Below are 55659 nucleotides of genomic sequence, written 5' to 3'. Positions count from 1 at the left end.
GCGTCACCCTGACCCCTTCGCTGGAACTGGCCCTCGCGGCCGGCAAGAAGCTTCGCATCGCCATCGTCGCGGGCGAAGCCTCGGGCGACCTGCTGGCCTCCGGCCTGGTGCGCGAACTGCGGCTGCGCTTCCCCACGGCCGAATTCGCGGGCGTCGGCGGCGAACACCTGCGCGCGGCCGGCCTGGACACCTGGCACGACTGCTCCGAGCTGGCGGTGATGGGCCTGGCCGAAGTGCTGCGGCACCTGCCCCGCCTGCTGCGCCTGCGCCGGGCCCTGCACCAGCGCCTGCTGCAGTGGCGGCCGGACGTGTTCATCGGCGTGGACGCGCCCGACTTCAACCTCGGCCTCGAGCGACGGCTCAAGCAGGCCGGCATCCGCACCGTGCATTACGTCAGCCCGTCGGTGTGGGCCTGGCGCGAAGGCCGCGCGGCGAAGATCGGCCGCAGCGCCGACCGCGTGCTCTGCCTGTTCCCGATGGAGCCACCGATCTACGAACGCCACGGCGTGGACGCACGCTTCGTCGGCCACCCGCTGGCCGACGCCTTCCCGCTCGAGCCCGACCGCGGCGCCGCACGCGGGCGCCTGGGCCTGCCGGGCGAGGCGCCGGTGCTGGCCCTGCTGCCCGGCAGCCGGCTGGGTGAGATCGACCGCCTGTTCCCCGAATTCATCGAGGCCGCGCGCCGGGTCACCGTGCAGGTGCCGGGCCTGGTCGTGGTGGTGCCGGCCGCGAACCCGGCGTGCCGCGCCGCCATCGAGAACGGCCTGCTGGCGCGGCCGCTGGCCAACGTCATGGTCACCGACGGCAAGGCGCACGACGCCATGGTCGCCTCCGACGTGGTGCTGCTGGCGTCCGGCACCGCCGCGCTGGAAGGCTTGCTGGCCAAGCGCCCGATGGTCGTGGGCTACCGCATCTCCGCGCTCACCTACCGCATCGTGATGCTGCTGGGCATGATGCGCGTGAACCGCTACAGCCTGCCCAACGTGCTGGCCAACGAACCGATCGTGCCGGAGCTGATGCAGCAGGACTGCACGCCCGAGAACCTGGCCGAAGCGGTGATGCACTGGTTCCGCAGCCCCGATGCCCGCACAGCGCTGCTGCCGCGCTACCAGCACATCCACCTGAAGCTGCGCCGCGACGCCTCGTCCGCGGCGGCCGACGCCGTGGCCGAACTGCTGGCCTCGCCGTGAGCGCAGCGCGCGTCGCCGGCGTCGACGAAGCCGGCCGCGGCCCGCTGGCGGGGCCCGTCGCGGTCGCCGCCGTCATCCTCGATCCCTCGCGCCCGATCGCGGGCCTCGGCGATTCGAAGGCGCTGAGTGAAACGCGGCGCGAAGCGCTGGCGCCGCTGATCCGCGAACGCGCGCTGGCCTGGCACCTCGAGCTGGTGCCGATCGAAGAGATCGACCGCCTCAACATCCTGCACGCCACGATGGCCGGCATGGCGCGCGCCGTGCGCGCGCTGTCGCCCGCCGCCACGCTCGCGCTGGTGGACGGCAACCGCCTTCCGCCCGGCCTGCCCTGCCCTGCGCAGGCGCTGGTGAAGGGCGATGCGCGCGAACCGGCGATCATGGCGGCCTCCATCCTGGCCAAGGTCGCACGCGACCAGCTGATGCGCGAACTCGAATCCCTGCATCCCGGCTACGGCTTCGCGCTGCACAAGGGCTACCCCACGCCCGAGCACCTCGACGCGCTGCGCCGGCTGGGCCCGTGCCCGCAGCATCGGCGAAGTTTCGCGCCGGTGCGCGCCTGCCTCGCAAGCTCGCTGCCGGGCATTTGACAGCCGCCCCGGGCAGGCGTAGACCAAGCGATGCATCCCGCCGGATGCGGCTGCCCGCGGCACCCGCCGACCAGCCACGCGCAGCGCCTACCACCGGCCGGCAGCGAGGCCTGCCATGCGCCACGACGCCCCCCTCCCCGCGACACCCGCCCTGCCGCTGCACGCCGCGCGTGCAGGATTGATGGGCGATCCCCGCGACGCCCCGGTCACGCTCGACCCCCAGGCCGTCGCCGACTTCAATGCCCTGCTGCACGAACTGCATCCGGACGCCCCGCACGTCGAGGCCGCCGCCATCGCCAGCGTCGCGCGCTGGCTGGTGGCGCTGCCGCCGGCGCAATCCGAGGCGCTGCTGCAGGCGCGCCTGGGCCGGCTGCAGGAACTGCGCGACCTCGCCGTCGATCCCGACTGGGGGCTCGAGCCGGCGCTGGCGCGGCGGATCTACCGCCTGCTCGACTACGTCTCGCAGCCGCGCGACCTGATCCCCGACGACCTGCCGCGCGTGGGCCGGCTCGACGACGCGCTGCTGGTCGAGCTGGCGTGGCCGATGGTGGCCGAGGAGCTCGAGGACTTCCGCGACTTCTGCCGGTTCCGCGACGAGTCCGGCGCGCATTTCGGCGGCCACCCGGGCCGCGACGACTGGCTGGCCGCGCGGATGGAGGAAGGCGCGCTGTGGGAGCAACTGCACCGCGTGCGCAGCCAGCACTACGTCGAGTTCGGCCCCAGCACCGGCGGCCTGCGCGTGGTGTAAGGCAGCGGCGCATCGCATCGCGTCGCGCGAAGCTGTCGCGACGCTGAATTAGCCCGGACGTCACGCTGACTTCAGGGCGTCGTGGCGCGCGCTGCAACGGTCCATGCTGGCCGCGCATCCCAGAGGATGTGCGCCTGCCCCGGAATGGTTCCGGTGGCCCGCGGCCAGACCGGGAAACCACCATGAACGCCCGCCACGACCCCGCCCCGCTCGACCTGCCGCTGCCGCCGGAATCGCGTGATTCGCGCCGCCGCCAGGTCGGGAAGATCGAACTGTGCGATGCCGCCGTCCAGCAGTTCAACCAGCTGCTCGCCCAGATCGCACCCAACGCCCCGCGCGTCAGCGCCGACCAGCTGGTCACGCTGGCGCGCTGGCTGCAGGACCAGCCGCGCGAGCATGCCATCGCGATCCTGTCCGAGCGCCTGGCGCGCGCCGAGCACCTGCGCCGCATGCTCAACGACAGCGACTGGGACGTGTGCGTGGACACCCGGGAACGCGCGCGCATGTTGATCAGCTACCTGCAGCAGGTGGACGACCTGATCCCCGACACCCAGCCGCTGCTCGGCCAGCTCGACGATGCGCTGCTGGTGGAGCTGGCCTGGCCGGCGTTCGCCGACGAAACGACCGACTACGGCGACTTCTGCCGCTTCCGCGCCGACGAGCGCCCGCGCGGCACCCCGCTTGAACGCCGACTGGCCTGGGAAACCGCCTGTCTGGCCGAGGTCGCGCTGCTCCAGCAGCGGCGCCAGGTCCGCGCCCGCCACTACATCGGCGGCGAGCCGCTGCAGCCGCTGTTCCGCGTCGGCTGAACCGCCGCGCGGCGGGTTTCACGGGGCGGGCGGCAGGGCCTGGCAACAGGGACTGTCAAGCCTTGTCCGCCCCCACCCTCGGGGTAAACTGCCGGTCGGCCATCGGTCCCCGGCATGACGCCAAGCTTCGTCCACCTGCACCTGCACAGCGAGTATTCGCTCACCGACTCGACCATCCGCATCCCGGAGCTGGTCGGGCGCTGCGCGGCGCTGGGCATGCCCGCGGTGGCGGTCACCGACACCAGCAACCTGTTCGCGCTGGTGAAGTTCTACAAGGCCGCCGAGCCCGCCGGCCTCAAGCCGGTGGCGGGCGCCGACCTCTGGCTCGCCGGCGACGGCGGCCCGCCCTCGCGGCTGACCCTGCTGTGCCAGGACCGCAGCGGCTACCTGGCGCTGTCGCGGCTGATCAGCCGCGCCTTCCTCGAAGGCCACGCCGGCGATTACGTGGCGATCGAACCCGACTGGCTGTACCGCGACTGCGCCGGCCTGGTGGCCATCGCCGGGCGCGAAAGCCTGCTCGGCCAGCTGCTGGCCGCGGGCCGCGAGGAACAGGCCGGGCGCCTGCTGGGTGAATGGCGCGCCGCTTTCCCCGATCGCCTGTACCTGGAACTCACTCGCACCGGGCGCGACGGCGAGGAGACCTTCAACGCCGCGGCGGTGGCGCTGGCCGGCCACCACGACCTGCCGCTGCTAGCCAGCAACGACGTGCGCTTCCTGTCGCCCGACGACTTCGACGCGCACGAGGCGCGCGTGTGCATCGCCACCGGCCGCGTGCTCGACGATCCCAAGCGGCCGCGCGACTACAGCCGCGAGCAGTACCTGAAGTCGCCGGAGGAAATGGCCGAGCTGTTCGCCGACCTGCCCGAGGCGCTGGAAAACACGGTCGAGCTGGCCAAGCGCTGCAACCTCGAGCTGAGCCTGGGCAAGTACTACCTGCCCGATTTCCCGGTGCCCGAGGGCCACACGCTCGACAGCTGGATCCGCGAGGAGTCGCACCGCGGCCTCGACGGCCGGCTGGCAAAATTCGAAGTCGCGCCGGGCCACGACGCCGCCGGCTACCGCGCGCGCCTGGACACCGAGCTCGACGTCATCTGCAAGATGGGCTTCCCGGGCTACTTCCTGATCGTCGCGGACTTCATCAACTGGTCCAAGCGCAACGACATCCCGGTCGGCCCGGGCCGCGGCTCGGGCGCCGGCTCGCTGGTAGCGTGGGCGCTGGGCATCACCGACCTCGACCCGATCCGCTACGACCTGCTGTTCGAGCGCTTCCTGAACCCGGAACGCGTGTCGATGCCCGACTTCGACATCGACTTCTGCATGGACCGGCGCGACGAGGTGATCGACTACGTCGGCCACAAGTACGGCCGCGACAAGGTCAGCCAGATCATCACCTACGGCACGATGGCGGCGAAGGCGGCGATCCGCGACTGCGGGCGCGTGCTGGGCTATCCGTACGGCTTCGTGGATTCGGTGGCCAAGCTCATCCCGCTCACGCTGGGCGTCACGCTCGACGACGCGCTGGGCCTGAGCGAGGCCGCTAAGAAGAACGCCGACCTCGCCTCCTCCGAGCTGATCCAGCGCTACCGCGACGAGGACGACGTGCGCGACCTGGTGGACCTGGCGCGCAGCCTGGAAGACCTCACCCGCAACGCCGGCAAGCACGCCGGCGGCGTGGTGATCGCGCCGACGCCGCTGACCGACTTCAGCCCGCTGTTCGCCGAACACGTGGCCAAGGGCGAGACCGCCAAGTCGGTGGTCACGCAGTTCGACAAGGACGACGTCGAAGCCGTGGGCCTGGTGAAGTTCGACTTCCTGGGCTTGCGCACGCTCACCATCATCGACTGGGCGGTGAAGGCCATCAACGTCCGGCGCAAGCGCGCCGACGTGCCCCCGCTCGATATCCTGTCGCTGCCGCTCGACGACCCGCAGACCTACGCGCTGCTGTCCAAGGGCCTGACCACCGCGGTGTTCCAGTTCGAATCGCGCGGCATGAAGGAGTACATCAAGAAGCTCCAGCCGGCGCACTTCGAGGACCTGATCGCGCTGGCCGCGCTGTACCGACCCGGTCCGCTGGGCGCGGGCATGGTGGACGACTTCATCGACCGCCGGCACGGCCGCGCCGACGTCAGCTATCCGCATCCGCTGCTCGAGGCCATCCTCAAGCCCACCTACGGCGTGATCGTCTACCAGGAACAGGTGATGCAGATCGCCCAGGTCCTGGCCGGCTACTCGCTCGGCGGCGCCGACCTGCTGCGCCGCGCGATGGGCAAGAAGAAGCCCGAGGAGATGGCCAAGGAGCGCGTCAAGTTCGAGGCCGGCGCCGAGGCGCAGGGCATCGCCGCCAGCGTCGCCAGCCCGATCTTCGACCTGATGGAGAAGTTCGCGGACTACGGCTTCAACAAGTCGCACTCCGCCGCGTACGCGCTGGTGGCCTACCAGACCGCGTGGCTGAAGGCGCACCACCCGGCCGAATTCATGGCCGCGACGATGTCCTCCGACATGGACAACACCGACAAGGTGGTGACCTTCCTGGAGGAATCGCGCGAGATCGGGCTGTCGGTGCTGGCGCCCGACGTCAACGAATCCGACTACATGTTCGTCGCGCTGGACCCGAAGACCGTGCGCTACGGCCTTGGCGCGGTGAAGGGCGTCGGCCGCGGCGCCTGCGAATCCATCGTCGAGGCGCGCCAGTCCGGCGGGCCGTTCCGCGACCTGCTCGATTTCCTGAGGCGGGTGGATTCGTCCAAGCTCAACCGGCGCGTGCTCGAGGCGCTGGTGAACGCCGGCGCGCTGGATGCACTCGGCGCCAACCGCGCCTCGCTGATGCTGCAGCTGCCCGAGGTGATCAAGGCCACCGAACAGCTGGCGCGCGAACGCGCCGCCGGCCAGGTGTCGCTGTTCGGCGGCGGCGGCGCGGAACCCGGGATCCACCTCGACCTGCCCGAGGTGCCCGACTGGCCGCTGGAAACCAAGCTGCTGGGCGAGCGCGAGACGCTGGGCCACTACCTCAGCGGGCATCCGCTCGACCCCTGGCGCGGCGAACTGCAGTCGCTGGTGGGCGTCACCCTGGCCGACCTCGATTCGCTCTGGAGCGCGAAGAAGGACCGCCGCGGCGAAGCGGCCGTGGTGCTGGCCGGCATCGTGACGGCGACGCGCCGGCGCGGCGACACCATGGGTTTCGCGCGCATCGAGGACGGCCGCGGCCAGCTCGAGGTCGCCTTCTTCCGCGAGGCCTTCGCGGAATGCGCGCACCTGCTCTCGCGCGACCGCATCCTGCTGGTCGAGGGCAACCTGGCCGAGGACCAGTTCAGCGGCGGCTTCGTGCTGCGCGCGCGCCAGTGCTGGGACTTCCGCGCGCTGTGCGCCCAGCACGCGCGCCGGCTGGCGCTCACCGTCGACCTGCGCGCGCAGGGCACCTGGGACCGCCTGCAGCAGGTGCTGGCGGGCTTCCGGCCCGGCGCCACGCCGCTGCGCCTGGACATGCTCACGCCCGCGAGGGCCCGGGGCTCGATCGACGTCAACGGCAGCGAGGGCGTCCGCACCGAGCCCGAGCTGATCAGCCAGCTGCGCGCCCTGCCCGGCGTCAGCCAGGTCACCCTCCACCTCCACCGCCCCTGGCAACAGGGCGGCTGACCGCCTCCCGCCGGCGGGCCGGGGGCGATAGAATCGCCGCCCTAGACCCTTTGCTCTAGACTGCCCGGCCCAAGCTGGGGCGTCTGAACCGAGACACCGCATGAATCCGAACTTCCTCGATTTCGAACAGCCCATCGCCGAACTGGACGCCAAGATCCAGGAGCTGCGCAAGGCCAGCACCGGCCCCGCGGTCAACATCGAAACCGAGGTCAAGGGCCTGGAGGACAAGCTGCGCGCGCGCACCGCCGAGATCTTCAAGGCGCTCACGCCCTGGCAGATCTCGCAGCTGGCGCGGCACCCGCAGCGGCCGTACACCAACGACTACATCGGCCTGATGTTCGAGGAATTCCACGAGCTGGCCGGTGACCGCGCGTTCGCGGACGACGCCGCCATCGTCGGCGGCCTGGCCCGCATGGACGGCCGCGCCGTGATGGTGATCGGCCAGCAGAAGGGCCGCGACACCAAGGCCAAGATCAAGCGCAACTTCGGCATGCCGCGGCCCGAGGGCTACCGCAAGGCGCTGCGCCTGATGAAGATGGCCGAGCGCTTCCAGCTGCCGCTGCTCACCTTCATCGACACCCCGGGCGCCTACCCCGGCGTCGGCGCCGAGGAGCGCGGCCAGTCCGAGGCCATCGCCCGCAACCTGCTGGAAATGGCCGAGCTGAAGATCCCCGTCATCTGCACCGTGATCGGCGAAGGCGGCTCCGGCGGCGCGCTGGCGATCGGCGTCGGCGACCGCACGCTGATGCTCGAATACAGCACCTACTCGGTGATCTCGCCGGAAGGCTGCGCCTCGATCCTCTGGAAGTCCGCCGACAAGGCCCGCGACGCGGCCGAGGCCCTGGGCCTGACCGCCAAGCGCCTGTTCGAGCACGGGCTGGTCGACAAGATCGTGCCTGAGCCGCTGGGCGGCGCCCACCGCGATCCCGCCGCGATGGCGGCCACGCTCAAGCAGCTGATCCAGTCCGAGCTGGCGGTGCTGGACCGCGTCGAGATCCCTCAGCTTCTCGAGAACCGCTACCAGCGCCTGCGCAGCTACGGCGCCTACGAGGCCGCCTGACCGCGCCGCGGCAGCCGGGCCGGGCGGAACGTCGCATGCCCCTGGATTCGCCGCCTCCGTGCCCCGGTTGCCCCGTCCGCGTCGCCTTCAGCGGCGGCCTGGATTCGACCGTTCTGCTGCACTGGCTGGCGGCCAGCCCGGCGGTGCGCGCCAGCGGGCTGCGGGCGATGCATGTGGACCACGGCCTGCAGCCCGGTTCCGCCGCCTGGGCGGCCCGCTGCGCCGAGACCTGCGCCCGGCTGGGCATCGACTTCGAATCGCGCCGCGTGGCCGTGCGCGACGCCGGCGACGGCCTGGAGGCGGCCGCGCGCGCGGCGCGCCATGACGCCCTCGCGGACGGCCTGGTGCCCGGCGAGCGGGTCGCCCTCGCCCACCACCGCGACGACCAGGCCGAGACCATCCTGCTGCGCCTGCTGCGCGGCAGCGGCGACGGCCTGGCGGCGATGCGGCCGCTGCGCCGCTTCGGCGCCGGCTGGCTCTGGCGGCCGCTGCTGGACCAGCCGCGCGAGGCGCTGGCCCGCTACGCGCGCGACCATGGCCTGGACTGGATCGAAGACCCCAGCAACGCGACCGACCACGCCGACCGCAACTTCCTGCGCCGCCAGGTGATGCCGCGGCTCACCGGTCGCTGGCCGGGCGCCGCGGCGGGGCTGGCGCGCAGTGCGTCCCTGCTCGCGGGCCAGGCCGACCTGCTCGCGGGTGAAGACGCGCGCCGGCTGGCCCGGGTGCAGGGCGTGGATCCGGCCACCCTGTCGGTTCCCGCGCTGGAGGCACTGGCGCCGGACTGGCGCGACCGCGTGCTGCGCCGCTGGGTGCGCGAGCTCGACCTGCCGCCGCTGCCGCCCGCCGGCCTGCGCGCGATCGCCGATGAAGTGCTGCCGGCACAGGAAGACGGCGAGCCGGCGTTCGCCTGGTCCGGCGCGGCGGTGCGGCGCTGGCGGGACCTGCTGTACGCGGGCCCAGCCTTGCCGCCGCTGCCCGAAGACTTCTCGAAGCCCTGGGATGGCCGCTCGCCGCTGGTCCTGCCCACCGGCGACGTGCTGTCGCTCTCGCCCGCGGCTGCCTTCGACGCGCCGCTGCGCGTGCATGCGCGCCAGGGTGGCGAACGCCTGGTGCTGCCGGGCCGTGCGCATTCCAGCGAACTCAAGCACGTGCTGCAGGAGCTCGGCCTGCCGCCCTGGCTGCGTGCGCGGCTGCCGCTGCTGTCGGGCCCCGGCGGCGAGCTGCTGGCCGCCGGCGACGTCGCCATCGCGGCGCCGCTGCACGACTGGCTGGCCGCCCGCGGCGCCTGCCTGCGCCTGCGGTCGCCGGCACCGCCGCGGCAACGTTGACCACCCGCTGCCTCGCCCCGCAAACTCCGCGCATGGCCGCCAAGACCCCCGCATCGCCGCCGTCCCCCGTCGCCCAGTTCGAGACCTCGCTCGACGAGCTCGAGCAGCTGGTGCAGAAGATGGAGAAGGGCGACCTCTCGCTCGATGATTCCCTCGCGGCGTACGAGCGCGGCGTCGGCCTTTATCGCCAGTGCCAGGGCGCGCTGGAGCAGGCCGAACTGCGCGTGCGCCTGCTCAGCGACCCGGCCGATCCCGACAGCGGCCAGCCGTTCCAGCCCGATGCCGTTTGATCCGGCCGCGGCGCGCTGGCTGCAGCGCGTCGAAGCCCGCCTCGAAAGCGCATTGCCCCCGGCCAACGATTCGCCGGAACGCCTGCACGCGGCCATGCGCCACGCGGTGCTGGGCGGCGGCAAGCGCCTGCGCCCGATGCTGGTCTACGCCGCCGGCGCCGCCACCGGCGCCGATGAATCCCTGTGCGATGCGCCGGCCGCCGCGGTCGAACTGGTGCACGCCTACTCGCTGGTGCACGACGACCTGCCGGCGATGGACGACGACGCGCTGCGCCGCGGCCGGCCTACCGTGCACGTCGCCTTCGACGAAGCCACCGCCATCCTCGCCGGCGACGCGCTGCAGGCGCTGGCCTTCGAAGTCCTGGCCGACGCGCCGGCGGACGCCGCGCTGCGCGTCGCCTGGCTGCAGTCGCTGGCGCGCGCCGCCGGTGCCCCGGGCATGTGCGGCGGGCAGGCGCTCGACATCGACGCCACCGGCCGGCAACTGCAGGTGGTGCAACTCGAGCGGCTGCACGCGCTCAAGACCGGCGCGCTGATCCGCGCCGCGGTGCGCATGGGCGGGCTGGCGGGCGGCGCCGATGCCGGCAAGCTGGCGCGGCTGGACGACTACGCGAGCGCGCTCGGCCTCGCCTTCCAGATCCGCGATGACATCCTCGACGTCGAAGGCGACAGCGCCCAGCTCGGCAAGACCGCGGGCAAGGACCAGGCTCAGGAAAAATCCACCTACCCGGCCCTGCTGGGCATGGCCCGCTCGAAGGCGCTGCTGGCGGAGCTGGCGGAAAAAACAAAAGCGGCCCTCGGGCCGCTTGGCGACGAGGCCGGCGCACTGCGCCGGCTCGCCGAATTCGCGGTCGCGCGGGCCAGCTGACCCGCGCGACCCGCGGGGCTCAGCTGACCAGGCGGATGGCGACCGGGTAGCGGTAGCTCTCGCCGTTGTTGGCCTTGATGCCGGCCAGGATGCAGAACACGATGTTGCCGATCAGGATCACCGGGTAGAGCAGGAAGCCGATCAGCAGGAAGCTCAGCACCACGGCCACGATCCAGGCCAGCAGCACGGTGATCTGGAAGTTCAGCGCTTCCTTGGACTGGCCGGTGAGCCAGGCCTTGTCGGCCTTGTCCTTGTTGATCAGCCAGATGATCAGCGGAACGATGAAGCCGGCGATGATGCCCGACAGGTGGGTGATCAGGGCGAGGGTTTTGTCTTCGGCTTGCACGTCGTTCATTCGATTCCCCTTCGATTGGATGCTTGGTTTGCTGGCGCCGGGGGCGCCTTGGCCCGGGTAATTTCCGGGCTTGTGAAGGGGCTGTCAAGGCAACGCAGGATCAGGCCTCCCCGGCCACCATCATCCGCCCGACCAGGATCGAACCGACCGAAACGTGCGAGCGCCGGTCGACGTCCGCGCCCACCGCCTCGATGGCCAGGAACATCTCCGGCAGGCGGCCGGCGATGGTGAGTTCGTCGACCGGGTGCGCCAGCTCGCCCCCCTCGACCCAGAAGCCCGCGGCGCCGCGCGAATAGTCGCCGGTGACGGTGTTGGCCCCCTGCCCCATCAGCTCGGTGACCAGCAGGCCGCGGCCCATGGCCCGGGCCATGTCCTCGAGCCCGCTGGCGTTGGCGGCGACGTCGAGGTTGTTGACGCCGCCGGCGTTGCCGGTGCTCCTGAGCCCCAGCTTGCGGGCCGAATAGCTGCCCAGCACGTAGCGCTGCAGGATGCCGTCGCGCACCAGGTCGGAATCCACCGTCGCCACGCCCTCGGCGTCGAAGGCCGAGGAGCGGATGCCGCGTGGCTTGTGCGGCCGCTCCGAGATGGCGAACCACGGCGGCAGGATCTGCTTGCCGGCATGGTCGAGCAGGAAGCTGGCGCGCCGGTACAGCGCGCCGCCGGACACGGCGCCGAGCAGGTGGCCGATCAGGCTGCGCGCCATCTCGGGCGCGAACAGCACCGGGTACTCGCCGGTGCGGATCGGGCGCGGATCCAGGCGCCGGAGCGTGCGTTCGGCGGCGCGGCGGCCGACCTGCACCGGCGCCTCGAGGTCGTCGGGCGAGAGCGCACTGGTGTACCAGTAGTCGCGCTGCATGCCGTCGCCGCTGCCGGCGATCAGGGACACGCTCAGCGAATGGCTGGTGCCGCGCTCGGCCCCGAGGAAGCCGTGGCTGTTGGCATACACCGACACGCTCTCGCTGCTGTAGGCACCGGCGCCGTCTGAATTGGAAATGCGGGCGTCGGCGCCGCGCCCGGCGGCCTCGGCCTCCAGCGCGAGCGCGATGGCGCGGTCGGCATCCAGCGGCCACGGGTGCCAGCCGTCGAATTCGCGCAGGTCGGTGGCCATGCGTTCGGCATCGGCCAGGCCGGCGGCCGGGTCGGCCTCGGTGTGGCGCGCGATCGCGCAGGCCTGCTCGACGGTGGCGCGCAGGCTGTCGGGCTGCAGGTCGGCGGTGCTGGCGCTGCCCTTGCGCTGGCCGAAGTACACGGTGAGGCCGACGCCGCGGTCGCGGGTGCGCTCCACGGTTTCGACCTCGCCCATGCGGACGTTCACCGACAGGCCGGCGTCCTCGTTCATGGTCACCTCGGCCTGGCTGGCGCCGAGGCGCGCGCACTGGTCCAGGACCTCGCGGGCCAGGCCGGACAGGCGGTCCATCCGGGCCAGGGAATCATCGGAAGCTGCGGTCAGGGGCTGCATGGGCGTATCCTTTCGCTCCAGGACGGTGATGGACGATGCACGAAGAAGACTTCGAAGACGAGGAACACGACTACGGCCCGAGCCGCAGCGAGCAGCGCCGCGAGGCGCTGGCGGTGCTGGACCTGGCCATGAAGCTGGTCGGCGAGAGCGACGCGCGGCTGCAGCAGATCCCGATGGACGAGGACCTGCTGGCGCTGGTGATCGCCTCGAAGAAGATCACCTCGCAGATCGCGCGCAAGCGGCAGATCCACTTCCTGGCCAAGCAGATGCGGCGGCAGGACGACGAGGCGCTGCAGGTGATCCGCGCGGCGCTGGACCACGACAAGGCCGAAGGCCGCCGCGAGGCGCAGGCCCTGCACGAGGTCGAGTACTGGCGCGACAAGCTGGTGGAGGACGGCGACGAAGCGCTCTCGGAGCTGCTGGCCAGCCACCCGCACGCCGACCGCCAGCACCTGCGCCAGCTCGCCCGCAACGCGCACCAGGAACGCCTGAAGAACAAACCCCCGCACGCCTACCGCGAACTCTTCCGCGAACTCCGCACCCTCCTCGCCGCCTCCGGCGACGGCTCTGGCGAGTGAGGCCGGGTGGCTCCGCGGGATCGCGCCGCGAAGACTGTGGGCCAGGTGTCCGAACGCGGATAAAAGCGGATGCACGCGGATAAGAGCGGATGAAGATGGGTTTTTTGGCCTTGGGTTTTTCAATGGCTCAATCCGCTTTTATCCGCGCGCATCGGCTCTGATCCGCGTTCAACCGCGCCAGCGACCGAAGCGCCGGAAAAATCAGGCACGCGTGCCGCCGATGGTCATGGCGTCGATCTTGAGGGTGGGCTGGCCGACGCCGACGGGGACCGACTGGCCGTCCTTGCCGCAGATGCCGACGCCCTGGTCGAGTTCGAGGTCGCGGCCGACCATGCTGACGCGGGTCATGGCCTCGGGGCCGTTGCCGATCAGGGTGGCGCCCTTCACCGGCCGGGTGATCTTCCCGTCCTCGATCAGGTAGGCCTCGGTGGCCGAGAACACGAACTTGCCGCTGGTGATGTCGACCTGGCCGCCGCCGAAGTTCGGCGCGTACAGGCCCTTCTTAACCGAGGCGATGATCTCGGCCGGGTCGTAGTCGCCGGCCAGCATGTAGGTGTTGGTCATGCGCGGCATCGGCAGGTGCGCGAAGCTCTCGCGGCGGCCGTTGCCGGTCGGCGCCACGCCCATCAGCCGGGCGTTGAGCGTGTCCTGGATATAGCCGCGCAGGATGCCGTCCTCGATCAGCGTGGTGCACTGCGTGGGCGTGCCCTCGTCGTCGACGTTGAGCGAGCCGCGGCGCGCCGCCAGCGTGCCGTCGTCGACGATGGTGACGCCCGGTGCCGCCACGCGTTCGCCGATGCGGCCCGCGTAGACCGAGGTGCCCTTGCGATTGAAGTCGCCCTCGAGGCCATGGCCCACCGCCTCATGCAGCAGCACGCCCGGCCAGCCCGGGCCCAGCACCACCGGCAGCGTGCCGGCCGGCGCGTCGACGGCCTCGAGGTTGACCAGCGCCTGGCGCAGTGCTTCCTTCGCCACCGCGCGCGGCCGCCCGCCGGAGAACAGCTCGGCATAGGAATAGCGGCCGCCGGCGCCGGAGTAGCCCTGCTCGCGGCGGCCGTCGTGCTCGACGATCACCTGCACGTTGAAGCGCACCAGCGGCCGCACGTCGGACGCGAGCGTGCCGTCGCTGCGCGCCACCAGCACCGTGTCGACGCCACCGGAGAGGCTCACGACCACCTGCTTGACGCGCGGATCCTGCGCGCGCAGCCACTGGTCGACCTCGCGAAGCGCGTGGATCTTCTCGTCCGTGGCCATGCCGTCGATCGGGTCCACCGGCGCATAGAGTTCGCGCCCGCGCACCACGACGCGCTGGCCGCCCGCCGACTGGCCGCCGCTGCGGCTGATCGCGCGCGCGGCCGAGGCGGATTCGAGCAGCGCATCGGCGCGGATGTCGTCGGAATAGGCGAAGCCGGTCTTCTCGCCGCTCACCGCGCGCACGCCGACGCCCTGCTCGATCGAATGCGAGCCGTCCTTGACGATGCCGTCCTCCAGGCTCCAGCCCTCGCGCCGGCTGTGCTGGAAATACAGATCGCCGTAATCCACGCCCGGCCCCATCAGCCGCCCGAAGGCCGCGTCCAGGCCATCGAGGCCGAGGCCGCCCGGCGTGAGCAGGCGCGATTGGGCGAGTTGCAGGGTGTCGGTCATGGGCGTGGGCGACGTGCGGGAGTGATGATCAGGGTGACAGATGTGGGGGATGGGTGGGGTGATCAAGGGGTGGAAGACGGGAAAAGCGAGGAAATAGTGAAGAGGAGTTAGGAGATAGTGAGAAGCGGCGTTCGCGCGGCTGATCCGATGCGGCGTCCTCTTCCACTGGTTCCTGTTTCCTCTTCACTAGTTCCCATCCCCCCGGAAACCTCACCGAGCCACCCACTACCTCCTACCTCCTACCTCCTATCCACTATTTCCTAAGCTCCTCGCTCGCTAGTCCCCGCCGGCCACCGGCGGCCCCTTCTCCACCACTTCAATCACCGGCTCCTTCCACGGCCCGGTCACCCGGTACACCGTGCGCGCGGCTTGCTTGAGCGGTTTCTGCAGCACGGCCTGCGCGACCGCGCCGACCGCGGCGCCCACCGGGCCGCCGGCGATCGCGCCGATCGCGGGCAGCACGCCGCCGGCCTTGGGCAGCACCTCGATGCGCTGGTCGTACTGCTGCGCGCGCAGGTCGGTCGAGCCGCTGACGCGGATCTCGGCGGCGGGGCCGTTGATCTGCAGCAGGTCGGTGCTGGCGCGGCCGTCGGCGAACACGAATTCGCCCTGCATGGTGTTGAAGCCGAAGCCCTTCTCGAAGAAATCGCTGAAGTCGAGGCTGAGCCGGCGCGGGATCTCGGCGAGGCTGATCAGGCCGAGCACGCGCCCGCCGCCGCCGGGCTCGACCTCGAGCAGCTGGCCCTCGCCCACTTCGACCGACAGCTTGCCTTCGAAACGCGCCAGCGCGAAGGCGCCGGGCGAACCCGGCCAGTCACCCTCGAGCCGGCCGCGGGTCTCGCCGTCCTCGACCATGCCGGCAAGCCCGAAAGCCCCGAGCATGTCGCCCAGGCTGTCGGCGCCGAAGTCGACCGCGAAGCGCGAGCGGCTGCTGCCCTCGCCGGCGCGCAGCCATTCGCCGCGCGCGCGCAGCTGCAAGGCGTCCGAGGTGGTGTCGAAACGGTCGATGCGCAGGCCCTCGGGCATTGGCTGCGCCTCGAGCTCGGCCACGCCCAGCGCCAGCTGGCCCAGCCGCAGGTCCTGCACCCGGAAGCGCAGCGGCGGCAGCTTGGCCGGGTCGTCGCTGCGGCCGGCCTCGAGCGTCGCCCGTTGCTCGGGCGTGGGCTCGGGCTTCTCCGGCCAGTGCAGGCGCGCGAAGCGGCCGTCGATGCCTTGGGCCAGATCGCGCGGGATGTCGATCTCGCCCGCCACCGCGGGGCCCTCGAGCGACAGGCGCGTGCGCTCGGTCTCGCGCCGCAGCTGCAGGCGGGTGTCGGCGAAACGGGAGCCGAGCAAGTCGAGGTTGGCGACGCGCAGGTCCACTTCGCGCAAGCCGCCGGCACCCTCGCCCTTCGCCGCGAACGCGATCCAGCCGGCGGCGTCCAGGGTTTCGGTGCGGCCCAGCGCCACCAGGCCCTGCTGCGGCAGCGGCGGCTCCTCGCCCGGCCCGAACAGCAGCAGGCCGCCCATCGCATCGTCGCTGCCCATGCGCCCGCGCAGGCGCAGGGTGTCGCCGAGCTGCATGCGCACTTCGCCCCCCGCGAGCGGCAGCGGCGCCTGCAGCCGCAGCGGCCAGCGCGCCTCCGCCGGCTTGGCCAGCGGCGCCGGCAGCGCCACGGCGGTGCCGACCAGGTCGGAATTGATGGACAGCCGCGAGGGCGCCGCCGCCGCGCCCGGCGCCGACTGCGGGATGTCCACCGCCACGGTCCAGGTGCTGCGCCCGACCAGCCACGGGTCGAGCCAGGCCAGCGGCGGGTGCCTCGCGATCAGCTTCTGGGCCGGGAACGCGCCAACCAGGCTGGCGCGGGCCGCCAGCGCGGCGTCACCGGTGTAGTCCGCGCCGACCATCAGGCTGAAGCGCGCGGGCTCGCCCTCGAATTCGACCTCGAGGGCGTCGGCGATGAAGCCGCGGTCGCTGAAGCGCGTGCGCCCGTTCACTGCCTGCAGGTCGATGTCCCAGCGCGGATCGGACAGGCGCGCACCGGCAAGGTCGATGGTGCCGTCGATGCGGCGGCCGCCCAGGCGCGCGGCCAGCGGCAGGTCGAGCGACAGCCGCACTTCGGCCGGACCGCGGATGCTGGCGTTGAGCAGGTGCTCCTCGAAGCGCGCGCGCAGCGGACTCTCCAGCATCAGCGCCTGCAGCGAAGCGCCGTCGGCGGGCGCCTCGATGTCGAGCACCAGCCGCGGGTCGCGGAAGTCGGCGATGCCGCCCGCCACCCGGCGCACGCGGTTGCCCAGGATCATGCCCTGGCCCTCGAGCGTCATGCCCGGGCCGTCGAAGGCGACGTCGAGGTCCATCGCCTCGGCGTCCGGCCACTCGGGATTGAAGGCCACGCGCGCCTGCGAGACGCGGGCGCGGGCGTCGAAGCGTCCCTCGCCGTTGCGGAACGGCCAGTCGGCCAGGTCGCCGGCGAGCACGGCGCGGCCCTGTTCGACCGAGCCGTCGAGCAGCGCCCGGTCGAGCCACTCGATGGTCGTGGGCGGCATCTTGCCCTGCACCCAGAACTTGCCGGCGGCCGGCACCGGCGACGGATCCACGATCGCCGCGAGGTCTACCCGCGGCCGCCGGGCCTCGCCGGGGAAATGCAGCTCGGCGCGCAGCCGCGCCCCGAAATCGGCACCCCGGATGCGCAGGTCGCTGGCGCCCGCCGTCCACAGCCCACCCTCGCGCCACCAGCCCAGCGTGCCGCCCAGCCGGAAATCCAGCGGCTGGCGGAACTTCGGCCAGTCGAAACGCGCCGGCCCCTCGGCCAGGCGCAGCACGCCGCCGTCCTGGTCGTAGGCGACGCTGCCGCCCAGGCCCTGCACGCCCGGCTGGCCGCCGTAGGGCGCCCAGCCCACGGCGTCGATCCGCGCCGAGCCGGACCAGTCGCCCTCGCGGCCCTGCACCTGCACGTGGTGCAGCACGCCGTCGGGCGCCGCCTCGTGCAGCCACTGGCGCAGGCCGGCGGGCACGGCCGGGGCCAGGGTGGCAAGCGCGCGCGCCGGGGCCAGGTCCATGCGCGGCGCCTGCAGCGCGAAGCGCTCGCCGCCGGCCAGCCACAGGCCATCGAAGCTGTGCGGTTCGCGCCGCCCGCCCTCGTGGAAGTGCAGCTCGGGCGCGTGCAGCTGCCAGCCGTTCGCGTCGGCCTGCCAGCGCGCCAGCAGGTCGGCGCGCTCGAAGGCCACCGGCGGCGACGACAGCGCGTCGCCGCCGTCGCGGTGCCAGGGCGTGCGCGCCACCAGCGCGATCGGCGCGAGCTGGGCGCGGACGCGCACGTCCATGACCCGTTGGGTATCGATACGCGCCCAGAGGTCGACCGCGCCCTTGCCGGCCACCACCATGCCGGTGTCGGCCAGCAGCGGCGACCATTCCTCCAGCGCCAGCGGCTTGCCGCCGGCCCAGAGCAGGCCCGACCAGGTGCCGCGCTCGAGGTCGGCGACGGCCTGCAGCGGCGTGCCCTCGCGATCGGCCCAGGCGCGCACGCCGGCGAGCAGGCGATCGCCGCCGACGCGCAGGCGCAGGTCGACGCGCGGCAGCCGCAGTTCGCGCTTGAAGGCGGGCGAGCGCACCGCGAGGTTGGCGCGTTCCACCTGCAGTTCGCCCAGCGCTTCGAGCGTGTCGAGCGGATCGACCGCCGGATCGGGCTGGAACGGCAGGCCGACCATGCGCCAGCGGCGGTCCTCGCCCTGCTCCAGCACCAGCGAAAGCTCGCGCACCTTGAGTTCGGTCAGCGGCGCGCCGGGCAGCAGGCCCGAGTACACCGCCACCAGCAGTTCGGCGCGGCCGATGTCGAGGCGGCGGCCTTCGGGGCCGATGCGCAGCCCGTCGAGCGTGAAGCGCGGCCCGCGCCGGGTCCACTCGCCGCGCGCGGCGTCGAAGGCAACCGGCTGGCGCAGCCGTTCCGACAGCCAGCCGGCGATCTTGTCCGGGTGTCGCTCGACCAGCGGCAGCAGCTGGTTCAGGCCGCCGACCAGGGTGGCCGCGAGGATCAGCAGCACCAGCAGCCCGTAGCCGGTGAAACGGCGGGCATGGCGGATCCGGCGGCGCAGCGGCGAACTCATCCGCGGCTCAGAGCAGGACCACGTCGTACTGTTCCTGCGCGTACTGCTCGTCGGCCTGGAAGCGGATGGACTTGCCCAGGAACTCCTCGAGCTCGGCCACCGCGGCGGATTCCTCCTCGGTGATCTTGGTCACCACCCGCGGCGACGCGATCACCAGCAGCTGCGAGGCCTCGAACTGGCGCACGGCGCGGGTGATCTCGCGGAAGATCTCGTAGGTCAGCGTTTCCGGCGTCTTCAGCGTGCCGCGGCCGCCGCATTCGTGGCAGGGCTCGCAGAGCTGGCGCTCGAGGCTCTCGGTGGTGCGCTTGCGCGTCATCTCCACCAGGCCCAGCGGCGAGAACTCGTGCACCGAGGTGCGCGCATGGTCGTGCAGCAGGCCTTTCTCGAGCGTGCGCAGCACCTGGCGCCGGTGCTCGTCGTCGGTCATGTCGATGAAGTCGATGATGATGATGCCGCCGAGGTTGCGCAGCCGCAGCTGGCGCGCCACCGCCTGCGCGGCCTCGAGGTTGGTGCGGTACACCGTTTCCTCGAGGTTGCGCTGGCCAAGGAAGGAGCCGGTGTTGACGTCCACCGTGGTCATCGCCTCGGTCTGGTCGATGATGAGGTGGCCGCCGGACTTGAGCGGCACCTCCTTCTGCATCGCCCGCAGGATCTCGTCCTCGACGCCGTAGAGGTCGAAGATCGGCCGCTCGCCGGCGTAGTGCTCGATGCGCTCGGCCAGGTCGGGCATGAACTGGTTGGCGAAGGTCGTGAGCTTCTCGAAGGCCTCGCGCGAATCCACCCGCACCTTGTCCACGTCCTTGCGCATCAGGTCGCGCACCGCGCGCAGCGGCAGCGCCAGGTCCTCGTAGATGCGCTGGCCGACCCGGGTGCTGGCGCTGGCGGCGCGGATCACGCCCCAGGCGCGCTGCAGGTAGGCCACGTCCTCGGCCAGCGCCTCGTCGGGCTGGCCCTCGGCATTGGTGCGCACGATGTAGCCCTGGCCCGAGCCGTTCGCCAGCGACGCCATCAGGGCCTTGAGCCGCGCGCGCTGCGCCTCGTCCTCGATGCGGGCCGACACGCCCAGCACGCGCGAGTGCGGCAGGAAGACCAGATAGCGCGACGGGATCGAGAGCTGGGTCGTGAGCCGCGCGCCCTTGCTGCCGATCGGGTCCTTGACCACCTGCACCACGATCTCCTGGCCTTCGTGCACCAGCGAGTTGATGGTCGGCGGCGGACCGGGCGGCGGCGGCGCGTCGTCGCCCTCGCCGGCCAGCGCCGGCTTGAGGATATCGGAGGCGTGCAGGAACGCCGCGCGGTCCAGCCCGATCTCGACGAAGGCCGCCTGCATGCCGGGCATCACCCGCTGCACGCGGCCCTTGTAGATGTTGCCGACCACGCCGCGGCGCGAGGCGCGCTCGATGTGCAGTTCCTGCAGCATGCCGTTCTCGACCACCGCGACGCGGGTCTCGCGCGGGGTGACGTTGATCAGGATTTCCTCGGACACGCGGTTCCCCGGTTCAGTGCAGGAGCCCGAAGCCGCGCAGCAGGCGCGCGGTTTCGTGCAGCGGCAGTCCCATCACGCCGGTGTAGCTGCCGGCGAGGTGGGCGACGTGGGCGCCGAAGCGGCCCTGGATGGCGTAGGCACCGGCCTTGCCGAAGCAGTCGCCGGTGGCCACGTAGGCGGCGATCATCGCCTCGTCGAGCGGCTCGACGCGGACCTCGGAGACGCAGGTGGCGTTCGCCTCGCGGCCGGCGCTCACCAGCCAGACGCTGGACACCACGCGGTGGGTGCGGCCCGAGAGCATGCGCAGCATGCGCGCGGCGTCGTCGGCGTCGGCCGGCTTGCCGAACACCTGGTCGCCCAGCACCACTTCGGTGTCGGCGCCGAGCACCACCGCGTCCTTGTTCGCGACCACCGCCAGCAGGCCGGCGCCGGCCTTTTCGCGGGCGACGCGGCGGACGTAGTCATCGGGCGGTTCGCCGGGCAGGCGCTGTTCGGGAACGTCCACGTCGAGCAGGCCGAACGCGAGGCCCAACTGGGCCAGGAGGTCGCGGCGGCGCGGGGATTGCGAGGCGAGATAGAGCATCGCCCAAGCATAGCCGCTGGCACCGTCCGCGGGCAGTTCCCCGGCGGGAGGCTTCAGCGGGCAGCCGGTCGCGTCAGGCGCGGTGGTAGGGGTGGTTGGCGAGCAGGCTGGCGGCGCGGTAGAGCTGTTCGGCCAGCACCAGCCGCACCAGCATGTGCGGCAGCGTCAGCGGCCCGAGCGACCAGCTTTCGCCGGCCGCGGCGATCACTTCGGGCGAATGCCCCTCGGGCCCGCCGACCAGGAAGGCCAGGTCGCGGCCCTGCTGGCGCCAGTGTTCCAGGCGCTGCCCCAGCTGCTCGGAGGAATACGGCTTGCCGCGGCCATCGAGGGTGACGACATGCGCGCCGCGCGGCACCGCCGCCAGCACGCGCTCACCCTCCTCGGCCATGGCCCGCGCGGCATCGCGGCCCTTGCCGCGCATCCCCGGCGCCACCTCCACCAGCTCCAGCGGCAACCAGTGCGACAAGCGCTTCTGGTACTCACCAAACCCCGCGGCCACCCACTCCGGCGCCCGCTCCCCCACCGCGATCAGCCGGGCCTTCATCGGTGATGGGGCGCCAGGGGAATGAACGCGGATAAAGGCGGATGCACGCGGATAAAAGCGGATTGACTGAACAAGGAATTCATCCGCTCTTATCCGCGTGCATCCGCTTTGATCCGCGTTAGATACGAAGCGCCTGCCAGCGCGAGGACTAGACCGTCGCGGAGTCTTCGGGCGGCTGGTCGCCGACGGTCCAGAGGCGCTCGAGGGCGTAGAACTCGCGGACGCGGGGCAGCATGACGTGGACGATGACGTCGCCCAGGTCGACCAGCACCCACTCCGCCTCGCGCTCGCCTTCCACGCCCAGCGGCATCACGCCGCACTTCTTGGCGAACTTGACCACTTCGTCGGCCACCGACTTCACGTGGCGGGTCGAGGTGCCCGAGACCACGACGAGGTAGTCGGCGATGCTGGTCTTGCCGCGCACGTCGATCTCGACGGCATCCTTGGCCTTCATTTCCTCCAGCGCCAGGTGCACCTGCTTGAGGATGGCTTCCGGCGACGGGGCCGGGTCGGGCATCTGGGTCTTGATGACGTGGGCTTGGGTGGTCAACGTGGCGCTCGAATCGGAAAGACGGGCCGCATTATACGCCCGCCGGGCCCGGGCCGCCCCGGTAGAGCCCTTCCCGGGCGATGTAGGCCGCCACTGCCGGGTCCAGCCAGCCCGCGCGGCCGCCGGCCCCGGCGAGGCCGCGACGCACTTCCGTGGCCGAGGCCGGGTGCAGGGCCATGTCCAGCCTGAACAGCCGGCCGGCCGGCGCGGCCGCCAGGTCGGCGGGAGCCTCGCGCCAGCGGCCGGCGCAGGCCGCGGACAGCGCCGGCGGCAGCGGGTCGAGCGCGTGCCCGGGGCGCACCGCGACGACGAAATGGGCCAGCCCCAGCAGCGCCTCCCACTCATGCCAGGTCGGCAGCCCGCGGAAGGCGTCGGCGCCCAGCACCCAGGCCACGGCCGCGGTGGGCCCGGCCTCGGCGCGCAGGTCGCGCAGCGTGCGCACCGTCCAGGACGGCCCCTCGCGCCGCAGTTCACGGGTGTCGATGCGGAACCCGGGCTCGCCGGCCAGGGCCAGCTCCAGCATCCGGGTGCGCTGGGCGGCGCTGGCGCCGGGCGCGGGGCGATGCGGCGGATCGGCGGCGGGCACGAAGGCCGGGGCGGTGCCGAAGGCCTCGCGCACCGCCCGCGCCACAGCCAGGTGGCCGGCATGGACCGGGTCGAAGGTGCCGCCGTAGTAGAGCGCCAGCGTCACGACGCCAGCAGGCCGCGCGCGCGCGCGTCGGCGATCGCCGCCAGCAGCCGCTCCAGGCGCAGCCAGGGATCGCCGCCGCCGCGGCCCTTGGCGGCGCGGTCGATGGCGCCGCACTCGGCCACGAAAGCCTCCCAGCGCGAGGGCGGATGCCGCTCGATCGCGCGCCGGTACATCGCCTGCTTGCTGTCCCAGACCCGCGCGTCGCGCATCGCCGACATCACGTTGCCGGACTCCGCCGCGCGGGCGAGCGCGCACAGCGCCAGCACCTCCTTCGCGACCATCGGCATCAGGCCCGCCACCTGGTCACCCTCGGCGCGCAGCGCGGCCAGCATGCGCACCGCGCGCGCGGCATCGCCGGCCAGCGCGGCATCCACCAGCTTGAACACGTCGAAACGCGAGGAGTCCGCGACCAGCTGCTCCATCTGCGCCTCGTCGATCGCCTGCGCCGCGGCGCCGCGGCCGGTGCCGACCAGCAGCGCCAGCTTGTCCACCTCCTGCGCGGCCGCCAGCAGGTTGCCCTCGACCCGGTCGGCCAGCCGCTGCACGGCGTCGGGCGTGGCCACCAGGCCGCGGCCGCGCAGGCGGCGCTGCAGCCAGTCGCCCAGTTCGTGCGTCTTCAGCGGATAGATCGGCAGGAAATGGCCCGCCTTCGCGATCGCCTCGCTCCACTTGCCGGCGTGGGCCTTGCTCCAGTCCTGCGCGGTGATCAGCAGCACGGTGTCGGGCGGCGGGTTTTCGCAGTACTCGCGGATCGCCTCGCTGCCGTCCTTGCCCGGCTTGCCGGTGGGCAGGCGCAGGTCGAACACGCGGCGGCTGGCGAACAGACTCAGCGAGGCCATGCCGCGGCTGAGCGTGTTCCAGTCGAAGCTGCCCTCGGCGTCGTAGACCTCGCGCTCGGTGTAGCCCTCCTCGCGGGCGCGGGCGCGGATGGCGTCGGCGGCCTCCTGCACCAGCAGCGGTTCGCCGCCGGCCACCAGGTAAACCGGGCGCAGCGGCTCGCCGGCGAGCTGGCGCTCCAGGCGGTCGGCGCGCAGCTCCATCAGTCGGCGCGCAGCACCGCGTCCAGGCGCCGCAGGATCGCGGCCTGCATCTCGCGGCGCAGCTCGTCCTGGATCAGGGCCTGCTCGGCCGGACTGCCGGCGGAGGCGACGCTGTCGTAGGTGTATTCGCGCGACAGCTCGACGTCCTGGGCCGGCACCCGCACGGCGCCGTCGGCGCCGACCAGGTCGAAGCGGACGCGATAGGTGGTTTCGTACTCGCGCACCTGGGCCAGGCGGTCGAGCGCCAGCGGGCGGGTGCCGAGCGACTCGGACAGCACGCGCAGCTGCGCGGACGGCTGGCCTTCGACGGCGGGCGCGGCGCCGGCGCGGGTGAGCGCCACCGACAGCCCCTGGCCCAGCGGGCTGTAGGGATCGCTGGTGGACACCTTCACCGGGCCGAGCTCGTCGGCGAGCGCGAGCGAGGCGCGCGGGCGGAAACCGCAGGCGGTGGCGACCGCGAGCAGGCAGACCAGGACCAGTAGACGCTGCATCAGCTTCACCCCGCGACGATGTTGACGATCTTGCCCGGCACCACGATCACCTTGCGCACGGCCAAGCCTTCCAGGAACTTCTGCACGTTGGGCTCGGCCAGGGCCAGGGCCTCGATCGTGTCCTTGCCGGCATTCACCGACACCTCGATGGTACCGCGCAGCTTGCCGTTCACCTGCACCGCCAGGGTGGCGGCCTCGCGCACCAGCGCGGCGGGGTCGGGCTGCGGGAACGGCACGTCCTCGAGCGTCACCTCGGCGTGGCTCAGCCGCTGCCAGAGCGCGTGCGAGGTGTGCGGCGTGATCGGGTTGAGCAGCAGGGTCACGGCCTCGAAGGCCTCCTGCCGCAGCGCCCGGCCCGGCGCGCTGGCGTCGTCGAACTTCGCGATCGCGTTGAGCAGCTCCATCACCGCGGCGATCGCGGTGTTGAAGGTGTGCCGGCGGCCGTAGTCGTCGCCGACCTTCTGGATGGTCTCGTGCACCTGGCGGCGCAGCGCCTTCTGCGCGCCGTCGAGCGCGGCGGCGTCCAGCGCCGGCGCCGGGCCTTCGGCCACGTGCTTCTGCACCTGGCTCCAGAGCCGGCGCAGGAAGCGGGCCATGCCCTCGACGCCGGCCTCGTTCCACTCCAGGCTCTGCTCGGGCGGCGCCGCGAACATCGAGAACAGGCGCACGGTGTCGGCGCCGTAGCGGTCGACCATGGTCTGCGGGTCGACGCCGTTGTTCTTCGACTTCGCCATCTTCTCGGTGCCGCCGATCTGCACCGGCTGGCCGTCGCTGCGCAGCACGGCGCCGGTGGCGTGGCCCTTGGCGTCGCGCACCACGTCGACGTCGGCCGGGTTGAACCAGTCGTTCGGCGCGCCCGGATTCTCGCGGAAGAAAGTGTCGGCGACCACCATGCCCTGGCACAGCAGGTTGGTGGCCGGCTCGTCCGACTTCACCAGGCCCGCGTCGCGCATGAGCTTGTGGTAGAAGCGGAAATACATCAGGTGCATGATCGCGTGCTCGATGCCGCCGATGTACTGGTCGACCGGCAGCCAGTAGTTGGCGCGCGCGTCCACCAGGTCGGTGGCGCCCGGCGAGGTGTAGCGCGCGTAGTACCAGCTCGACTCCATGAAGGTGTCGAAGGTGTCGGTCTCGCGCTCGGCGGCGCCGCCGCAGCCCGGGCACGTGGTCTTGCGCCACTCGGGGTCGGCCTTGATCGGCGAGGCGACGCCGGTGAAGGCGACGTCCTCCGGCAGCTTCACCGGCAGCTGGTCCTCGGGCACCGGCAACGCACCGCACTTTTCGCAGTAGATGACCGGGATCGGGCAGCCCCAGTAGCGCTGGCGGCTGACGCCCCAGTCGCGCAGGCGGAAGTTGACGCGGCGGCGGCCGAGGCCTTCCCCGGCCAGCTTTTGCGCCAGTGCGTCGAACGCGGCCTGGTAGCCAAGGCGATCGAGCGCGCCGGAATTGACCACGTGCATGCGCGGGTCGGCCTTGTCGGCGTACCAGTCCTGCCAGGTGTTGGTGTCGTAGGTTTCGCCCTCGATCGCGACCACCTGCTTGATCGGCAGGCCGTACTTGTGCGCGAACTCGAAGTCGCGCTCGTCGTGGCCCGGCACGGCCATCACGGCGCCGGTGCCGTAGCCCATCAGCACGAAGTTGGCGATCCACACCGGCACCTTCTCGCCCGACACCGGGTGCACCGCGTGCAGGCCGGTGAAGATGCCCTTCTTCTCCTGCGTCTCGAGCTCGGCCTCGGACACGCCGCCGCGGCGGCACTCGTCGATGAAGGCGCGCACGGCCGGATTGCCCGACGCCGCCCATAGCGCCACCGGGTGTTCGGCTGCGACGGCGACATAGGTAACGCCCATCAGCGTGTCGGGGCGGGTGGTGAACACTTCCAGCGGCTCGGCCAGGCCGTCCACGGCGAAGCGGATCTCCAGGCCCTCGCTGCGGCCGATCCAGTTGCGCTGCATGGTCTTGACCGCCTCGGGCCAGCCGGACAGCGTGTCCAGGCCGTCCAGCAACTCCTGCGCGTAGTCGGTGATCTTGAGGAACCACTGCGGGATCTCGCGCTTTTCCACCAGCGCTCCCGAGCGCCAGCCGCGCCCGTCGATCACCTGCTCGTTGGCGAGCACGGTGTGGTCCACCGGATCCCAGTTCACGACCGAATTCTTGCGGTACACCAGCCCTTTCTTCATCAGGCGGGTGAACATCAGCTGCTCCCAGCGGTAGTACTCCGGGGTGCAGGTGGCGAACTCGCGGGTCCAGTCGTAGGCGAAGCCCAGGCGCTGGAGCTGGCCGCGCATGTGCTCGATGTTCTTGTAGGTCCACTGCGCCGGCGCGGTCTTGTTCTTGATCGCGGCGTTCTCGGCAGGCAGGCCGAAGGCGTCCCAGCCCATCGGCTGCAGCACGTTGAAGCCCTTCATGCGCCGGTGCCGGCTGATCACGTCGCCGATGGTGTAGTTGCGCACGTGGCCCATGTGCAGCGCGCCCGAGGGATAGGGCAGCATCGAGAGGCAGTAGTACTTCGGGCGCGAGGCGTCCTCGCGCACGGCGAAGGCGGCCGTGGCCTGCCAATGGGTCTGCGCGGCGGCTTCCACCGCCTTCGGGTCGTAGGCGCTGGGGTCTTGGATGTCGGACATGGGTTTGGGGCGGGAAAAAACAGGCCGCCAGCGTAACAAATCGGCGCCCGCCCGGGCGAAAGAACGGGGTCAGGTTCACTTCTCCCGAGTTGGCGCCGGCAACGGGGCCGGATGTAGGGAGAAGTGAACCTGACCCCGTTCTTTCCCGGGTACCATCGGGCGTCCATTCCAAGGGGAATCCGATGCGCCCGATCCGTGCCCTGTTCCCGCTCGTGCTGTTCCTGGCCATGCCGGCCATGGTCCAGGCCGAGGTCCTGGCCCTGCACTGTGGGCAGCTGTTCGACAGTGCCGCCGGCCGCAACCGCGCCGAGCAGACCATCGTCGTCGCCGAGGGCAAGGTCCGCGAGGTCCGGGCCGGCCTGGCCGCGGTCGACGGCGCCCGCTCGGTGGACCTGCGCGGCCACACCTGCAGCCCTGGCTGGATCGACCTGCACGTGCACCTGGGCAACCAGTCCAGCGCCCAGTCGTATTCGGAAGGTTTCCGGCTCAACCCGGAGTTCACCGTCCTGCGCTCGGTCGGCTATGCCCGCAAGACCCTGCAGGCCGGCTTCACCACGGTGCGCGACCTGGGCGGCGAAACCACCCTGGCCTTGCGCGACGCCATCGCCCAGGGGCTGGTCGAGGGGCCGCGGGTGTACGCGGCCGGCAAGTCCATCGCCACCACCGGCGGCCACGCCGACCCCACCAACGGCATGAACCACCTGCTGGAGGACGCCATCGGCGAGCCCGGCCCGGCCGAGGGCGTGATCAACAGCCCCGAGGAGGCCCGGCAGGCTGTCCGCGAGCGCTACCAGGATGGCTCCGACGTCATCAAGATCACCGCCACCGGCGGCGTGCTGAGCTATGCCAGGAGCGGCGACGGCCCGCAGTTCACCGTGGACGAAGTGCGGGCCGTGGTGGAGGCCGCCAATGACTACGGCTACCGGGTAGCGGCCCACGCCCACGGCAAGGAGGGCATCCGCCGCGCCATCGTCGGCGGCGTGACCTCGATCGAGCACGGCACCTACATGGACGACGAGATCTTCGCACTGATGAAGAAGAACGGCACCTGGTACGTGCCGACCATCAGCGCCGGCCGGTTCGTGGCGGAGAAGGCGAAGATCGACGGTTTCTACCCCGACGTGGTGCGGCCCAAGGCCGCGCGCATCGGCGCACTGATCCAGACCACCTTCGGCCAGGCCCACCGGGCCGGCGTGCGGATCGGCTTTGGCACCGACGCCGGCGTAAGCCTGCACGGCGACAACGCCGACGAGTTCCTGTTCATGGTCGAGGCTGGCATGCCCGCCGCGGCCGCGCTGCAGACCGCGACCGTGAACGCCGCCGAGGTGCTCGGCGTCACCGACATCGGCCAGCTCGCGCCGGGCTTCCGCGCCGACGTGGTCGCGATGCCGGGCGACCCCCTGGCCGATATCCAGGCGGTCAAGGCCGTGGACTTCGTGATGAAGGACGGCGTGGTCTACATCCAGCCCTGAGGCCGCGTGGCGGGCTCAATCCCGCCACTCGAACACGTCCTGCACGCCCACGCCGAACACGCGCGCGATCCGGAACGCCAGCTCCAGCGACGGCGCGTACCTGCCGGCTTCGAGCGCGATGATCGTCTGGCGCGTGACCCCGGCGCCGCGCGCCAGCGCTTCCTGCGTCAGCTCGCCGTGCTCGAAGCGCAGCCGCCGGATGTGGTTGACCAGCGCGGTTCCGGTCACGCGCGCCGGTCCAGGGCGTAGCGGACGACGCTGTAGCCAAACTCGGTGATGAAGCCCAGCAGGATCGCGTACAGGAGCAGGTGCGCGATGGCTTCGTGCGACGCCCAAGCCAGGTGCTCGGCGGGTGAGCCCGCGAGCATCGCCAACACCGTGAACACCAGCAGCGCCAGCGCTGAGCGCCCCCAGGCGACCGCGCGGGCCTGGATGTCGCGATCGCGCTCGTCCGACTGGATCCGCTGCTTCCAGCGCCGGTCGATGGCCCAGCCGATGCCGCCGATGGCGATCACCAGCAGGTAGCTGCGCCCCACGATGCGCTCGAGTTCGCCCGCGCGCAGCACGCCCAGCAGCTCGCCCGATTCCACCACCACGCAGGCCAGGATCACCGTGCTGACCAGCAGGTTGCCCCAGGCCCGGCCCTCGGCGGGCGAGATTGCCTCGTCGAGCTTGCTGGCGGGCAAGGTGCGCAGGGCGACGAGGGCGGCGATCGCGGCCAGCGCCACCAGCGCGAACCCGAGGCTGCCGGCATCCGCGCCCAAGACCCGCGCTGGCCCGCCCAGCTGCAGCCACACCCCCGTCCCCGCGAGCAACAGCCAGCCGACCACCCACCCCCTGTTGAACTGCATCGTCTGCTCCGGCGTACTAAATGTACGCTGTAATTTACATTCGCAGCGAGCAATGTCAAGTACAGCGTACATTCGCTTGTGTCCCCGCCGGGCTGGCACCATCTCGGCGCCATTCCCGCCGCTACCGGATCCGCCATGACCGCCGACAACCCCCACGTCTTCGACGCCAGCCTTGCCCAGTTCGAGCAGGAGGTCCTGCTCCGATCCAAGGAAGTGCCGGTGCTGGTGGACTTCTGGGCGACCTGGTGCGGCCCGTGCAAGACGCTGGGCCCGGTGCTGGAAAAGCTGGCCGCGGAGTTCAACGGCGGCTTCCTGCTGGCCAAGGTCGACGTGGACAGGGAACAGCAGCTCGCCGGCTACTTCCAGATCAAATCCGTACCGACCGTGATGCTGCTCAAGGATGGCCAGATCGTCGACGGATTCCCGGGCGCCCTGCCCGAGGGCCAGCTTCGCGAGTTCCTGAAACACCACGGCGTCGAGGCCAAGGCCCCGGCCGAAGTCCCCGAGCCGGAGGCCACCGCACCGGCCGACCCGCACGAGGAAGTGGTCCGCCTGCGCGCGCTCACGCTGGCCGAGCCGGACAAGGACGAGCACCGGCTGGACCTCGCGCTGGCCCTGCTCAACACCGGCGCGGTCGCCGAGGCCGAACAGCTGCTCGACGCCCTGCCCGCCAACCTCGCCCAGGACGACCGCGCGCTGCGCGGCCGCGCCCGGCTCGGCTTCGCCGCCCTGCTCAAGGATGCGCCGCCGGCGCCGGTGCTCGAGGCCGCCATCGCCGCCAACCCGGCCGACCTGCGCGCGCGGCACCTGCTGGGCGTGCGCCTGATCGTCGCCGGCGACGCCGCCGCGGCGATGGACCAGTTCCTGGAGATGCTGCGCCGCGACCGCGGCTTCGAGGACGGCCTGCCGCGCAAGGCGCTGATCGATGCCTTCCGCGTGGTCGAGGACGAGGACCTGGTCGGCGCCTACCGGCGCAGGATGGCCTCGGTGCTGTTCTGATGAAAGCCGCCAGCCTGCGCCGTTACATGAACTTCTGGCCGCCGTTCCTGTTCTCCGGCATCCACATCACCCGCTTCAGCGAAGACTTCCGCCACGTCCGGGTCGAGCTTCGGCAGCGATGGTACAACCGCAATTACGTCGGCACCCATTTCGGCGGCAGCCTGTTCGCGATGACCGATCCGTTCTGGATGATCATGGTCCTCAAGCGCCTGGGCAGCGATTACCTGGTCTGGGACCAGGCCGCCGACATCCGGTTCGTCAAACCCGGCCGCGGCACGGTGGCGGTCGAGTTCGACCTGGACGAGGCGACGCTGGACGAGATCCGGACCGCGGCGGCCGGCGGCGAGAAGGTGCTGCGCTGGTTCGCGATGGACGTCCGGGACGAGGCGGGCGATGTCGTGGCCGAGGTCCGTAAGCAGGTCTACGTGCGCCGCAAGCGGCGCGGCGCCGGGCCCGAAACCGCGGAAGCGTGACCCGGTTCACACTTTCACAAATGGCTTGCCTGAACGGCCGGACGCCGTATGCTGGCCCTCCCGGCCCCCCGCCCTGCCCCCGACCGCGACATGCAGCAGGAAGAAGAACTCTCCCCTGACGAGCTGACCGCGCTGCTCTCGAGCTACATGCCCGAGATCCCCGGCTATCGCGTGCTGCGCCGGATCGGCAAGGGCGGCATGTCCCAGGTCTACCTGAGCGTGCAGGAGTCGCTGGACCGCCAGGTGGCCATCAAGGTCATGTCGCCGGCCGCACTCACCGACGAAATCTCCAAGCAGCGCTTCGAGCACGAGGCGCGCACCATCGCCAAGCTCGAGCATCCCTGCATCGTCGGCATCCACGAGGTCGGCCGCACGCGCCAGGGGCTGCTGTACTACGTGCTGCCCTACCTGGCGAAGGGCCACCTGGGCCAGCGCGATTTCACCCACGACGAAGCGCGCGCGATCGAGGTGCTGCGCTCGCTGCTCTCGGCGCTGGAGTACGCGCATGCGCGCGGCATCGTCCACCGCGACGTCAAGGCCGAGAACGTCCTGTTCGACAACGCCGACCGGCCGCTGCTCACCGACTTCGGCATCGCGCTGAGCAAGCGCGACCAGACCCGCATCACCACCGCCGGCCTCGCGGTCGGCAGCGGCGGCTACATGGCGCCGGAGCAGGCCCGCGGCGAAGTCGTCGATGGCCGTGCCGACCTCTACAGCGTCGGCGTGCTGGCCTACGAACTGCTGATGGGCCGCCTGCCCTACCAGGCCGCCGATCCGCTGGCGCTGGCGCTGATGCACGCCCAGGACCCGGTGCCGCGGCTGCCGCCCGAGAAGAAGCACTGGCAGCCCTTCCTCGACCGGGCGATGGCCAAGTCGCCGGACAACCGCTATCGCAATGCGCAGCAGATGCTGAGCGCGCTCAACCAGATCGCCAACGGCAAGCCGCCCGAGCCGGCGGTGGACCTGGCCAGGATCAAGGGCAAGCTGGCGCCGCACTGGAAGCCCGCGCTGGCGGCGGTGGCGGGCGTGGCCCTGGTCGCCGTGCTGTTCGCCTGGTTCTCGCGCGACCGCGCGGAGGCGCCGGCCGGCAGCGATTTCTTCACCGTCGAGGACAGCCCGGCGGCCGCACCCGCGGTTACGGCACCGGCGGCTGCGCCAGAGGCTGAACCGGCGGCCGAGCCTGTCGCTGCGCCAACCGAAGCCGCGGCCCTGCCGACGTCCGCGTTCGCAGGCGTCAACGCCGAAGTCACCGTGACGGCGCTCGATTACGACCCCACCCGTGCCGGTGCCCGCGAGCTGTCCGCTGCGCGCCGCCAGATCGACCGCCAGCGGCTGAGCCTGCCGCCGGGCGACAACGCGATGGAATCGCTGCGCGCCGCCCGCGCGCTGGCGCCGCGCGAACCGGCCATCGCCCGCCTGTCCGACGAAGTGATCGCGTTCTACGCCGGCCGCATCGTCACCGCGGCCGAGGCGGGCAAGGACGCCGAGGCCGTGGACGACCACGCCCGCGTGGCGCCCTTCGTCGAGGAGATGGCGCGCGCCGACGCCCGGCCGTGGACTTCCATGCGCGAAGCGCTGGTGCCGGTGCTGCTGGCCCGCCTCCAGGCCGGCCTCCAGGCCGTGGATGGCGAAGCCGTGGACCGCACCAAATCCCTGGCCGGCACGCTCGGCATCGCGTCGAGCCAGCTCGAGCCCGCGTGGTCGCAGGCGGTGCAACTGCCCAAGGCCGGCGACCCGATCGACGACAAGGGCGTGGCGATGGTGCTGGTGTCGCTGCCGCGCGACGGCCGCCCCGGCCTGGCCGCGATGCGCGCGGAGGTGACGCGCGCCGAATACGCCGCCTTCGACGCCGCCACCCGCCGCGCCGACGCCCGCTGCCGCAACCGCATCGCGCCGATTTCGCTCAAGCGCCGCGGCTGGGACGAGCCCGGCTTCAGCCAGGCTGGCAGCCACCCGGTGGTCTGCGTCAGCTACGACGACGCCCGCGCCTACGCGCAGTGGCTGGGCAGCCGCACCGGCGAAACCTATCGCCTGCCCACGCGCGCCGAATGGGTGCCGCTGGCCAGCTACCGCGGCTCCGGCAACGCCTGCCGCGACGGCCGCATCGCCTGTGGCAACGAAGGCACCGTGGCCGCCAGCCAGGGCCCGGCCAGCCACCTCGGCCTGACCGGCCTGCGTGGCAACGCCCGCGAGTGGCTGTCCGACTGCGACCGCGGCTGCACCCGGCGCCTGGCCGGCGGCATCGGCTGGCGCGACCCGGCGGCCCGCGCCAACCCGACCGGCACCAATGATTTCGACGCCGACACCGGCTTCGACGACATCGGCTTCCGCCTGGTGCGCGAAGTCACCGCCGAGGAACTGGCCGCGCGCTGATTGCCCTACAATCCGGGCATGCGACGCCTCCGCGCCTACTTCTTCACCGGCCTGCTGACCCTGCTGCCGATCTGGCTGGTCTGGATCGTCTTCAAGTTCGTGCTTGGCCTGCTGTCCGACATCAGCCAGCCCTGGGTCGGCCCGGTCTCGGTGCGGCTGGCCTCGGCGCATCCGGAATGGCTGGGCTGGATGGACGATCCCTGGGCGCAGTCGGCGTTCGCGGTGGTGGGCACGGTGCTGGTGATCGTTGCGGTGGGCGCGCTGGCGCGCCGCGTCGTCGGGCAGCGGCTGCTGGCCTGGTTCGAAGGCCTGATCGCACGCATCCCCCTGCTCAAGACCGTGTACGGCAGCGCGCGCAAGCTGCTCGACCTGCTGCAGACCAAGCCCGACGGCACCCAGCGCGTGGTGCTGATCGACTTCCCGCACCGCGAGATGAAGTGCGTGGGCTTCGTCACCCGGGTGATGCGCGAGAACGGCACCGGCCGCGAGCTCGCCGCGGTGTACGTACCGACCACGCCCAATCCGACCTCGGGCTACCTCGAGATCGTGCCCGTGGACCGGCTCACGCCCACCGACTGGACCGTGGACGAGGCGATGGCGTTCATCATCTCGGGCGGCGCGGTGAGCCCGGACAGCATCCCCTTCCAGCGCGCCGGCGACTCGCCGTGACCGGCCAGGAGCGCGCCAACCGCCTGTTCCTGGTGTTGGCCGCGTTCTTCGTCAGCAATGCACTGCTGGCCGAGCTCATCGGCGTCAAGATCTTCGCGCTGGAGGAGACCCTCGGCCTGGCGCCGTTCGAGTGGAACCTGTTCGGACAGACCGGCTCGCTCAACTTCACCGCCGGCACCCTGCTGTGGCCGATCGTGTTCGTGATGACCGACGTCATCAACGAGTTCTACGGCAAGCGCGGCGTGCGCTTCATCAGCTGGCTCGCGGTGGTGCTGATCGTCTACGGCTTCGTGTTCGCCTATCTCGCGATCTCGCTGGCGCCGGCCTCGTGGTGGGTGGGCGTGGCCGCGGACCAGGGCGTGCCCGACTACCAGAAGGCGTTCGCGGCGGTGTTCGGCCAGGGCCTGTGGACCATCGGCGGCTCGCTGGTCGCCTTCCTGGTCGGCCAGCTGATCGACGTCAGCGTCTTCCACCGCATCCGCCGGGCCACCGGCGAGCGCCTGGTGTGGCTGCGCGCCACCGGTTCGACCGCGGTGTCGCAGTTGGTCGACAGCTTCATCGTCCTCTACATCGCCTTCGTGCTCGGCCCGCAGCAATGGCCGACCAGCCTGTTCCTCGCGGTCGGCAGCCTGAACTACGCCTACAAGATGGCCGCGGCGATCGCCCTGATCCCGCTGCTCTACCTGGTGCGCCGCGGCATCACCGCCTACCTCGGGCACGGCCAGGCTGCGCAGCTCCGTGCCGCGGCGGCGCGCGACTGATGGCGGGCGCCGGAAGATCGGTGACGCGCCGGCGGCCTTGGCGGTTCGCAGCCTTGGTGCCGCGGTTGCTGCGCTGAGCCCGCGCCTGGCCCTGTGCGCTGGACGGACCGCGCCGCCGCGTAGGATCCTTTTCCTTTCCCCCGGACGAAACCCAGCCCCCATGCGAATTCTTCTCCCTGCCCTGCTCGCCCTTCCCTTGCTGTTGGCCCTCGGTGGCTGCGGTGGCGCCGACGACGCGGCCGGTGGCGACGCCAACGTGGCCAACGCCCCGATGGACGAAGGAACCGAAGCGGCTGCCGGCGCCGACACGCCCGCCGCGGAAGACAATGGGCTGCCGCCGCCGCTGGCGCTCGCGCCCGCGCACCTCGATGCGCTGGTGCGCGGCATCACCGCCGAGAACGCGCAGCTCGAGCGCGCCGTCCGGGAGCTGGAGGCCGCGGACGGCGACACTGAAACCCTCGCGGCACTCATGGGCATCGGTATTGAATCGCTGGACGACCATGGCACCGCGGCCTCGGGCCTGGACGCGCGCGACTACCCCTTCCTGCGCAACGCGCTGTACGAACACCTGGACCAGCTCGATACCCGCAATGCCCTGCAGGCCCATTACCGCGACATCGACACGACCGGCCTGGACGAGGCCACGGCGGCCGAGGCCCGCCGCGTCGCGGCCGAAGTGCTCGCGGCGACCCCGGATCCTTACGCCGACCTGGACCCGGCCCTGGCGGACGCGTTGCGCCAGCGCGAGGGCGAACTGACCGCGCTGCGCGATGCCAACGCGCGCCTGCTGATGAAGGTCGCCGAGAGCTGATGTCGTCCGACGCGACCGCCGCCAATCCCCTGCTGGACCGCATCGTGGCGTTCCTGCGCGGCATCGGCATCACGGTGCGCGAGGCCGAGCTCGACGACGACGCCTTCCTGCCCGGCGTGCGCGTGGCCGACGGCGCGCTGCTGTTCGACCGCGCCCGCCTGCGCTGGCCTGGCGACCTGCTGCACGAAGCCGGCCACCTCGCGGTGCTGCCGCCCGGGCTGCGCGCCGCGATGTCCAATGACCTCGCCGGCCACGACGACGTCCCGCACGCCGGCGAGATCGAGGCGACGGCCTGGGCCTACGCGGCCACCGTGGCGATCGGCCTCGCGCCTGCCGTGCTGTTCCACGAGGGCGGCTACCACGGCAAGTCAGCGAGCCTGGCGATGACCTATTCGATCGGCGTCTTTCCCGGGGTCCACGGCCTGGTGCAGGCCGGGATGACTGCCAGCGGAACGGAGGCGGCCCAGCGGGGCGAAACCACCTATCCGGCCATGCAAAGATGGCTGCGACAGTGAACACGCCCGCGGCCATCGAACGGAGGCACCGCCCATGCTCGCCATCGCCCTGACCACTACCCTCGCCCTGTCGCCGGCCCCGCCCGTGGCCGAGGAGCGCGTCTTCCAGCAGGCCAGCCAGCTCCAGCCCTGGTGCCGGCAGGAAGCCGAGGCCCATTTCACCGGTCGCGGCATCGAGACCTACCAGTGGACCGCGTCGTACTCGGAAAGCGGCCGCATGCTGGAGGTGCGCGGCACCCTGCGCGCCGGCGGCCAGGACGTCGCCGTCACCTGCCGCATCGCCAAGGGCGCGCGCGAGCGCTACGCCAGCATCCGGATCGATCCCGCCTGACGGCCGCACCGCCGCCCATCAGTCCAGCCGCGGCCAGTCGCTCGCGTCCAGCGTTTCGCGGTACGCGTGCCAGGCGCTGTAGGCCAGCCAGGGCATGACCACCACCAGGCCCAGGTAGGCGGTCAGGAAGCCGACCGCGGTCAGCGCCGCGATGATCGCCGCCCACAGAATGCAAACGCCTTTGTTGCGCAGGACGGCGTTCACGCTGGAGATGCCGGCGGTGACCATGTCCACGTCGCGGTCGGCGATCATCGGCAGCGAGAACGCGGCGATGGCGAAGGTCAGCGCGGCGAACACCGAGCCCGCCAGCGAACCGATCAGCAGGAACTCCAGCAGCGCGCGCGTGCTGCCGTCCTCGATCGGCACGAAGGCGTTCACCATCATGCCGGCGCGCGACCACAGCAGCAGGATCACGAGTTGCACCAGCGCGAACACGCCGGCCTGCCCCGCCACCCGGCGCGCCAGCACGAAGCTGTCGCGCAGGGTCGGCGTGCGGCCCGCTTCGAGTGCGCGGCTGACGCAGTAAAGCCCGACCGCGACCAGCGGCGCCACGAACACGAAGCCCGACAGCAGCGTCGCCAGCAGCGCGAAGCGCCCCAGCGACCAGGCCAGCGCCGACACCACCACGCTGACCACCAGGATCACCGCCCCGAACAGCAGGCTCAGCCCCGGCGCGCGCCGCAGGTCGCGCCAGCCCAGGGCCAGCCAGCGCAGCGGCGCCCCCGGCGCCAGGTCGGCACACGGCACCACGAACGGGCGGTCTTCTTGCGGGGAGCTCATGCTGGCCAAGGGCGTGCGGGGCGGTGCGGTGAAGCTATCATGGCCCCCGACGAGATCAAGGAAGCCGACCCATGCACGTGCGCCCGGGAAACCCGCGTTGGTTGCTGGCCGCGGGCGGCGTCATGGTCCTGGGCGCGGTCGCACACTTGCTCGCGCCCCTGGGCGGGCCCGCGTGGTACCAAGCGCTGGGTGCCCCGCCCGGCCTGGCGGTGATGGCCGCGGCCGGCTCGATGCGTCCGGCGATCACTTGCGTCGTGATCGCCACGCTGCTCCTGGCCTGCGCTGCCTTTGCGTTCTCGGGCGCCGGTCGGCGACGGCCGCTGCCGCTGCTTCGCCCCGCGCTGGCGGCGATCGGCGTGGGCCTGTTGGTTCGCGGCCTGGCCTTCATCCCGCTCGCGGCGTGGCGACCGCAGCTGCTGTCGGGACTATGCGGGCGCTGCGAGGGCGCCAACGCCTTCGTGTGGATCACGTCGCTGCTGTGCCTGCTGTTGGCGGCGGCCTACCTGCACGGCGCCTGGGCGCTGCCGCGGCGAGCGCGATGACACGGTGCCTGCGCAACACCCCGGGGGGATGACCATGGCCGGGAACAAGACCCAGCCCACCGACGCAAGCGTCGAGGCTTTCCTCGCCGCGATCCCGGACCCTGTGCGGCGCGAGGACTGCCGCCGCGTCGCGGCGATGATGCAGGCCGCCACCGGCGCGCCGCCGGTGATGTGGGGCGCGGCCATCGTCGGCTTCGGCTGCTATCGGTACACGTACGCCAGCGGCCGCACCGGCGACTGGCCGGTCATCGGCTTTTCGCCGCGCAAGAACGACCTCACGCTTTACCTGATGCCCGGCTTCGAGCAGCACGCCGATCGCCTGGCGAGGCTGGGCCGGCACAAGACCGGCAAGAGCTGCCTGTACCTGAAGAAGCTCGCCGACGTGGACCTGGCGGTGCTGCGTGACCTGGTCGAGTGGTCGGTGCAGGCCATGGCACCGCAGCGCATCGACACGCCGTCGCGCTAAACCTCGCGCACGTTGCCCGGCCGCGCCAGCTCGACCGCGGTGCCACGCTCGCGCAGCTTGCCGGCCAGCGCCTCGCGGGCGTCGTCCTCGCCGTGCACCAGCACCACCGGCGGCTTGTTGGCGAAGCCGGAATACCAGTCGAGCAGCCCGGGCTGGTCGGCGTGCGCCGACAGGCCGCCGACCGTGTGCCGCTGCGCGTTGACCTGGATGTCCTCGCCCAGCATCTTCACGTGCGATGCGCCGTCCACCAGCCTGCGCCCCAGCGTGCCGCGCGACTGGTAGCCGACGAACATCAGGTGCGCCTGCCGGCGGCCGAGGTTCTGCCGCAGGTGGTGGCGGATGCGGCCACCGTTGCACATGCCGGCGCCGGCGATGATGATCGCGCCGCGCTCGTGCGCATTGATGCCGCGCGACTCCTCCACGCTCTCGGTGTAGCGCAGGTTCGGCAGCCGGAACGGATGCGGCTGGCCGCGCCAGACGTCGCGCGCCTTGCTGTCGAACAGGTCGACGTGGCGGTCGTAGACCTCGGTGACCTTCGAGGCCATCGGGCTGTCGAGGAAGATCTTCCAGCGGTCGAGGTTCCAGCGGTCCCAGTAGCGCGCGAACCAGTACAGGATCTCCTGCGTGCGGCCGACCGCGAAGGCCGGGATCAGCAGGTTGCCGCCGTCGGCCCAGGCGTGCTCGAGCACCTCGCCGATCTCGGTGACGGTGGCGGCGCGGTCGCGGTGGGCGCGACCGCCGTAGGTGGCTTCCAGCAGCACCAGGTCGGCCTGCGCGACCGGCTCGGGGTCGCGCAGGATCGGCGTGCCCTTCATGCCGATGTCGCCGGAGAACACCAACACGCGCTCGTCGACGCCGTTGCGCGCGCGCAGCTCGACCGTGGCCGAGCCGAGGATGTGGCCGGCTTCGCGCAGCTGCACGGTGAGGCCGGGCAGGATCTCGGTGGGCGCGTGGTAGGGCAAGGCCCGCACCTGCCGCATCACCTGGCCGACATCGGCGCGGGTGAACAGCGGCTTGTGCCGCGCGTGCCCGTCCTCGTTGCGCTTGTTGGCGAACTCGGCGTCCATCTCGGCCAGGAAAGCGGAGTCGTCGAGCATGATCTTCAGCAGGTCGGCGGTGGCGGCCTGGGTCCAGATCGGGCCCTTGAAGCCGCGCTTCACCAGCACCGGCAGGCGGCCGCAGTGGTCGATGTGGGCGTGGCTGAGCACCACGGCGTCGACCGAGGCGGGATCGAAGGCGAAGGGTTCGAAGTTGCGCTTCTCGTCCTCGTCGCTGCCCTGGATCAGGCCGCAGTCGAGCAGGAGGCGGCGACCGCCGACCTCGACCTCGTGACAGGAACCGGTGACCTCACCGGCGGCACCGTGGAAACGGACTCGCATGCGCGTTCCTTGCTGGAGGGACCGGCTATGTATCGCAGAAACGACGACGGCCGGGCAAGCCCGGCCGTCGCGGTGGTGCCTGGCGCCGCGGATCAGCGCTTGGCGTTGAGCTCCTGCACCAGGCCCGGGGCCGGGAAGACCTCTTCCATGATCCACAGCATGTAGCGGTGGTCGACCGCGATCATGCGGGTCATGGTCGGGTCGAACACCCAGTTCGAGCTCACGCTCTCCCAGTTGCCGTCGAAGGCCAGGCCGACCAGCTCGCCCTTGCGGTTGAGCACCGGCGAGCCGGAGTTGCCGCCGGTGATGTCGAGGTCGGACAGGAAGTTCACCGGGATCGCGGCCTTCTCCGCAGCGCTCATCTTCGCGATGGCGTCGAGCTGGGCCTTGGGCGCGTCGAAGGGCTCTTCGCCGGTGGCCTTGGCGGCCAGGCCGTCGAGCGTGGTGAACGGCGTGTAGGCGACGCCGTCCTTCGGCGCGTAGCCCATCACGTTGCCGTAGGTGATGCGCAGGCTGAGGTTGGCGTCGGGGTACACGCCCTGGCCCTGGCTGCGCTTGTAGGCCTGCACCGCGGCCAGGTAGACCGGGCGGTGGCGGGTGCTCTCGCCGCTGCGGGCCTTGGCCTTGTCCTCCAGCGCCAGCACGGTCGGCTGCAGCGCGACCGCCAGCTTCACCAGCGGATCGGTGCTGGATTCGAACGCGGCGCGGTCGGCCTTGAGCAGCGCGAGGCGGGCCTCGGTGTCACCGACCTTGGTCCCGGCATAGGTCTCGTCCAGCGCCCGCTGGATGGCGGCGGCGTCGTTGCCGCCCAGCCACGCGTCGATGGCGGCGACGCGCTGGTCGGCCGGCAGCTTCACGTATTCCGCCAGCCAGTAGGCCATCAGCTGCTTTTCCATGCGCGGGTCGTAGCGGCGCTCGAGCTGGCGGGCGTTGCCCTCGATGCCGGGCAGGTCGCGTTCCTGGTAGCCCGGGGCGCGCTCGGCGTTGGGCTTCTCGTTCTCGGTGGCCAGGCGGTAGAGGCCGCGGATGTTGGCCAGCAGGCCGGTGCCGGCGATCTGGCCGACCACGAGGTCGCGCTGGCGCGTCTCGCGGGTCTCGGCCGACAGCGCCACCAGGCGCGCGTGCGCTTCGAGGGCGGCCTTGCCTTCCTCGCCGCGGCCGCGCAGCCAGGCCAGCACGGCCTCTTCCTCGGCGCGCTTGGTGGCCGCGGCGTCGATGCGCGCGAAGCCCTCGAGCTGGCCGTCCCAGTTCTTGCTGGTGTTGTTCCAGCCGCGCACGGACGTGGCGTACTTGACCTCGATCTCCGGGTCGGCCTTGCCGGCGGCGTCGACGAGGTTGATCAGGTTCTTCAGGTGCTGGCCGACCACCGGGTACTGCCAGCCCGAGACGTTCTGGAATTCATCGAACAGCGCGTAGCGGTTGGTGGTGCCCGGATAGCCGGCCACCATCACGAAGTCGCCGGCGTCGAGCGCCTCGGTGGCGAGCTTGAGGTGGTGCTTCGGGCGGAACGGCACGTTGTCGGCCGAATAGGCGGCCGGCTTGCCGTCCTTGCCGACGTAGGCACGGTAGAAGGTGAAGTCGCCGGTGTGGCGCGGCCACATCCAGTTGTCGATGTCGCCGCCGTAGGCGCCGATCGAATTCGGCGGCGCGTACACCAGGCGCACGTCCTTGATCTCGATCTGGCGGAACAGGCGGTAGGTCTGGCCGCCGAAGAAGCTGTAGACGGTGCAGCGGTAGCCCGGCTCGGACTCGCACTCGGCGATCAGCGCCTTCTGGGTGTCCTCGAGCGCCTTCTGGCGGGCCAGGCCGTCCTGGTCGGGTGACGTGGCGGCCAGCATGCGATCGGTGACCTCGGTGATCTGGTCCATCACGTAGACGCGGGCGTTCGGGCCGGCGGAGAGTTCCTGCTCGCGGCTGTTGGCGACGAAGCCGTCGCGCATCAGGTTCTTCTCGGCGGTCGAGTTGAGCTGGATGGCGCCGTAGGCGCAGTGGTGGTTGGTGACCACCAGGCCCTCGGGCGAGACCAGGGAGGCGGTGCAGCCGCCGAGCGCGACCACGGCGCCCATCGGGTCGCCGGTGAGGTCGGCCAGCTGGCGCGGGTTGAGCGCGAGGCCCGCCTGCTTGAGCGGGCCGGCGATCTCCGGCAGTTGCTGGGGCACCCACATGCCTTCCTTGGCCTGGGCGGCGAAGGAGAGCGAGATGGCGGCGACGAGGACGGCAAGACGCATGGTGACTCCTGGGTTCTTCGGCGAAACCCCAAGCCTAGCAGCGCCGGCGATTGCGGGCGCGTGAGGGCGGAGTAGACTTTCGACAGGGGACAAAAGGGGGTCGGCCATGCGTGTGCTCGCGTTCTTCATCCTGCTGCTCGCGTCGGCCACCGGGCCGGCGCGGGCGCAATCGCCCGGCGATGCGCTGGCCGGGCTGTGGACCACCCTTTGCGCAGGCGCCGCGCCGGGCTCCGACCTGGCGGCGCGCTGCGCCGAGATCTTCGCCGGCGGGCCCGGCAGCCGGGACGGTGCGGCGGCCGGCAATTTCCTGGGCGAGATCCCCGGGCAGGGCCGTGCCGCCACCCGCGACGGGTCGCCGGACGATGCCGCGCTGCGGCAGGAGCTGGGTGCGGGCTGGGCGCTGTTCGCCTCCGCCGACGCCGGCCGGCTGACCCGCCGCGATGGCATCAACGAGGCGCCCTTCGATGGCGACACCGGCGCGCTCACCGCCGGCGTCGACTGGGCGCCCGGCAACCGCTGGCGGCTGGGCCTGCTGCTCAACCATGCCCGCGATTCGCTCGACTTCCTGGGCTCGGACGGCAGCACCCGCACGCGCTTCACCGGCGGCGTCGCCACCGGCGGCTGGAACCTGTCCGACGCGGTGGCGCTGGATGGCTACGCCGGCGCGCTGCAGGGCGACTACCGGCTGCGGCGGCAGATCGACTACACGCTGCTCAGCGGCGTCAGCGTGCGCAGCCTGGCGTCCGCCAATCCCGACGCCGACCGCCGCATCGCCGGGCTGGGGCTGACGTGGTTCCTGCCGACCGGCGCCTGGGAATGGCAGCTTGGCGCAGGGGTGGACTGGCAGCGCACCACCATCGATGCCTACGCCGAGACTGGCGGCGCCGGCCTGGCGCTGTTCGTGCCGGGGCGCAGCATCACCAGCCGGCGCGGGCGCCTGGATGCCACGCTGGCCCGCAACGTTTCCGCCGGCTGGGGCGTCTGGCAGCCGATGGCGCGCCTGGGCTGGCGGCGCGAGTTCGCCAATCCCGCGCGACCCCTGGGCGTGCGCTTCGTGGGCGATGCCAACGGCACCCGCGTGGCGTTCGAGACCGACGACGCCGACACCGGCTGGGCCGAGGCCGGGGTGGGCGCCGTGTTCGTGTTCACCGGCGGGCATTCGGCCTTCGTCGAGTACCGGCAGCGGCTGGGCCACGACTTCCTGCAGGAGCGCCTGCTGGCGCTGGGCTGGCGCATCGAGCTCCCCTGATCGGCACCCGGGCGGTCTTTCCGGGCGGTTCACGCCCGGCGGGTATAATCGCCGCCCTACCGGCCCGAGGGGCCCCCGCGGACGAAGTGAAATGGCACAGCCGATGATGAAAGCGCTGGTGAAGCGCCACGCCGAGAAGGGCATCTGGATGGAGCAGGTGCCGGTGCCCGTGCCGGGCCCGAACGAGGTGCTGATCAAGCTCGAGAAGACCGCGATCTGCGGCACCGACCTGCACATCTACAAGTGGGACGAGTGGAGCCAGCGCACGATCAAGCCGGGCCTGGTGATCGGCCACGAATTCGTCGGCCGGGTGGTCGGCATGGGCCCGGGCGTGACCGGCTACAAGGAAGGCGACCGCGTCTCGGCCGAAGGCCACATCGTCTGCGGCCACTGCCGCAACTGCCGCGCCGGCCGCCAGCACCTGTGCCCGAACACCGTGGGCATCGGCGTGAACCGCCACGGCGCCTTCGCCGAGTACATCGTGATGCCGGCCTCGAACCTGTGGCCGATCCCGGACAGCATCCCGTCCGAGCTGGCCGCGTTCTTCGACCCCTACGGCAACGCCGCGCACTGCGCGCTGGAGTTCGACGTGGTCGGCGAGGACGTGCTGATCACCGGCGCCGGGCCGATCGGCATCATCGCCGCGGGCATCTGCAAGCACATCGGCGCGCGCAACGTGGTGGTCACCGATGTCAACGACTACCGCCTCAAGCTGGCCGCCGACATGGGCGCCACCCGCGTGGTCAACGTCTCCAAGCAGTCGCTCAAGGACGTGATGAAGGACCTGCACATGGAGGGCTTCGACGTGGCGCTGGAGATGAGCGGCAACCCGCACGCCTTCAACGACATGCTCGACTGCATGTACAACGGCGGCAAGGTGGCCCTGCTCGGCATCCTGCCCAACGGCGCCGGAATCAACTGGGACAAGGTGATCTTCAAGGGCCTGGTGCTGCACGGCATCTACGGCCGCAAGATGTACGAGACCTGGTACAAGATGACCCAGCTGGTGCAGTCGGGCTTCCCGCTGCAGAAGGTGCTGACGCACCAGGTGCACATCGACGATTTCCAGCGCGGCTTCGAGCTGATGGAAACCGGGCAGTGCGGCAAGGTGGTCTGCAGCTGGGGCTGAGGCCCGGCCTTCCGCCATGAAAAACGGGGCGCCTCGCGGCGCCCCGTTTCGTTTGCAGCGGTGGATCGGTCAGCCGCCGATCGAGAAGGTCAGCACGATGCGGTCGTCGGCGGCGTCGCCGAAGTTGAAGTCGCCTTCGCTGTCGGTGTCGTAGTAGCCGATCGCGGCGTTCACCGGACCGAAGTCGCGGTTGATGCCGACCGACCAGTCCATGTAGTCCTCGAAGCCGGTGCTGTTGCCGAACATGCTCTTGCCCAGGCTCACGTCGAGGCCGACGCCGTTGCCCATGTCCCAGCTGCCGGCGGCGCCGAAGTAGTGGCCCTTGGCGCCGAGCGCGTAGACGTCGTTGGTGTAGCCGTACGAGAACGTGAGGGTCTCGTCCCAGCTCAGGCTGGTGATCAGCTCGTTGTAGTCGCTGCTGCCGAAGTCGTTCTCTTCGCCGATGTAGTTGTAGCGGATCAGCTGGACGTCGAAGTTCCAGCTGTCGCTGAAATCGGTGTTCCAGCCGACGTAGGTGTCGATCTCGAGGTCGGGGCCGCCGTCGCCGAAGTCGACGTTCGAGGCCCACACGCCGGCGTAGAAGCCGGAGTCGAAGTTCAGGTCGGCGCCGAGCTGCAGGGCCGGCTCCTCGTCGGTCTGGGAGACGCCGCGGAAGACGTAGTCGCTGGTGAGGGCGGCGTTCCAGCTGAAGATGGACGATTCGTCCTCGGCGGGAGCGGCTTCTTCACCCATCTCGTCCTGGGCGGAGGCCAGCATCGGCAGCGCGAAGAGCGCGGCGGCGAGCGCAAGCGAAAGCTTCTGGTGGTTCATCGGGAAGTCCTCTGCTTTCTTGGGGCGAAGTGCAGCGGTTGTTTTCTACTTTTTTGTTGCTTGGCCGTCCGTTTCGGATACCCGGCCGGGGTGTTGAAAATATTGGCCGCAGTGTCTCCCAGCCCGGCGGGACAGGCATGCCGCGATGCAGCATAGCGCCGGGCCGCGACCCGGTCGACGCCCCGCGCGGCCGGCTCCGCAACCCACCCCCGCGACGCCCCGCTTCGACCCAGGACCGGGCCCCGACCCCGATCCCTGGGCTCGCTTCGCCGGGGGCGCCGGCGGACGGACTGACCCGCGAGGCGCCGAATCCGGATAATGGCGCCCTTCCCCGCCCCACGAGCCCCTGACCATGTCCGACGCCGCCCTCGCCCGCTACGCCGCCGAACTCGACGCCATCCGCGAACAGGGGCTGTTCAAGGCCGAACGCATCATCACCAGCCCGCAGTCGGCCGAGATCACCCTGGACGACGGCCGCACGGTGCTGAATTTCTGCGCCAACAATTACCTGGGCCTGGCCGACAGCCCCGAGGTGATCGCCGCGGCCAAGGACGCGCTCGACACCCACGGTTTCGGCATGGCCTCGGTGCGCTTCATCTGCGGCACCCAGGACCTGCACAAGGAATTGGAGGCGAAGATCGCCGCGTTCTTCGGCAAGCAGGACACCATCCTCTACGCCGCCTGCTTCGACGCCAACGGCGGCCTGTTCGAGCCGCTGCTGGGCGAGGAGGACGCGATCATCTCCGACGCCCTCAACCACGCCTCGATCATAGACGGCGTGCGCCTGTGCAAGGCCAAGCGCTATCGCTACGCCAACTCCGACATGGCCGACCTGGAGAAGCAGCTGCAGCAGGCCCGCGCCGACGGCGCGCGCACGATCATGATCACCACCGACGGCGTGTTCTCGATGGACGGCTTCATCGCGCCGCTGGACCAGGTGGTGGCGCTGGCCCGCAAGTACGATGCGCTGGTGCACATCGACGAATGCCACGCCACCGGCTTCCTGGGCGACACCGGCCGCGGCAGCGCCGAGGTGAAAGGCGTGCTGGACGGCATCGACATCATCACCGGCACGCTGGGCAAGGCGCTGGGCGGCGCGCTCGGCGGCTTCACCACCGGCCGTCGCGAAGTAATCGAGCTGCTGCGCCAGCGCTCGCGCCCCTACCTGTTCTCGAACTCGCTGCCGCCGCACGTGGTCGCCGCGGGCAGCAAGGTCTTCGACATGCTGGCCGCCGCCGGCGACCTGCGCGCGAAGCTGCAGGAAAACACCGCCTACTTCCGGGAGCGGATGACCGCCGCCGGCTTCGACCTCAAGCCCGGCGTGCACCCGATCGTGCCGGTGATGCTGTACGACGCCCCGCTGGCGCAGAAATTCGCCCAGCGCCTGCTCGAGGAAGGCATCTACGCGATCGGCTTCTTCTTCCCGGTGGTGCCCAAGGGCCAGGCCCGCATCCGCACCCAGATGAGCGCCGCCCACACCCGCGAACACCTGGACCGCGCCATCGCCGCGTTCACCCAGGTGGGCCGCGAACTCGGCGTCATCCGCTGACGCAAATAAACCAGGTTCATTTGCTGGCACGAATCAAATGAACCTGGTTCATTTGATTCGTGCCAGCGAGAGGGCGTCGACGAAGGCGCCGTCGCGGAAGGCGAAGTCGCGATGGCGCCCTTCCTCGACGAAGCCATGGCGGGTGTAGAGGGCGATGCCGGCGGCGTTGTCGGCGTAGACCTGGAGTTCGAGCCGCCTGAGCTGCAGCCAGCGGTCGGCCAGGTCGATGGCCGCCGCGAGCAGCGCCGTGCCGACGCCGCGGCCCTGCCAGTCGTCGCGCACGCCCATGCCGAGGTCGCCGACGTGGCGTCGGCGCGGGTTCGTGCCCGCGTACAGCCCGAGCTGGCCCACCACCTCGTCGCCGGCGCAGGCCAGCAGCACGTGGGCGTTGGGGTCGAGCGCCTGCAGGCGATGCCGCCAGAGGTCGAGCGAGGGGAACGGGAGCTGGAGGGTGCCTGCCTGCGCGCGAGGGGCGGCATAGATGGCCTGCACCGCCGCGAAGTCGTCAGGTTCGGCGCGGCGGATCGTGATCGGCGTCGTCATGGCTTCAGCCCGTGGTGGGTGGCGCAAGCCCCGATACTTCCCCAGCCGTGAGTTCGCGCCAAGCCCCCTTCGGAAGGTCGCCCAGCGTGACGCCGCCGATGGCGACCCGCACCAGGCGCAGCACGCCCAGACCGTGCGCGGCCAGCAGGCGCCTTATCTGCCGGTTGCGGCCCTCGTCCAGCACGATCTCCAGCCAGGCGTTGCGGGTGCCGCTGCGCAGCAAGGTGGCCGACCGGGCCGCCAGCGCCTCGCCCTCGTCGACCACGCCCACCACCAGCTTTTGCAGCAGCGCCTCGTCGGGAATCGCATCCACCTGCACGTGGTAGGTCTTTTCGATCCCCTGCACCGGGTCAGTGATGGCGGCGGCCCAGGCCGGGTCGTTGCTCAACAGCAGCAGGCCCTCGCTGGCCTGGTCGAGCCGGCCGACCGGTGCCAGCCAGGGCAGCCCGCTCCCCTCGAGACAGGCGTAGACGGTGTCGCGCTGGCGCTCGTCGCGTGCGGTGGTGACCAGGCCGCGCGGTTTGTTCAGCGCCAGGTAGACCCGCGCACGGGCTCCGAGCGGCGCACCGTCCACCGTGACCCGATCCAGGCCTTGCCGCACCGGATGCTCGGGGTCGGCGACGGGCCGGCCGTTCACCGCGACGCGGCCGGCGCGCACCCAGTCGGCGGCCTGGGTCCGCGAGCAGAGCCCGGCCTTGGAGATGACGCGCGCCACACCGTGGCGCACGGTCGCCGTGGACGGCTTGGAAGGGCGCGATTGCATCCGCGAAGCATGGCGCATGCGTAGTGAACACGGCTAGTCTTGGCGCGTGGCGACGGCCCGCGCGACCCGCCGGTTCACCGACCCGTCACCGCTGGATGCCGACCATACCGCCATGCCCGACCGCTCTTCCGACGCCCTGCCCGCCTGGCGCCGCGCCCTCCGCGCGGCTGCCCTGTGGTTCGACACCTCCGCCGCGCCGGTCGACGGCGAGGATCCGGACCGCATCGACTGGCTGCGCGTGGTGCCTTTCATCGCCCTGCACCTGGCCTGCCTGGCGGTGTTCTGGGTTGGCTTCTCGTGGTTCGCGCTCGGCGTGGCGGCGGCGCTGTACGCCGTGCGCATGTTCGCCATCACCGGCTTCTACCATCGGTATTTCTCGCACAAGGCCTTCCGCACCTCGCGGCCGGTGCAGTTCGTCTTCGCCGTGCTGGGCGCGGCCTCGGTGCAGCGCGGCCCGCTGTGGTGGGCGGCGCACCACCGCCACCACCACCGCTTCGCCGACACCGAGCACGACATCCACTCACCGCGCCACGGCTTCTTCCGCAGCCACATGGGCTGGTTCCTGACCCGGCGCGGTTTCGCCACCAACCTCGACGCCATCAAGGATTTCGCTCGCTTCCCCGAGCTGCGCCTGCTCGACCGGTTCGACATCCTGGTGCCGGTGCTGCTGGCCGGCGGCCTGTACGCGCTGGGCGCGTGGCTCGAAGGCGCCTATCCGCAGTTGGGCACCACCGGGCCGCAGCTGCTGGTGTGGGGCTTCTTCGTCTCCACGATCGTGCTGTTCCACGTCACCGTGACCATCAATTCGCTGGCGCACCGCTGGGGCACCCGCCGCTTCGCCACCCGCGACGACAGCCGCAACAACGCCCTGCTCGCCCTGCTCACCTTCGGCGAGGGCTGGCACAACAACCACCACCACTTCCCCGGCTCGGCACGGCAGGGCTTCGCGTGGTGGGAGCTGGACATCACCTACCTGGTGCTGCGCACGATGGCCCTGTTCGGCCTGGTCAGCGACCTCAAGCCAGTGCCGGCCAACATGCGCGGCGCGCGTCCGGAATCAGCATGAGGATCGCGGTCATCGGCAGCGGCGTGGCCGGCATGGGCGCGGCCTGGCGGCTTTCGCGCGAGCACGAGGTCGTGCTGTTCGAGCGCGAGGCCCGGCTCGGCGGCCACACCCACACGCACAAGGTGACGCAGGGCGAGCGCAGCTACTCGGTCGACAGCGGCTTCATCGTCTTCAACGCCGACAACTACCCGCTGTTCACGCGCATGCTCGACGAGCTGGGCGTGCCCTCGCAGCCCACCACGATGAGTTTCTCGGTGCAGGACGCGCGCAGCGGCCTGGAGTACAACGCCACCGACTTCGACAGCCTGTTCTGCCAGCGCCGCAACCTGGTGTCGCCGCGCTTCTGGGGCATGGTCCGCGACATCCTGCGCTTCTACCGCGAGGCGCCGGCGCTGCTGGCGCTGCCGGGCGACGGCCCGTCGCTGGGCGACTACCTGCGCGAGAACCGCTACTCGGCGATGTTCGTCGAAGACCACCTGGTGCCGATGGCCTCGGCGCTGTGGTCCTCCCCGGCCGAAGGCATCATGGGCTTCCCCGCGAAGTACCTGGCGCGCTTCATGGACAACCACCACATGCTGCAAGTGCAGGGCCGGCCGCCCTGGCGCGTGGTGACGGGCGGTTCGTCGAGCTACATCCGCGCGCTCGAGAAGGACTGGGCGGTGCAAGTGCGGCTTTCGGCGCCGGTGCGCCAGGTGCGCCGCGACGCCGGCGGCGTGGACGTGCACACCGACGCGGGCGTCGAGCGCTTCGACCAGGTGGTGCTGGCCTGCCACAGCGACCAGGCCCTGGCCCTGCTGGCCGACCCGAGCGCGGCCGAGACCGAGGTGCTGGGCGCCATCCCCTACCAGGCCAACGAAACCGTGCTGCACACCGACGCGCGCCTGCTGCCGACCCGCCGCAAGGCCTGGGCGGCCTGGAGCGCCTACGTGCCCGCCGAGCCGGACGCGGCCTGCACCGTCAGCTACTGCATGAACCTGCTGCAGGGCATCGATTCGCGCGAGCCCTTCGTGGTCACGCTCAACCGCAGCAAGGACATCGACCCGGCCAAGGTGCTGGCGCGGATGCGCTACCACCACCCGGTCTACACCCACGCCAGCGTTGCCGCGCAGTCGCGGCGCGGCGAGATCAACGGCACCCACCGCACCTGGTACGCCGGCGCCTACTGGGGCTTCGGCTTCCACGAGGATGGCCTGCGCAGCGGCATCGAGGTCGCGCGGGCGCTGGGCGCTTCGTGGCCCTGAATTCTGCCATCTACGAAGGTTGGGTCCGGCACCGCCGGTACGCACCGCGGCCGCACGACTTCCGCTACCGGATGTTCCAGCTCTACCTCGACCTGGCCGAACTGGACCGGGTGTTCGCGGGCCGCTGGTTCTGGTCGGTCGGCCGCCGCAACCTGGCCCAGTTCCGTCGCAGCGACTACCTGGGCGACCCGGCGGTACCGCTGGACACCGCCGTGCGCGACCGGGTCGAGGGCGCGCTGGGCCGGCGCCCGGACGGGCCGATCCGCCTGCTCACCCACGGCCGCTACTTCGGCGTGGTGATGAACCCGGTCAGCTTCTACTACGGCTTCAAGGCCGACGGCACCACGCTGGACTGGATCCTGGCCGAGATCACCAACACCCCCTGGAACGAGCGCCATGCCTACCTGCTCGCGGTGGACCGCGCCGAGCGCCGGGGCGACGCCCTGCACTGGGACTTCGACAAGGCCTTCCACGTCTCGCCGTTCATGGCCATGCAGCGCCGCTACCGCTGGGCCTTCCAGGTGCCCGGCGAGGCCCTGCGGGTGCACATGGACGTCCTCGACGGGGAGGCCCGCGAGTTCGACGCCACCCTGGTGCTCGAGCGCCGGCCGATGGACGCGCACACGCTGGCTTCATGCCTTGCGCGGTATCCATTCATCACCGTGAAGGTCGCCGCCGCCATCTACTGGCAGGCGGCCCGGCTCTGGTTCAAACGCATCCCGTTCCACCCGCACCCCGACCGCCCCACCCGGAGTTGATTGATGAGCAGTCCCGCCGACACCCTGGCCAGCGCCCCCGGGGCCGCGGCCCGCTACGGCGCCCTGGACCGCATGCTGCGCAAGCGGCTGCTGGCCACCCTGGACGGCCTGGCCGGTGGCCAGGTGACCGTGCGCGACGGGCTGGGCACCGAGACCCTGGGCAACGCCGGCGACGGCCTGGCGGTGACCCTGGACATCCTGGACCCCGGCTTCTACCGCGCGCTGGCCGGGAACGGCTCGGTTGGCGCCGGCGAGGCCTACATGGACGGCCTGTGGCGCTGCGACGACCTGGTGGCGCTGGTGCGCCTGCTGGTGATCAACCGCGACCGCCTCGACGCGATGGAGACCGGCCTCGCCCGCCTCGGTGGCCTGGCGATGCGCACCCTGCATGCCTTCAACCGCAACACCCGCGGCGGCAGCCGCCGCAACATCGCGGCGCACTACGACCTCGGCAACGACCTGTTCCAGCTCTTCCTCGACGAGAGCCTGATGTACTCCTCGGCGATCTTCGCCGAACCCGGCGAGTCGCTGGAAACCGCCCAGCGCCGCAAGCTCGAGCGGATCTGCCGAAAGCTCGACCTCCGCCCCGCCGACCATCTGGTCGAGATCGGCACCGGCTGGGGTGGCATGGCGCTGTACGCGGCGAAGCATTTCGGGTGCCGCGTCACCACCACCACGATCTCGCGCGAACAGCATGCGCTGGCCACCGCGCGCATCGCCGAGGCCGGCCTCGCCGACCGCGTCACGGTGCTGCTGGAGGACTACCGCGACCTCACCGGCGAGTACGACAAGCTGGTGTCCATCGAGATGATCGAGGCCATCGGCCACCAGTACCTCGAGACCTACCTCGACAAGTGCGCCTCCCTGCTCAAGCCGGACGGGCTGGCGCTGATCCAGGCCATCACCATCGAAGACCACCGTTACGAGCAGGCGCTCAAGTCGGTGGACTTCATCAAGCGCTACATCTTCCCGGGCAGCTTCATCCCCTCGGTCAGCGCGATCACCGGTGCGGCGGCCGCCGCCAGCGACCTGCGCCTGGTCAACCTCGAGGACATCGGGCCGAGCTATGCCATCACGCTCAACCACTGGCGCCAGCGCTTCATGGCGAAGCTCGAGCAGGTGCGCGCGCTGGGCTACGACGAGCGCTTCATCCGGATGTGGGAGTTCTACCTCTGCTACTGCGAGGGCGGCTTCATCGAGCGTTCGATCGGCGACGTGCACCTGCTGTTCGCGCGCCCCGGCAATCGCCGGCCGCAGTACCTGCCCGCGCCCGAGGCCGTCTGACATGAACCGGGCACTGGCCAACGTCGCCAACGTGGTCGGCTACCAGGCCGTGTGGCTGGCCAGCGTCGCCGGCGCCGGCGCCGGCATGGTCTGGGCCGGCCCGGTCACGGCGCTGGTCTTCGCCGTGGCCACGCTGGCCTACGGCGGGCGGCGCGCGGAAGACCTGCGCCTGCTCGCCGTGGCGCTGCCGCTGGGCATCCTGCTCGACACGGCCTTCGCCGCCTCCGGCTGGCTGCGCTACGCCGAGCCCTGGCCGTGGACCTGGGCCGCGCCCGCCTGGATCTGGTCGCTGTGGGCCGGGTTCGCGCTCACGCTCAATCACTCGATGGCCTTCCTGCGCGAGCGCCCGGTCGCCGCCGCCCTGCTGGGCCTGTTCGGCGGCCCGCTGGCCTACTGGGCCGCGGCGGGCGCCTTCGACGCCGTCAGCTTCGGCGCGCCGGTGGGCTGGGTGATGGGCGCGCTGGCGATCGGCTGGGCCGTGGTGCTGCCCGCCCTGTTCGCGCTCGATGCGCGGCTGGGCGCGTCGGTGCCGGACAAGGCGCTGGCGTGAACTGCTGGCAATCCCTCGGCATCATCTGGCTGGCCTCGGCGCTGGCCATGGCGGCGCTGTGGGCGTTCTCGATGCGGGTGAAGAACGTCGGCTACGTGGACGTCGGCTGGGCCGGGCTGATGGCGGTGGCGGCGCTGTTCGCCGGCATCGTCGGCGAGGGTGCGCCGCTGGTGCGCAGCCTGGTGGCGATGTTCGGCAGCGTCTGGGGCGCGCGGCTGTGCCTTCACCTGCTGCATCGCGTGCTAAATGAGGAAGAAGACGGCCGCTACCGCGCGCTGCGCGAGGCCTGGAACGGCAGCCCGGCGCGCTTCTTCGCCTTCTTCCAGCTGCAGGCCGTGGTGGTGGCGCTGTTCTCGCTGCCCTTCCTGGCCGCGGCCGCGAACCCGGGCTACCACTTCAACGCGTGGCTGCTGCTGGCGATCGCGGTCTGGCTGGTGTCGATGGCGGGCGAGTCGTTGGCCGACCGCCAGCTCGCGCGTTTCCGCGCCGAACCCGCGAACCGCGGCAAGACCTGCCGCGACGGGCTGTGGGCTTGGTCGCGGCATCCGAATTACTTCTTCGAGTGGCTGCACTGGTTCAGCTACGTGCTGCTGGCCGTCGGCAGCCCGCTGTTCTGGTTCTCGCTGGCCGGGCCCGTGGTGATGTTCGCCTTCCTCTACCGCGTCAGCGGCATCCCGTGGACCGAGGCGCAGTCGCTGCGCTCGCGCGGCGAGGACTACGCGGCCTACCAGCGCGAGGTCAGCGCCTTCTTCCCCTGGCCCCCGCGCCGCAACCCCTGAAACACCGGAGCCCTGAATGTCCCTGATCGACCTGTGCGAGCGCGGCCTGCTGCCCGATGCCCTCACCCGCCTCGGCATCCGCCGGCTCAGCGCCCAGCGCCTGCGCGACGAGGGTGCGCATGACCTGGAGGCCGCCGACCAGCGTTTCCGCCGCCTGCTCGACGAACTGCGCCGCAGCCCGATCGCGATCGAGACCGCCGCCGCCAACGAGCAGCACTACGAAGTGCCGACGCGCTTCTTCGAGCTTTGCCTGGGCAAACGGCTGAAGTACTCGAGCTGCTTCTACGCCAACGGCGACGAGGACCTGGATACCGCGGAAGAGGCCATGCTGGCCCTGTACGGCGAGCGCGCCGAGCTGGCCGATGGCCAGCGCATCCTCGAGCTCGGCTGCGGCTGGGGCTCGCTGACGCTGTGGATGGCGCAGCGCTACCCGAACGCGCGCATCACCGGCGTCTCCAACTCGCGCACCCAGCGCGAGCACATCCTGGCCCAGGCCGCGCGCCGCGGGCTGGGCAACGTCGAGATCATCACCTGCGACGTCAACCAGCTGCAGCTGCCGGAGCACCAGTTCGACCGCGCGGTGTCGATCGAGATGTTCGAGCACATGCGCAACTACCAGCACCTGCTGGGCCGCGTGTCGCGCTGGCTGGTGCCGGGCGGCAAGCTGTTCGTGCACATCTTCTGCCACCGCAGCCTGATGTACCCGTTCGAGACCGAGGGCGAGGACAACTGGATGGGCCGGTACTTCTTCACCGGCGGCCTGATGCCCTCGGCCGATACCCTGCTGCACTTCCAGGACGACCTGTCGATCGAGCAGCGCTGGCTGCTGTCGGGCCGCCACTACGAGCGCACCGCCAACCAGTGGCTGGAGAACCAGGACCGCAACCGCGACGAGGTGATGGCGGTGCTGACGGAAGCCTACGGCGCCGCCGAAGCGGCGCGCTGGCACCAGCGCTGGCGCATGTTCTGGATGGCCTGCGCCGAACTGTTCGGCTACTCAGGCGGCAACGAGTGGGGCGTGGCCCACTACCGCTTCAGCACTTCTGCGTAGCGGTCACCTTGCAACCCGCGGCCACCGGCGCGGGCGCCGCGGCGGCCGTGGCGGTCGCCGCACCCGGCTTGCCGGTGGCGACGCGGATGCCCTTGGCCTTCATCCACGCATCGAACTCGTCGGCCGTCATGCGGCGGCCGTTCTGGCTCATGTCGAAGCGCCAGGGCGAATTGTCGTGGGCGGTCTTGGGCTGGTAAGCCGGCGCGCTGGCCGGCGCGGCCGCCGGCTTGGCCGGTTCGCGGGCCGCCACCTGCTGCGGGGCCGGCTTGCGGGCGCGCGCGACGAAATCATTGACGTTGACGCAGGCGGACAGCGCCGGCGGCGCACGGTACATCTCCGGCGCGGGCACGGTGGCCGGCACGGGCGGAGCGCTCGGGGTCCCGCAGGGCGCGGTGGCAGCGGCGGCGATGGCCGGCAGGAACAGGGAAAGCAGGAGGGCGCTGCGGATCATCGGACACCGGAGGGAGCGGGGGGTTGCGGAAGCTTAGGTGTGACGACGGTCTCACGCAATCCGCGAAAACGTGCGGTAGTTCACAAAACGCATTCAGCCCCCGGATAAAAACGGTTCTTCACCCAAGTCCGGGGAAGGCCGCCCGGATCTTCAGGAAGAAGTAGGCGTCGTCCCGGTAGCCGTAGGCCACCCGCTTGATGACCTTGATCTTGTTGTTGATGCCCTCGACCAGGTTGGTGCCCAGCGGCCAGCGGCAGTGGGCCAGGATCCCCGACAGGTAGGGCTCGAGCCGCCGCACGAACACGCGCAGCGGCTCCAGGCCGCTGCGCAGGGCTCGTCGCTTCCAGCTTCTCCAGGCCTTCCTAGCCCAGCCTTCGCGGCGGTAGAACCACAGCTGCTTCAGGTCGTCCTTGAGCAGGTAGACGGTCAGCAGGGCCTTGTTGGCGGCCAGCAATTCGTCCAGTCGGACCACCTGATCTTCCGGCACGTTCTCGCGGTTGCGCAGCAGCAACCAGCGCGATGTCTTGACCACTTTTCGCGCCTGTCGGTCGACGGATAGTCGATTCGCTTCGTCCACGCGCACGCGATCAATCACTTCGCGGCCGTACTTGGCCACGACGTGGAACAGGTCGTAGACGACCTCCGCATTCGGGCAGTGGGCTTGCACCTCCAGGTCGTAGGCCGTGTTCATGTCCATGGCCACGGCCCGGATCTGCGCGCAGCGCGCCGGGCCCAGCAGCTCGAAGAACGGCCGGATCTCAGCCCGGGAGCGGCCACGGCCGATCCACAGCACCCGCTTGCGCTCAGGGTCGACGACGACCGTGGCGTAGCGGTGACCCTTCTGGATCGCGAACTCGTCCATCGCCAGTAACCGCACCCCGTCCAGATCCGGCGGGCCCAGGGTGCGCTCCAGATGCCGGAAGTCGATCGTCTTGACCGTCTTCCAGTTCAGGCCAAACCACTGCGCTGCGTGCCGAATCGAGGTGCCCGTGCACAGCCGGGCAACGCTGTCGGCCAGCCTCCGGGTGACCCGGGCGTGGGGGTCGATCCAGTCCAGCCGCTCCAGTCGCGGGCCGCAACGCGGGCAGGCCAGGCGCAGACGCGGCACCACCAGTTCCACCGCGTGCTCGAACAGCGGCAGG

General features: G+C 71.2%; 53 protein-coding genes (1 of these 53 only partly in view). 31 read left to right on the top strand and 22 right to left on the bottom strand.

Annotated features, from left to right (window positions below):
- The 9 genes from lpxB to N787_RS06425 form a co-directional block, all read left to right on the top strand.
- Window positions 1-1190 carry the 3' portion of a lipid-A-disaccharide synthase gene (gene lpxB, locus N787_RS06465; RefSeq protein ID WP_245593979.1) on the top strand. The gene continues 7 nt to the left of window position 1, outside the view, so 1190 of the gene's 1197 nt are visible here — the last part of the coding sequence; its start codon lies off the left edge, out of view; it ends in the stop codon at window positions 1188-1190.
- On the top strand, window positions 1187-1777 hold the full coding sequence (gene rnhB, locus N787_RS06460; protein ID WP_034211857.1) for a ribonuclease HII: 591 nt from the start codon (window positions 1187-1189) through the stop codon (window positions 1775-1777). Before lpxB ends, rnhB begins: the two co-directional genes overlap by 4 nt.
- Before the next feature lie 115 nt (window positions 1778-1892).
- Window positions 1893-2525: a YkvA family protein gene (locus N787_RS06455; protein WP_156968932.1), complete on the top strand. Its 633-nt coding sequence runs from the start codon at window positions 1893-1895 to the stop codon at window positions 2523-2525.
- Between the two features lie 182 nt (window positions 2526-2707).
- Window positions 2708-3334 carry a YkvA family protein gene (locus N787_RS06450; protein WP_034211852.1) on the top strand — a complete coding sequence of 209 codons (627 nt, stop codon included), beginning with the start codon at window positions 2708-2710 and terminating at the stop codon, window positions 3332-3334.
- Window positions 3335-3448: 114 nt separating this feature from the next.
- Window positions 3449-6967: a DNA polymerase III subunit alpha gene (gene dnaE, locus N787_RS06445; RefSeq protein WP_034211850.1), complete on the top strand. Its 3519-nt coding sequence runs from the start codon at window positions 3449-3451 to the stop codon at window positions 6965-6967.
- Window positions 6968-7067: 100 nt separating this feature from the next.
- On the top strand, window positions 7068-8027 hold the full coding sequence (locus tag N787_RS06440; protein ID WP_034211849.1) for an acetyl-CoA carboxylase carboxyltransferase subunit alpha: 960 nt from the start codon (window positions 7068-7070) through the stop codon (window positions 8025-8027).
- A gap of 35 nt (window positions 8028-8062) precedes the next feature.
- On the top strand, window positions 8063-9358 hold the full coding sequence (gene tilS / locus N787_RS06435) for a tRNA lysidine(34) synthetase TilS (RefSeq protein WP_034211847.1): 1296 nt from the start codon (window positions 8063-8065) through the stop codon (window positions 9356-9358).
- Window positions 9359-9390: 32 nt separating this feature from the next.
- Window positions 9391-9648: an exodeoxyribonuclease VII small subunit gene (locus N787_RS06430; protein ID WP_034211845.1), complete on the top strand. Its 258-nt coding sequence runs from the start codon at window positions 9391-9393 to the stop codon at window positions 9646-9648.
- Window positions 9638-10516: a polyprenyl synthetase family protein gene (locus tag N787_RS06425; protein WP_034211843.1), complete on the top strand. Its 879-nt coding sequence runs from the start codon at window positions 9638-9640 to the stop codon at window positions 10514-10516. Before N787_RS06430 ends, N787_RS06425 begins: the two co-directional genes overlap by 11 nt.
- Window positions 10517-10535: 19 nt before the next feature.
- Here N787_RS06425 and N787_RS06420 read toward each other — a convergent pair whose 3' ends face one another.
- Both N787_RS06420 and pmbA read right to left on the bottom strand, forming a co-directional pair.
- Window positions 10536-10871, bottom strand: coding sequence for a DUF4870 domain-containing protein (locus N787_RS06420; protein WP_052575208.1), 336 nt, complete (start codon window positions 10869-10871; stop codon window positions 10536-10538).
- A 100-nt stretch (window positions 10872-10971) separates the two neighbouring features.
- A complete protein-coding gene (gene pmbA, locus N787_RS06415; protein ID WP_034211838.1) occupies window positions 10972-12330 on the bottom strand; it encodes a metalloprotease PmbA in 1359 nt (452 codons plus the stop codon).
- Between the two features lie 35 nt (window positions 12331-12365).
- On the opposite strand from pmbA, the gene yjgA reads away from it, so the two are divergent.
- Window positions 12366-12908, top strand: a complete 543-nt coding sequence (yjgA, locus tag N787_RS06410) for a ribosome biogenesis factor YjgA (RefSeq protein ID WP_034211835.1) — start codon at window positions 12366-12368, stop codon at window positions 12906-12908.
- Window positions 12909-13109: 201 nt separating this feature from the next.
- Here yjgA and tldD read toward each other — a convergent pair whose 3' ends face one another.
- From tldD to leuS, 10 genes are all read right to left on the bottom strand, one after another.
- Window positions 13110-14552: a metalloprotease TldD gene (gene tldD, locus N787_RS06405; RefSeq protein WP_034211833.1), complete on the bottom strand. Its 1443-nt coding sequence runs from the start codon at window positions 14550-14552 to the stop codon at window positions 13110-13112.
- A gap of 276 nt (window positions 14553-14828) precedes the next feature.
- Window positions 14829-18635 (bottom strand): YhdP family protein, encoded by a 3807-nt coding sequence (locus N787_RS06400; RefSeq protein ID WP_034211832.1) that lies wholly within the window; start codon window positions 18633-18635, stop codon window positions 14829-14831.
- Window positions 18636-18642: 7 nt separating this feature from the next.
- Window positions 18643-20121: a ribonuclease G gene (gene rng, locus N787_RS06395; RefSeq protein WP_034211830.1), complete on the bottom strand. Its 1479-nt coding sequence runs from the start codon at window positions 20119-20121 to the stop codon at window positions 18643-18645.
- 13 nt (window positions 20122-20134) lie between these two features.
- Window positions 20135-20704 carry a Maf family protein gene (locus N787_RS06390; RefSeq protein WP_034211828.1) on the bottom strand — a complete coding sequence of 190 codons (570 nt, stop codon included), beginning with the start codon at window positions 20702-20704 and terminating at the stop codon, window positions 20135-20137.
- Between the two features lie 73 nt (window positions 20705-20777).
- Complete coding sequence (rlmH, locus tag N787_RS06385; protein WP_034211826.1) at window positions 20778-21248, bottom strand: 23S rRNA (pseudouridine(1915)-N(3))-methyltransferase RlmH; 471 nt, start codon at window positions 21246-21248, stop codon at window positions 20778-20780.
- 148 nt (window positions 21249-21396) lie between these two features.
- A complete protein-coding gene (gene rsfS / locus N787_RS06380) occupies window positions 21397-21798 on the bottom strand; it encodes a ribosome silencing factor (RefSeq protein ID WP_034211824.1) in 402 nt (133 codons plus the stop codon).
- A 31-nt stretch (window positions 21799-21829) separates the two neighbouring features.
- Window positions 21830-22489: a nicotinate-nucleotide adenylyltransferase gene (gene nadD, locus N787_RS06375; protein WP_034211822.1), complete on the bottom strand. Its 660-nt coding sequence runs from the start codon at window positions 22487-22489 to the stop codon at window positions 21830-21832.
- The gene (gene holA / locus N787_RS06370) at window positions 22486-23529 is read right to left on the bottom strand and encodes a DNA polymerase III subunit delta (protein WP_034211820.1); all 1044 of its coding nucleotides are present in this window, start codon (window positions 23527-23529) and stop codon (window positions 22486-22488) included. Before holA ends, nadD begins: the two co-directional genes overlap by 4 nt.
- Complete coding sequence (locus tag N787_RS06365) at window positions 23529-24020, bottom strand: LPS-assembly lipoprotein LptE (protein WP_034211946.1); 492 nt, start codon at window positions 24018-24020, stop codon at window positions 23529-23531. The genes holA and N787_RS06365 overlap by 1 nt, the downstream gene beginning before the upstream one ends.
- Before the next feature lie 5 nt (window positions 24021-24025).
- Complete coding sequence (gene leuS / locus N787_RS06360; protein WP_034211819.1) at window positions 24026-26644, bottom strand: leucine--tRNA ligase; 2619 nt, start codon at window positions 26642-26644, stop codon at window positions 24026-24028.
- 182 nt (window positions 26645-26826) lie between these two features.
- Between leuS and N787_RS06355 the strand changes: the two genes are divergently transcribed.
- A complete protein-coding gene (locus N787_RS06355) occupies window positions 26827-28116 on the top strand; it encodes a metal-dependent hydrolase family protein (RefSeq protein WP_052575206.1) in 1290 nt (429 codons plus the stop codon).
- A 15-nt stretch (window positions 28117-28131) separates the two neighbouring features.
- Here N787_RS06355 and N787_RS06350 read toward each other — a convergent pair whose 3' ends face one another.
- Together N787_RS06350 and N787_RS06345 are read right to left on the bottom strand one after the other, a co-directional pair.
- Entirely contained in the window at window positions 28132-28344 is a 213-nt protein-coding gene (locus tag N787_RS06350) for a helix-turn-helix transcriptional regulator (RefSeq protein ID WP_034211817.1), read from the bottom strand.
- Window positions 28341-28967, bottom strand: coding sequence for a hypothetical protein (locus N787_RS06345; protein ID WP_034211815.1), 627 nt, complete (start codon window positions 28965-28967; stop codon window positions 28341-28343). Before N787_RS06345 ends, N787_RS06350 begins: the two co-directional genes overlap by 4 nt.
- 135 nt (window positions 28968-29102) lie before the next feature.
- Between N787_RS06345 and trxA the strand changes: the two genes are divergently transcribed.
- The 8 genes from trxA to N787_RS06305 all read left to right on the top strand — a co-directional run bounded on the left by trxA (window position 29103) and on the right by N787_RS06305 (window position 35899).
- Complete coding sequence (gene trxA, locus N787_RS06340; protein ID WP_034211813.1) at window positions 29103-29966, top strand: thioredoxin; 864 nt, start codon at window positions 29103-29105, stop codon at window positions 29964-29966.
- Window positions 29966-30439 (top strand): DUF4442 domain-containing protein, encoded by a 474-nt coding sequence (locus tag N787_RS06335; protein ID WP_034211811.1) that lies wholly within the window; start codon window positions 29966-29968, stop codon window positions 30437-30439. The genes trxA and N787_RS06335 overlap by 1 nt, the downstream gene beginning before the upstream one ends.
- A 90-nt stretch (window positions 30440-30529) precedes the next feature.
- The gene (locus N787_RS14275; RefSeq protein WP_169742290.1) at window positions 30530-32812 is read left to right on the top strand and encodes a bifunctional serine/threonine-protein kinase/formylglycine-generating enzyme family protein; all 2283 of its coding nucleotides are present in this window, start codon (window positions 30530-30532) and stop codon (window positions 32810-32812) included.
- Window positions 32813-32830: 18 nt separating this feature from the next.
- The gene (locus N787_RS06325) at window positions 32831-33481 is read left to right on the top strand and encodes a DUF502 domain-containing protein (protein ID WP_034211809.1); all 651 of its coding nucleotides are present in this window, start codon (window positions 32831-32833) and stop codon (window positions 33479-33481) included.
- On the top strand, window positions 33478-34242 hold the full coding sequence (locus N787_RS06320; protein ID WP_034211807.1) for a queuosine precursor transporter: 765 nt from the start codon (window positions 33478-33480) through the stop codon (window positions 34240-34242). The genes N787_RS06325 and N787_RS06320 overlap by 4 nt, the downstream gene beginning before the upstream one ends.
- 160 nt (window positions 34243-34402) lie before the next feature.
- Complete coding sequence (locus tag N787_RS06315) at window positions 34403-35053, top strand: hypothetical protein (RefSeq protein WP_156968930.1); 651 nt, start codon at window positions 34403-34405, stop codon at window positions 35051-35053.
- The gene (locus tag N787_RS06310; RefSeq protein WP_034211797.1) at window positions 35053-35568 is read left to right on the top strand and encodes a hypothetical protein; all 516 of its coding nucleotides are present in this window, start codon (window positions 35053-35055) and stop codon (window positions 35566-35568) included. Before N787_RS06315 ends, N787_RS06310 begins: the two co-directional genes overlap by 1 nt.
- A gap of 34 nt (window positions 35569-35602) precedes the next feature.
- Window positions 35603-35899, top strand: coding sequence for a hypothetical protein (locus tag N787_RS06305; RefSeq protein ID WP_052575204.1), 297 nt, complete (start codon window positions 35603-35605; stop codon window positions 35897-35899).
- A gap of 18 nt (window positions 35900-35917) precedes the next feature.
- Here N787_RS06305 and N787_RS06300 read toward each other — a convergent pair whose 3' ends face one another.
- Window positions 35918-36679 carry a DUF2189 domain-containing protein gene (locus N787_RS06300; protein WP_034211940.1) on the bottom strand — a complete coding sequence of 254 codons (762 nt, stop codon included), beginning with the start codon at window positions 36677-36679 and terminating at the stop codon, window positions 35918-35920.
- 71 nt (window positions 36680-36750) lie between these two features.
- Here N787_RS06300 and N787_RS06295 point away from each other — a divergent pair, with 71 nt between their 5' ends.
- Together N787_RS06295 and N787_RS06290 are read left to right on the top strand one after the other, a co-directional pair.
- On the top strand, window positions 36751-37221 hold the full coding sequence (locus N787_RS06295) for a hypothetical protein (RefSeq protein WP_034211796.1): 471 nt from the start codon (window positions 36751-36753) through the stop codon (window positions 37219-37221).
- Between the two features lie 34 nt (window positions 37222-37255).
- Window positions 37256-37687, top strand: a complete 432-nt coding sequence (locus N787_RS06290; RefSeq protein WP_034211939.1) for a DUF1801 domain-containing protein — start codon at window positions 37256-37258, stop codon at window positions 37685-37687.
- Here N787_RS06290 and N787_RS06285 read toward each other — a convergent pair.
- Both N787_RS06285 and N787_RS06280 read right to left on the bottom strand, forming a co-directional pair.
- Entirely contained in the window at window positions 37684-39066 is a 1383-nt protein-coding gene (locus N787_RS06285; RefSeq protein ID WP_034211794.1) for an MBL fold metallo-hydrolase RNA specificity domain-containing protein, read from the bottom strand. The genes N787_RS06290 and N787_RS06285 overlap by 4 nt on opposite strands.
- A gap of 92 nt (window positions 39067-39158) precedes the next feature.
- Window positions 39159-41231: a S46 family peptidase gene (locus N787_RS06280; RefSeq protein ID WP_211252140.1), complete on the bottom strand. Its 2073-nt coding sequence runs from the start codon at window positions 41229-41231 to the stop codon at window positions 39159-39161.
- 169 nt (window positions 41232-41400) lie between these two features.
- On the opposite strand from N787_RS06280, the gene N787_RS06275 reads away from it, so the two are divergent.
- On the top strand, window positions 41401-42543 hold the full coding sequence (locus N787_RS06275) for an autotransporter outer membrane beta-barrel domain-containing protein (protein ID WP_034211790.1): 1143 nt from the start codon (window positions 41401-41403) through the stop codon (window positions 42541-42543).
- Window positions 42544-42634: 91 nt separating this feature from the next.
- Complete coding sequence (gene tdh / locus N787_RS06270) at window positions 42635-43672, top strand: L-threonine 3-dehydrogenase (protein ID WP_211252138.1); 1038 nt, start codon at window positions 42635-42637, stop codon at window positions 43670-43672.
- 69 nt (window positions 43673-43741) lie between these two features.
- On the opposite strand, the gene N787_RS06265 is transcribed toward tdh, so the two are convergent.
- Window positions 43742-44482, bottom strand: a complete 741-nt coding sequence (locus N787_RS06265) for a TorF family putative porin (protein ID WP_034211788.1) — start codon at window positions 44480-44482, stop codon at window positions 43742-43744.
- Between the two features lie 352 nt (window positions 44483-44834).
- Between N787_RS06265 and kbl the strand changes: the two genes are divergently transcribed.
- Complete coding sequence (gene kbl / locus N787_RS06260) at window positions 44835-46031, top strand: glycine C-acetyltransferase (RefSeq protein WP_084590673.1); 1197 nt, start codon at window positions 44835-44837, stop codon at window positions 46029-46031.
- Between the two features lie 48 nt (window positions 46032-46079).
- Here the strand turns inward: kbl and N787_RS06255 are convergent, their stop codons facing one another.
- Window positions 46080-46574 (bottom strand): GNAT family N-acetyltransferase, encoded by a 495-nt coding sequence (locus N787_RS06255; protein ID WP_034211783.1) that lies wholly within the window; start codon window positions 46572-46574, stop codon window positions 46080-46082.
- Between the two features lie 4 nt (window positions 46575-46578).
- The gene (locus N787_RS06250) at window positions 46579-47337 is read right to left on the bottom strand and encodes a pseudouridine synthase (protein WP_034211781.1); all 759 of its coding nucleotides are present in this window, start codon (window positions 47335-47337) and stop codon (window positions 46579-46581) included.
- 112 nt (window positions 47338-47449) lie between these two features.
- On the opposite strand from N787_RS06250, the gene N787_RS06245 reads away from it, so the two are divergent.
- The 7 genes from N787_RS06245 to N787_RS06215 are packed head-to-tail and all read left to right on the top strand — an operon-like array spanning window position 47450 to window position 54066.
- Window positions 47450-48403 carry an acyl-CoA desaturase gene (locus N787_RS06245; protein WP_084590676.1) on the top strand — a complete coding sequence of 318 codons (954 nt, stop codon included), beginning with the start codon at window positions 47450-47452 and terminating at the stop codon, window positions 48401-48403.
- On the top strand, window positions 48400-49644 hold the full coding sequence (locus tag N787_RS06240; RefSeq protein WP_034211779.1) for an NAD(P)/FAD-dependent oxidoreductase: 1245 nt from the start codon (window positions 48400-48402) through the stop codon (window positions 49642-49644). The genes N787_RS06245 and N787_RS06240 overlap by 4 nt, the downstream gene beginning before the upstream one ends.
- Window positions 49566-50402 (top strand): DUF1365 domain-containing protein, encoded by an 837-nt coding sequence (locus tag N787_RS06235; RefSeq protein WP_052575218.1) that lies wholly within the window; start codon window positions 49566-49568, stop codon window positions 50400-50402. Before N787_RS06240 ends, N787_RS06235 begins: the two co-directional genes overlap by 79 nt.
- Window positions 50403-50405: 3 nt before the next feature.
- Entirely contained in the window at window positions 50406-51686 is a 1281-nt protein-coding gene (locus N787_RS06230; RefSeq protein WP_034211777.1) for an SAM-dependent methyltransferase, read from the top strand.
- Window position 51687: 1 nt separating this feature from the next.
- Entirely contained in the window at window positions 51688-52236 is a 549-nt protein-coding gene (locus N787_RS06225) for a DUF2878 domain-containing protein (protein ID WP_034211776.1), read from the top strand.
- A 47-nt stretch (window positions 52237-52283) separates the two neighbouring features.
- A complete protein-coding gene (locus tag N787_RS06220; protein WP_052575217.1) occupies window positions 52284-53015 on the top strand; it encodes a DUF1295 domain-containing protein in 732 nt (243 codons plus the stop codon).
- A gap of 16 nt (window positions 53016-53031) precedes the next feature.
- Entirely contained in the window at window positions 53032-54066 is a 1035-nt protein-coding gene (locus N787_RS06215; RefSeq protein ID WP_052575202.1) for an SAM-dependent methyltransferase, read from the top strand.
- Here the strand turns inward: N787_RS06215 and N787_RS15460 are convergent.
- Window positions 54050-54517: a hypothetical protein gene (locus N787_RS15460; RefSeq protein WP_052575201.1), complete on the bottom strand. Its 468-nt coding sequence runs from the start codon at window positions 54515-54517 to the stop codon at window positions 54050-54052. The genes N787_RS06215 and N787_RS15460 overlap by 17 nt on opposite strands.
- A gap of 118 nt (window positions 54518-54635) precedes the next feature.
- Window positions 54636-55659 (bottom strand): ISL3 family transposase (locus tag N787_RS06205; protein WP_034211772.1); only part of this gene is annotated, 1024 nt, incomplete at its 5' end.

The organism is Arenimonas metalli CF5-1, assembly GCF_000747155.1.
In the GTDB taxonomy this organism is placed as follows: Bacteria; Pseudomonadota; Gammaproteobacteria; order Xanthomonadales; family Xanthomonadaceae; genus Arenimonas; species Arenimonas metalli.
The sequence above is the reverse complement of the archived record's forward strand: the minus strand, read 5'-3'. Positions and strand labels throughout refer to the sequence as shown.

What these genes read in the sequence shown, in the direction of transcription:
- N787_RS06455 (WP_156968932.1), top strand. Translation starts at nt 1,893, where the DNA reads ATGCGCCACGACGCCCCCCTCCCCGCGACACCCGCCCTGCCGCTGCAC.
- N787_RS06450 (WP_034211852.1), top strand. Translation starts at nt 2,708, where the DNA reads ATGAACGCCCGCCACGACCCCGCCCCGCTCGACCTGCCGCTGCCGCCG.
- dnaE (WP_034211850.1), top strand. Translation starts at nt 3,449, where the DNA reads ATGACGCCAAGCTTCGTCCACCTGCACCTGCACAGCGAGTATTCGCTC.
- N787_RS06440 (WP_034211849.1), top strand. Translation starts at nt 7,068, where the DNA reads ATGAATCCGAACTTCCTCGATTTCGAACAGCCCATCGCCGAACTGGAC.
- tilS (WP_034211847.1), top strand. Translation starts at nt 8,063, where the DNA reads ATGCCCCTGGATTCGCCGCCTCCGTGCCCCGGTTGCCCCGTCCGCGTC.
- N787_RS06430 (WP_034211845.1), top strand. Translation starts at nt 9,391, where the DNA reads ATGGCCGCCAAGACCCCCGCATCGCCGCCGTCCCCCGTCGCCCAGTTC.
- N787_RS06425 (WP_034211843.1), top strand. Translation starts at nt 9,638, where the DNA reads ATGCCGTTTGATCCGGCCGCGGCGCGCTGGCTGCAGCGCGTCGAAGCC.
- N787_RS06420 (WP_052575208.1), bottom strand. Translation starts at nt 10,871, where the DNA reads ATGAACGACGTGCAAGCCGAAGACAAAACCCTCGCCCTGATCACCCAC.
- pmbA (WP_034211838.1), bottom strand. Translation starts at nt 12,330, where the DNA reads ATGCAGCCCCTGACCGCAGCTTCCGATGATTCCCTGGCCCGGATGGAC.
- yjgA (WP_034211835.1), top strand. Translation starts at nt 12,366, where the DNA reads ATGCACGAAGAAGACTTCGAAGACGAGGAACACGACTACGGCCCGAGC.
- tldD (WP_034211833.1), bottom strand. Translation starts at nt 14,552, where the DNA reads ATGACCGACACCCTGCAACTCGCCCAATCGCGCCTGCTCACGCCGGGC.
- N787_RS06400 (WP_034211832.1), bottom strand. Translation starts at nt 18,635, where the DNA reads ATGAGTTCGCCGCTGCGCCGCCGGATCCGCCATGCCCGCCGTTTCACC.
- N787_RS06390 (WP_034211828.1), bottom strand. Translation starts at nt 20,704, where the DNA reads ATGCTCTATCTCGCCTCGCAATCCCCGCGCCGCCGCGACCTCCTGGCC.
- rlmH (WP_034211826.1), bottom strand. Translation starts at nt 21,248, where the DNA reads ATGAAGGCCCGGCTGATCGCGGTGGGGGAGCGGGCGCCGGAGTGGGTG.
- holA (WP_034211820.1), bottom strand. Translation starts at nt 23,529, where the DNA reads ATGGAGCTGCGCGCCGACCGCCTGGAGCGCCAGCTCGCCGGCGAGCCG.
- N787_RS06365 (WP_034211946.1), bottom strand. Translation starts at nt 24,020, where the DNA reads ATGCAGCGTCTACTGGTCCTGGTCTGCCTGCTCGCGGTCGCCACCGCC.
- leuS (WP_034211819.1), bottom strand. Translation starts at nt 26,644, where the DNA reads ATGTCCGACATCCAAGACCCCAGCGCCTACGACCCGAAGGCGGTGGAA.
- N787_RS06355 (WP_052575206.1), top strand. Translation starts at nt 26,827, where the DNA reads ATGCGCCCGATCCGTGCCCTGTTCCCGCTCGTGCTGTTCCTGGCCATG.
- N787_RS06345 (WP_034211815.1), bottom strand. Translation starts at nt 28,967, where the DNA reads ATGCAGTTCAACAGGGGGTGGGTGGTCGGCTGGCTGTTGCTCGCGGGG.
- trxA (WP_034211813.1), top strand. Translation starts at nt 29,103, where the DNA reads ATGACCGCCGACAACCCCCACGTCTTCGACGCCAGCCTTGCCCAGTTC.
- N787_RS06335 (WP_034211811.1), top strand. Translation starts at nt 29,966, where the DNA reads ATGAAAGCCGCCAGCCTGCGCCGTTACATGAACTTCTGGCCGCCGTTC.
- N787_RS14275 (WP_169742290.1), top strand. Translation starts at nt 30,530, where the DNA reads ATGCAGCAGGAAGAAGAACTCTCCCCTGACGAGCTGACCGCGCTGCTC.
- N787_RS06325 (WP_034211809.1), top strand. Translation starts at nt 32,831, where the DNA reads ATGCGACGCCTCCGCGCCTACTTCTTCACCGGCCTGCTGACCCTGCTG.
- N787_RS06315 (WP_156968930.1), top strand. Translation starts at nt 34,403, where the DNA reads ATGCGAATTCTTCTCCCTGCCCTGCTCGCCCTTCCCTTGCTGTTGGCC.
- N787_RS06310 (WP_034211797.1), top strand. Translation starts at nt 35,053, where the DNA reads ATGTCGTCCGACGCGACCGCCGCCAATCCCCTGCTGGACCGCATCGTG.
- N787_RS06305 (WP_052575204.1), top strand. Translation starts at nt 35,603, where the DNA reads ATGCTCGCCATCGCCCTGACCACTACCCTCGCCCTGTCGCCGGCCCCG.
- N787_RS06300 (WP_034211940.1), bottom strand. Translation starts at nt 36,679, where the DNA reads ATGAGCTCCCCGCAAGAAGACCGCCCGTTCGTGGTGCCGTGTGCCGAC.
- N787_RS06295 (WP_034211796.1), top strand. Translation starts at nt 36,751, where the DNA reads ATGCACGTGCGCCCGGGAAACCCGCGTTGGTTGCTGGCCGCGGGCGGC.
- N787_RS06290 (WP_034211939.1), top strand. Translation starts at nt 37,256, where the DNA reads ATGGCCGGGAACAAGACCCAGCCCACCGACGCAAGCGTCGAGGCTTTC.
- N787_RS06285 (WP_034211794.1), bottom strand. Translation starts at nt 39,066, where the DNA reads ATGCGAGTCCGTTTCCACGGTGCCGCCGGTGAGGTCACCGGTTCCTGT.
- N787_RS06280 (WP_211252140.1), bottom strand. Translation starts at nt 41,231, where the DNA reads ATGTGGGTGCCCCAGCAACTGCCGGAGATCGCCGGCCCGCTCAAGCAG.
- N787_RS06275 (WP_034211790.1), top strand. Translation starts at nt 41,401, where the DNA reads ATGCGTGTGCTCGCGTTCTTCATCCTGCTGCTCGCGTCGGCCACCGGG.
- tdh (WP_211252138.1), top strand. Translation starts at nt 42,635, where the DNA reads ATGGCACAGCCGATGATGAAAGCGCTGGTGAAGCGCCACGCCGAGAAG.
- N787_RS06265 (WP_034211788.1), bottom strand. Translation starts at nt 44,482, where the DNA reads ATGAACCACCAGAAGCTTTCGCTTGCGCTCGCCGCCGCGCTCTTCGCG.
- kbl (WP_084590673.1), top strand. Translation starts at nt 44,835, where the DNA reads ATGTCCGACGCCGCCCTCGCCCGCTACGCCGCCGAACTCGACGCCATC.
- N787_RS06255 (WP_034211783.1), bottom strand. Translation starts at nt 46,574, where the DNA reads ATGACGACGCCGATCACGATCCGCCGCGCCGAACCTGACGACTTCGCG.
- N787_RS06250 (WP_034211781.1), bottom strand. Translation starts at nt 47,337, where the DNA reads ATGCAATCGCGCCCTTCCAAGCCGTCCACGGCGACCGTGCGCCACGGT.
- N787_RS06245 (WP_084590676.1), top strand. Translation starts at nt 47,450, where the DNA reads ATGCCCGACCGCTCTTCCGACGCCCTGCCCGCCTGGCGCCGCGCCCTC.
- N787_RS06240 (WP_034211779.1), top strand. Translation starts at nt 48,400, where the DNA reads ATGAGGATCGCGGTCATCGGCAGCGGCGTGGCCGGCATGGGCGCGGCC.
- N787_RS06230 (WP_034211777.1), top strand. Translation starts at nt 50,406, where the DNA reads ATGAGCAGTCCCGCCGACACCCTGGCCAGCGCCCCCGGGGCCGCGGCC.
- N787_RS06225 (WP_034211776.1), top strand. Translation starts at nt 51,688, where the DNA reads ATGAACCGGGCACTGGCCAACGTCGCCAACGTGGTCGGCTACCAGGCC.
- N787_RS06220 (WP_052575217.1), top strand. Translation starts at nt 52,284, where the DNA reads ATGGCGGCGCTGTGGGCGTTCTCGATGCGGGTGAAGAACGTCGGCTAC.
- N787_RS06215 (WP_052575202.1), top strand. Translation starts at nt 53,032, where the DNA reads ATGTCCCTGATCGACCTGTGCGAGCGCGGCCTGCTGCCCGATGCCCTC.
- N787_RS15460 (WP_052575201.1), bottom strand. Translation starts at nt 54,517, where the DNA reads ATGATCCGCAGCGCCCTCCTGCTTTCCCTGTTCCTGCCGGCCATCGCC.